The organism is Pelagibius marinus, assembly GCF_014925385.1.
GTDB classification, from domain to species: Bacteria; Pseudomonadota; Alphaproteobacteria; order Kiloniellales; family Kiloniellaceae; genus Pelagibius; species Pelagibius marinus.
The window spans coordinates 55382-113052 of the sequence record NZ_JACSDK010000003.1 but is presented as its reverse complement, the minus strand read 5'-3'; the positions used below and the strand labels follow the sequence as shown (position 1 = coordinate 113052).

Annotated in this window: 45 protein-coding genes (2 of these 45 running past the window's edge); 26 read left to right on the top strand and 19 right to left on the bottom strand. The window is 67.7% G+C overall.

What is annotated here, in order from left to right:
* The 14 genes from murG to H7X47_RS05720 form a co-directional block, all read left to right on the top strand.
* A protein-coding gene (murG, locus tag H7X47_RS05785; protein WP_193367702.1) for an undecaprenyldiphospho-muramoylpentapeptide beta-N-acetylglucosaminyltransferase crosses the window boundary here: on the top strand, positions 1-941 show its 3' portion. It extends 220 nt beyond the left edge of the window; the window shows 941 of its 1161 coding nt (coding positions 221-1161); the start codon falls outside the window, past its left edge; the stop codon is at positions 939-941.
* Entirely contained in the window at positions 938-2362 is a 1425-nt protein-coding gene (murC, locus tag H7X47_RS05780; RefSeq protein ID WP_193367701.1) for a UDP-N-acetylmuramate--L-alanine ligase, read from the top strand. Before murG ends, murC begins: the two co-directional genes overlap by 4 nt.
* Complete coding sequence (gene murB / locus H7X47_RS05775) at positions 2359-3300, top strand: UDP-N-acetylmuramate dehydrogenase (RefSeq protein WP_437126556.1); 942 nt, start codon at positions 2359-2361, stop codon at positions 3298-3300. Before murC ends, murB begins: the two co-directional genes overlap by 4 nt.
* A complete protein-coding gene (locus H7X47_RS05770; protein WP_193367699.1) occupies positions 3297-4241 on the top strand; it encodes a D-alanine--D-alanine ligase in 945 nt (314 codons plus the stop codon). Before murB ends, H7X47_RS05770 begins: the two co-directional genes overlap by 4 nt.
* Positions 4229-5152 carry a cell division protein FtsQ/DivIB gene (locus tag H7X47_RS05765; RefSeq protein WP_193367698.1) on the top strand — a complete coding sequence of 308 codons (924 nt, stop codon included), beginning with the start codon at positions 4229-4231 and terminating at the stop codon, positions 5150-5152. Before H7X47_RS05770 ends, H7X47_RS05765 begins: the two co-directional genes overlap by 13 nt.
* Before the next feature lie 46 nt (positions 5153-5198).
* The gene (gene ftsA, locus H7X47_RS05760; RefSeq protein ID WP_193367697.1) at positions 5199-6464 is read left to right on the top strand and encodes a cell division protein FtsA; all 1266 of its coding nucleotides are present in this window, start codon (positions 5199-5201) and stop codon (positions 6462-6464) included.
* A gap of 93 nt (positions 6465-6557) precedes the next feature.
* A complete protein-coding gene (gene ftsZ / locus H7X47_RS05755) occupies positions 6558-8507 on the top strand; it encodes a cell division protein FtsZ (RefSeq protein ID WP_193367696.1) in 1950 nt (649 codons plus the stop codon).
* A 286-nt stretch (positions 8508-8793) separates the two neighbouring features.
* Entirely contained in the window at positions 8794-9744 is a 951-nt protein-coding gene (gene lpxC, locus H7X47_RS05750) for a UDP-3-O-acyl-N-acetylglucosamine deacetylase (protein WP_193367695.1), read from the top strand.
* 245 nt (positions 9745-9989) lie between these two features.
* Positions 9990-10844: an outer membrane protein assembly factor BamD gene (locus H7X47_RS05745; RefSeq protein WP_193367694.1), complete on the top strand. Its 855-nt coding sequence runs from the start codon at positions 9990-9992 to the stop codon at positions 10842-10844.
* Positions 10845-10875: 31 nt separating this feature from the next.
* On the top strand, positions 10876-12549 hold the full coding sequence (gene recN, locus H7X47_RS05740; protein WP_193367693.1) for a DNA repair protein RecN: 1674 nt from the start codon (positions 10876-10878) through the stop codon (positions 12547-12549).
* Positions 12550-12583: 34 nt separating this feature from the next.
* On the top strand, positions 12584-14746 hold the full coding sequence (gene ligA, locus H7X47_RS05735) for an NAD-dependent DNA ligase LigA (RefSeq protein ID WP_193367692.1): 2163 nt from the start codon (positions 12584-12586) through the stop codon (positions 14744-14746).
* A gap of 667 nt (positions 14747-15413) precedes the next feature.
* The gene (locus H7X47_RS05730) at positions 15414-17348 is read left to right on the top strand and encodes a PrkA family serine protein kinase (protein ID WP_193367691.1); all 1935 of its coding nucleotides are present in this window, start codon (positions 15414-15416) and stop codon (positions 17346-17348) included.
* Positions 17349-17361: 13 nt separating this feature from the next.
* Positions 17362-18672, top strand: coding sequence for a YeaH/YhbH family protein (locus H7X47_RS05725; RefSeq protein WP_193367690.1), 1311 nt, complete (start codon positions 17362-17364; stop codon positions 18670-18672).
* A gap of 4 nt (positions 18673-18676) precedes the next feature.
* Entirely contained in the window at positions 18677-20248 is a 1572-nt protein-coding gene (locus H7X47_RS05720; protein WP_193367689.1) for a SpoVR family protein, read from the top strand.
* Positions 20249-20645: 397 nt separating this feature from the next.
* Here H7X47_RS05720 and H7X47_RS05715 read toward each other — a convergent pair whose 3' ends face one another.
* The gene (locus H7X47_RS05715; protein WP_322096460.1) at positions 20646-20966 is read right to left on the bottom strand and encodes an SDR family NAD(P)-dependent oxidoreductase; all 321 of its coding nucleotides are present in this window, start codon (positions 20964-20966) and stop codon (positions 20646-20648) included.
* 136 nt (positions 20967-21102) lie between these two features.
* On the opposite strand from H7X47_RS05715, the gene H7X47_RS05710 reads away from it, so the two are divergent.
* Positions 21103-21522, top strand: a complete 420-nt coding sequence (locus H7X47_RS05710) for a sensor histidine kinase (RefSeq protein WP_319633543.1) — start codon at positions 21103-21105, stop codon at positions 21520-21522.
* Between the two features lie 123 nt (positions 21523-21645).
* Here the strand turns inward: H7X47_RS05710 and H7X47_RS05705 are convergent, their stop codons facing one another.
* Both H7X47_RS05705 and H7X47_RS05700 read right to left on the bottom strand, forming a co-directional pair.
* A complete protein-coding gene (locus tag H7X47_RS05705; RefSeq protein WP_319633542.1) occupies positions 21646-23892 on the bottom strand; it encodes a xanthine dehydrogenase family protein molybdopterin-binding subunit in 2247 nt (748 codons plus the stop codon).
* A gap of 3 nt (positions 23893-23895) precedes the next feature.
* Positions 23896-24354, bottom strand: coding sequence for a (2Fe-2S)-binding protein (locus H7X47_RS05700; protein WP_193367687.1), 459 nt, complete (start codon positions 24352-24354; stop codon positions 23896-23898).
* Between the two features lie 323 nt (positions 24355-24677).
* Here H7X47_RS05700 and H7X47_RS05695 point away from each other — a divergent pair, with 323 nt between their 5' ends.
* Positions 24678-24947, top strand: a complete 270-nt coding sequence (locus H7X47_RS05695) for a hypothetical protein (RefSeq protein WP_193367686.1) — start codon at positions 24678-24680, stop codon at positions 24945-24947.
* A gap of 30 nt (positions 24948-24977) precedes the next feature.
* Here H7X47_RS05695 and H7X47_RS05690 read toward each other — a convergent pair whose 3' ends face one another.
* Positions 24978-26825 (bottom strand): aminopeptidase P family protein, encoded by a 1848-nt coding sequence (locus H7X47_RS05690; protein WP_193367685.1) that lies wholly within the window; start codon positions 26823-26825, stop codon positions 24978-24980.
* Positions 26826-27062: 237 nt separating this feature from the next.
* On the opposite strand from H7X47_RS05690, the gene H7X47_RS26425 reads away from it, so the two are divergent.
* The gene (locus tag H7X47_RS26425) at positions 27063-27701 is read left to right on the top strand and encodes a DUF1127 domain-containing protein (RefSeq protein ID WP_193367684.1); all 639 of its coding nucleotides are present in this window, start codon (positions 27063-27065) and stop codon (positions 27699-27701) included.
* A gap of 537 nt (positions 27702-28238) precedes the next feature.
* Here the strand turns inward: H7X47_RS26425 and H7X47_RS05680 are convergent.
* The 3 genes from H7X47_RS05680 to H7X47_RS05670 all read right to left on the bottom strand — a co-directional run bounded on the left by H7X47_RS05680 (position 28239) and on the right by H7X47_RS05670 (position 32917).
* The gene (locus H7X47_RS05680) at positions 28239-29588 is read right to left on the bottom strand and encodes a hypothetical protein (protein WP_193367683.1); all 1350 of its coding nucleotides are present in this window, start codon (positions 29586-29588) and stop codon (positions 28239-28241) included.
* Positions 29589-29671: 83 nt separating this feature from the next.
* On the bottom strand, positions 29672-30577 hold the full coding sequence (locus H7X47_RS05675; RefSeq protein WP_193367682.1) for a 50S ribosomal protein L11 methyltransferase: 906 nt from the start codon (positions 30575-30577) through the stop codon (positions 29672-29674).
* Positions 30578-30610: 33 nt separating this feature from the next.
* Complete coding sequence (locus H7X47_RS05670; protein WP_193367681.1) at positions 30611-32917, bottom strand: ATP-dependent helicase; 2307 nt, start codon at positions 32915-32917, stop codon at positions 30611-30613.
* Positions 32918-33062: 145 nt separating this feature from the next.
* Between H7X47_RS05670 and H7X47_RS05665 the strand changes: the two genes are divergently transcribed.
* The gene (locus H7X47_RS05665; protein WP_193367680.1) at positions 33063-34202 is read left to right on the top strand and encodes a succinylglutamate desuccinylase/aspartoacylase family protein; all 1140 of its coding nucleotides are present in this window, start codon (positions 33063-33065) and stop codon (positions 34200-34202) included.
* A gap of 26 nt (positions 34203-34228) precedes the next feature.
* On the opposite strand, the gene H7X47_RS05660 is transcribed toward H7X47_RS05665, so the two are convergent.
* A complete protein-coding gene (locus H7X47_RS05660) occupies positions 34229-34909 on the bottom strand; it encodes a hypothetical protein (RefSeq protein ID WP_193367679.1) in 681 nt (226 codons plus the stop codon).
* Between the two features lie 247 nt (positions 34910-35156).
* Here H7X47_RS05660 and H7X47_RS05655 point away from each other — a divergent pair, with 247 nt between their 5' ends.
* Positions 35157-36170: a S1C family serine protease gene (locus tag H7X47_RS05655; protein WP_193367678.1), complete on the top strand. Its 1014-nt coding sequence runs from the start codon at positions 35157-35159 to the stop codon at positions 36168-36170.
* Here H7X47_RS05655 and H7X47_RS05650 read toward each other — a convergent pair.
* Complete coding sequence (locus tag H7X47_RS05650; protein ID WP_193367677.1) at positions 36167-36991, bottom strand: LysR family transcriptional regulator; 825 nt, start codon at positions 36989-36991, stop codon at positions 36167-36169. The genes H7X47_RS05655 and H7X47_RS05650 overlap by 4 nt on opposite strands.
* Positions 36992-37015: 24 nt before the next feature.
* Between H7X47_RS05650 and H7X47_RS05645 the strand changes: the two genes are divergently transcribed.
* Positions 37016-38065, top strand: a complete 1050-nt coding sequence (locus tag H7X47_RS05645) for an aldo/keto reductase (protein ID WP_227010242.1) — start codon at positions 37016-37018, stop codon at positions 38063-38065.
* A 175-nt stretch (positions 38066-38240) separates the two neighbouring features.
* Here H7X47_RS05645 and H7X47_RS05640 read toward each other — a convergent pair whose 3' ends face one another.
* Positions 38241-38489: a helix-turn-helix domain-containing protein gene (locus H7X47_RS05640; RefSeq protein WP_193367676.1), complete on the bottom strand. Its 249-nt coding sequence runs from the start codon at positions 38487-38489 to the stop codon at positions 38241-38243.
* A 259-nt stretch (positions 38490-38748) separates the two neighbouring features.
* Between H7X47_RS05640 and H7X47_RS05635 the strand changes: the two genes are divergently transcribed.
* Positions 38749-39627 carry a LysR family transcriptional regulator gene (locus tag H7X47_RS05635; RefSeq protein ID WP_193367675.1) on the top strand — a complete coding sequence of 293 codons (879 nt, stop codon included), beginning with the start codon at positions 38749-38751 and terminating at the stop codon, positions 39625-39627.
* 101 nt (positions 39628-39728) lie between these two features.
* On the top strand, positions 39729-40493 hold the full coding sequence (locus H7X47_RS05630; RefSeq protein WP_193367674.1) for a hypothetical protein: 765 nt from the start codon (positions 39729-39731) through the stop codon (positions 40491-40493).
* A gap of 40 nt (positions 40494-40533) precedes the next feature.
* Here the strand turns inward: H7X47_RS05630 and H7X47_RS05625 are convergent, their stop codons facing one another.
* The gene (locus tag H7X47_RS05625; protein WP_193367673.1) at positions 40534-42339 is read right to left on the bottom strand and encodes a chloride channel protein; all 1806 of its coding nucleotides are present in this window, start codon (positions 42337-42339) and stop codon (positions 40534-40536) included.
* 276 nt (positions 42340-42615) lie between these two features.
* Between H7X47_RS05625 and H7X47_RS05620 the strand changes: the two genes are divergently transcribed.
* Positions 42616-43269, top strand: a complete 654-nt coding sequence (locus H7X47_RS05620; RefSeq protein ID WP_227010241.1) for a dioxygenase family protein — start codon at positions 42616-42618, stop codon at positions 43267-43269.
* Between the two features lie 12 nt (positions 43270-43281).
* Here H7X47_RS05620 and H7X47_RS05615 read toward each other — a convergent pair whose 3' ends face one another.
* Both H7X47_RS05615 and H7X47_RS05610 read right to left on the bottom strand, forming a co-directional pair.
* On the bottom strand, positions 43282-43785 hold the full coding sequence (locus H7X47_RS05615; protein ID WP_227010240.1) for a pentapeptide repeat-containing protein: 504 nt from the start codon (positions 43783-43785) through the stop codon (positions 43282-43284).
* A gap of 71 nt (positions 43786-43856) precedes the next feature.
* Positions 43857-44357, bottom strand: a complete 501-nt coding sequence (locus tag H7X47_RS05610; protein ID WP_193367672.1) for a thioesterase family protein — start codon at positions 44355-44357, stop codon at positions 43857-43859.
* Between the two features lie 160 nt (positions 44358-44517).
* Here H7X47_RS05610 and H7X47_RS05605 point away from each other — a divergent pair, with 160 nt between their 5' ends.
* From H7X47_RS05605 to H7X47_RS05595, 3 genes are all read left to right on the top strand, one after another.
* Positions 44518-45480, top strand: coding sequence for a hypothetical protein (locus H7X47_RS05605; RefSeq protein ID WP_193367671.1), 963 nt, complete (start codon positions 44518-44520; stop codon positions 45478-45480).
* A gap of 341 nt (positions 45481-45821) precedes the next feature.
* Positions 45822-46733: an MlaA family lipoprotein gene (locus tag H7X47_RS05600; RefSeq protein WP_193367670.1), complete on the top strand. Its 912-nt coding sequence runs from the start codon at positions 45822-45824 to the stop codon at positions 46731-46733.
* Between the two features lie 4 nt (positions 46734-46737).
* Complete coding sequence (locus tag H7X47_RS05595; protein ID WP_193367669.1) at positions 46738-47379, top strand: MlaC/ttg2D family ABC transporter substrate-binding protein; 642 nt, start codon at positions 46738-46740, stop codon at positions 47377-47379.
* Between the two features lie 82 nt (positions 47380-47461).
* Here H7X47_RS05595 and ettA read toward each other — a convergent pair whose 3' ends face one another.
* The 6 genes from ettA to H7X47_RS05565 all read right to left on the bottom strand — a co-directional run.
* Entirely contained in the window at positions 47462-49138 is a 1677-nt protein-coding gene (ettA, locus tag H7X47_RS05590; RefSeq protein WP_193367668.1) for an energy-dependent translational throttle protein EttA, read from the bottom strand.
* Between the two features lie 128 nt (positions 49139-49266).
* Complete coding sequence (locus H7X47_RS05585; protein ID WP_193367667.1) at positions 49267-52017, bottom strand: sensor histidine kinase; 2751 nt, start codon at positions 52015-52017, stop codon at positions 49267-49269.
* Positions 52018-52019: 2 nt separating this feature from the next.
* Entirely contained in the window at positions 52020-52337 is a 318-nt protein-coding gene (locus H7X47_RS05580) for a hypothetical protein (RefSeq protein WP_193367666.1), read from the bottom strand.
* A 54-nt stretch (positions 52338-52391) separates the two neighbouring features.
* Entirely contained in the window at positions 52392-52769 is a 378-nt protein-coding gene (locus H7X47_RS05575) for a response regulator transcription factor (RefSeq protein WP_193367665.1), read from the bottom strand.
* Positions 52770-52893: 124 nt separating this feature from the next.
* Complete coding sequence (locus tag H7X47_RS05570) at positions 52894-55731, bottom strand: DUF2339 domain-containing protein (protein WP_193367664.1); 2838 nt, start codon at positions 55729-55731, stop codon at positions 52894-52896.
* Positions 55732-55758: 27 nt separating this feature from the next.
* Positions 55759-57671, bottom strand: the 3' portion of a protein-coding gene (locus tag H7X47_RS05565) for an acyl-[ACP]--phospholipid O-acyltransferase (protein WP_193367663.1). It continues 1546 nt past the right edge of the window; 1913 of the gene's 3459 nt are visible here — the last part of the coding sequence; the start codon falls outside the window, past its right edge; it ends in the stop codon at positions 55759-55761.

Genomic DNA, 57671 nt, shown 5'->3' with positions numbered 1-57671 from the left:
AGAAGCTGCGCTCCGTGGCACAGCTCGGCCTCGGCTACCTGCAGGCGCGCGGCCACCTGAAGCGCTGCGGCGCCGAGGTGGCGGTCGGCTTCGGCGGCTATCCCTCGGTGCCCACGGTCCTGGCGGCGGCCCACCGCGGCCTGCGCGTGGTGCTGCACGAACAGAACTCGGTCCTGGGGCGCGCCAACCGGCTGCTGGCCCCGCGCGCCGAGGTCATCGCAACCTGCTTCGACAAGGTCGACGGCGTGACCGACACCGACCGCGGCAAGCTTCGGGTCACCGGCAATCCGGTGCGCGAGGCGATTGCCGCGGTCGGCGCGCGCCCCTACGCCGTGCCCGGCGACAACGACCCGCTGCGCCTGCTGGTGGTCGGCGGCAGCCAGGGCGCCGTGGTGTTCAACGAAGTCGTGCCCGCCGCCGTGGCCCTGCTGCCCGACGACCTGCGCCGGCGCCTGACCGTGCACCAGCAGGTGCCGGGCCAGGCCCTCGATGCCGTGGCGCGGGTCTACGACGACTGCGGCGTGCAGCACCAGCTGGCCGCCTTCTTCGACGACGTGCCCGAGCGCCTGGCCGGCGCCCACCTGGTGATCAGCCGTGCCGGCGCCTCCACGGTCGCCGAGCTTGCCGCCGCCGGACGGCCCGCCGTCATGGTGCCCTTCCCCTCGGCCACCGACGACCACCAGACCAGCAACGCCCAGGCCCTGGTCGAGGCCGGCGGCGGCTGGCTGATGCCGCAGTCGGGACTCGACCCCGACAGCCTGGCCGAACGCCTGTGCTCCCTGCTGACCAGCCCGGCGCTGCTCGCGCGCGCCGCCGGCTGCGCCCACGCCGCCGCGCACCTGAATGCCGCGCGCGACCTGGCCGACCTGGTCTGCGGCGCCTCCGACGGCAACGGCGACGCTCTGCAGAACAAGGACAACGGCAAGGAGGCGGCGGCATGAGGGGCCTGCCTCTGGATCTCGGCATCATTCACTTCGTCGGCATCGGCGGCATCGGCATGAGCGGCATCGCCGAGGTGCTGGCCAACCTGGGCTACCAGGTCCAGGGCAGCGACATGTCCGACAACGCCAATGTGCAGCGCCTGCGCAAGATGGGCATCCAGGTCGCCATCGGCCACAAGGCCGAGAACCTGGGCGAGGCCAAGGTCGTGGTCGTCTCCTCGGCCATCAAGACCGGCAACCCCGAGGTCGACGCCGCGCGCCAGCGCTTCATCCCCATCGTGCGCCGGGCCGAGATGCTGGGCGAACTGATGCGCCTGAAGTGGTCCATCGCCGTCGGCGGCACCCACGGCAAGACCACCACCACCTCGATGGTCGCCACCCTGCTGGACGGCGCCGGGCTGGACCCGACGGTGATCAACGGCGGCATCATCAACGCCTACGGCACCAACGCGCGCCTGGGCGAGGGCGACTGGATGGTGGTCGAGGCCGACGAGAGCGACGGCAGCTTCCTGAAGCTGCCCGCCACCATCGCCGTGGTCACCAATATCGATCCCGAGCACATGGAGTTCTACGGCACCGAGGAAGCACTGCACCGCGCCTTCGAGACCTTCGTCGAGAATATCCCCTTCTACGGCTTCGCGGTGCTCTGCATCGACCACCCGGCGGTGCAGAACCTGATCGGCCGCATCGAGGATCGCCGCATCATCACCTACGGCATCAGCCCGCAGGCCGACTACCGCGCCGAGAGCATCCGCGTCGCCGACGGCGGCCTGGCCTTCGACGTGGAGGTCACCGACCGCAGCGGCGATGTCGAGACACGGATCAAAGACCTGCGCCTGCCGATGCTGGGCCATCACAACGCCATGAACGCCCTGGCGGCGGTCACCGTGGCGCGCGAGATGGGCCTGGAGGAAGACAGCCTGCGCAAGGCGCTCGCCGGCTTCGGCGGCGTGAAGCGCCGTTTCACCCGCACCGGCGAGGCCGGGGGCATCACGGTGATCGACGACTACGGCCACCACCCGGTGGAGATCACCGCCGTGCTGGCCGCCGCACGCCAGGCCGCCAAGGGCAAGGTCATCGCCGTGGTGCAGCCGCACCGCTACAGCCGCCTGCACGACCTCTTCGAGCAGTTCTGCACCTGCTTCAACGACGCCGACGCCGTCGTCGTGGCCGATGTCTATACCGCCGGCGAGCAGCCCATCGAGGGCGCCGACCGCGACCACCTGGTCGAAGGCCTGCGCGCCCGCGGCCACCGCCAGGCCCTGCCCCTGCCCTCGCCTGAGGAGCTGCCCGGTTTGATCCACGAGCTGGCGGCCCCGGGCGATATGGTGGTCTGCCTCGGCGCCGGCAACATCACCGCCTGGGCCAACGCCCTGCCCGGCGAGTTGGAAAAGCTGCAGGTCGCCGGGGGGGAGAAATGAGCGCCATGGCGGCTGAACGTCATACGCCCCTGATCGAGCGCCTGCCCGCGGTGCGCGGACGGCTGACCGCCGACGCGCCGCTGAACGGCATCACCTGGTTCCGCGTCGGCGGCCCGGCCGAAGTCATGTTCCGCCCCGCCGACCGCGAAGACCTGCTGGCCTTCCTGGCCGCCAAGCCCGACGACGTGCCGGTGACGGTGCTGGGCGTCGCCTCCAACGTGCTGATCCGCGACGGCGGCCTGCCGGGCGTGGTCCTGCGCCTGGGCCGCGGCTTCGCCGAGATCGCCGCCGAGGGCAGCGACATCCTCTGCGGCGCCGCGGCGCTGGACCTCAACGTGGCGACGGGCGCCAAGCTGGCGGGCATCGCCGGGCTGGAGTTCCTCTCCGGCGTGCCGGGCACCATCGGCGGCGCCGTGCGCATGAACGCCGGCGCCTACGGCAAGGAGATCAAGGACGTGCTGGTCTGGGCCGAGGCGGCCGACGCCTACGGCCAGGTCCACCGCCTGACCAACGCCGAGCTGAACTTCGAGTACCGCCGCTCGGCCCTGCCCGCCGACTGGATCTGCCTGGGCGCGCGCCTGGCCGGTGAACCCGGCGAGCGTGCCGAGATCGAGGCGCGCATGAAGCAGATCCAGGGCCAGCGCGCCGGCAGCCAGCCGATCCGCAGCCGTACCGGCGGCAGCACCTTCAAGAACCCGCCGGGCCACAAGGCCTGGCAACTCATCGACGCGGCCGGCTGCCGCGGCCTCAAGGTCGGCGGCGCCATGGTCTCGGAGAAGCACTGCAACTTCCTGATCAACACCGGCGAGGCCACCGCGGCCGACCTGGAGAACCTGGGCGAGGAAGTGCGCCGCCGGGTGAAGGAAGCCTCCGGCGTCGACCTGGAGTGGGAAATCAAGCGCCTGGGCGTGCCCGCGCAGAAGGGAGGAACGGCATGACGCAAGCTTCCCCTGGGCGCGTCGCCGTTCTCATGGGCGGCCTGTCCGCCGAGCGCGAGGTCTCGCTGAACTCCGGCAAGGCCTGCGCCGCCGCCCTGCGCGACAAGGGCTACGAGGTCAGCGAGATCGACGTCAGCCGCGACATGGGCGCCCTGGTGAAGGCCCTGAGCCCCAAGCCGGACGCGGTGTTCAACGCGCTGCACGGGCGGTGGGGCGAGGACGGCTGCATCCAGGGGCTCCTGGAGCTGCTGCACATTCCCTACACCCATTCCGGCGTACTGGCTTCGGCCCTGGCGATGGACAAGCAGATGGCCAAGACCGTGGTCGCCACCGCCGGCGTCACCAGCCCCGAGGGCATCGTCATCAAGGCCGAGGACCTGGGCGACGGCGATCCCCTGCCGCGTCCCTATGTGGTCAAGCCGGTGCGCGAGGGCTCCAGCGTCGGTGTGCGCATCGTGCGCGAGGGCGACAACCAGCCGCCGATCTCCGTGCACGGCTGGGAGCCGGAGACCGAGTTGCTGGTCGAGCCCTTCATCGCCGGGCGCGAGTTGACCGTCAGCGTCATGGGCGACCGCGCCCTGGCCGTCACCGAGATCCGTCCCCTGGGCGAAGGCTTCTACGACTACGACGCCAAGTATTCCGAGGACAGCGAGGTCGCCGCGGTGCACGTGCTGCCCGCCGAGGTGCCGGAAGAGATCTACGAGGGGGCCATGGCAGCCTCCCTGGCCGCCCACAAGGCGCTGGGGTGCCGCGGCGTCAGCCGCTCCGACTTCCGCTACGACGACACCGGCGACGCGCCGGGCAGCCTCTATTACCTGGAGACCAACACTCAGCCGGGCATGACCTCGACAAGCCTGGTGCCCGAGCAGGCCCGTCATCTGGGCATGTCCTTTCCTGATCTCTGTGCCTGGATGGTGGAGAACGCCGCATGCGATTCCTGAACCCCTTCGACCGGTCGACCAACAAGCGCGCGGCGAACAAGCGCAGACCGGCCAAGACCGCAGGGCGCGGCGGCAGCAAGCGCAAGGTCAAGAAGACCACGCGGCGCCGCAACCGGGCCGGGATCAACTGGCGGATGGTGATGCGCGCGGTGCCGGTCTGCATCGCGCTGGGCGCGCTCGGCGGCCTGGCCTGGCTGTGGCAGGACGGCTGGTTCGGGCGCCAGGCCGAGGCCCTGCGCCTCGCCGCCCTGCAGGGGTCCGCCGACATGGGCCTCAAGATCGAGGAAGTGCTGGTCGAAGGCCGCCACCGCACCGACGGCCAGCTGATCCTGGCGCGCCTGGGCCTGACGCTGGGCCGGCCGATCCTGGATATCGACCCCGAGGCCGCGCGCGCCGGTCTGGAGGCCCTGCCCTGGGTGCGCAGCGCCAGCGTCGAGCGCCAGCTGCCCGGCACCATCTTCATCCGCCTCAACGAGCGCGAGCCCCTGGCCCTGTGGCAGGAAAAGGGCGTGATCCGCGTCCTCGACCGCAACGGCGAGGTCATCCCCGGCATCGAGCCGCGGCGCTTCGCCCACCTGCCGCTGGTCGTCGGCGCCGACGCCCCGCCGCACGCCGCCAAGCTGATCGCCGTGATGAACAGCGAGCCGGAACTGCGCGAGCGCGTCACGGCCGCGGTCAGGGTCGGCGGCCGCCGCTGGAACGTTCAGATCGAGGGCCGCATCGACGTGCGCCTGCCGGAGGCCGACGCGGCCGCGGCCTGGGCGCAGCTCGCCCGCATCGAGCGCCAGCAGGGCCTGCTGTCGCGCGACGTCATCGTCATCGACCTGCGCCTGCCGGACCGCCTGGTGGTGCGCACCGATCCGGAAAAGGGTCCGCTGGGCCACGAGGAAGTCAAAGGGGAAAGCACATGAGCCGCGATCGCGCGCTTGAGATCCACGGAGGAACCAGAAGCGCCGCATGAGGAAGAGTTTGGTCAGAGGCGGCATCGCCGCGGCACTTGATATCGGCAGCAGCAAGGTCTGCTGCTTCCTCGCGCGCGTGGACGATAACGGGCGGCCGCAGGTCGTCGGCATCGGCCAGCAGGCAAGCCGCGGCATCAAGGGCGGCACCATCGTCGACATGGACCTGGCCGAGACCTCGGTCCTCAACGCCGTGCACGCGGCCGAGCAGATGGCCGGCACGACCATCGACCGCGTGGTGGTGAACCTCTCCGGCGGCTATCCGGCGTCCGCCACCGTGGGCGTCGAGGTGTCGCTGAACGGCCACGAGGTCGGCGAGGCGGACCTGCGCCGCGCCGTGGCCTACGGCCACCAGACGCAGCTGCAGCGCCAGCACGACGACCAGGGCCGGCAGATGATCCATTCGATCCCGACCGGCTATTCCATCGACGGCAACCGCGGCATCCGCGACCCGCGCGGCATGTTCGGCGAGCAGCTGGGCGTGCACATGCACATCATCACCGCCTCGACGGGCGCGGTGCGCAATGTCAGCACCTGCATCCAGCGCTGCCACCTGGAGCCGGCGGCTTTCGTGGTCTCGCCCTACGCCTCGGGCCTGGCCTGCCTGGTCGAGGACGAGATGGAGCTGGGCGTCACCGTCATCGACATGGGCGGCGGCACCACCACCATCGCCGTGTTCTACGAGAACAACGTCATCTTCACCGACGTGATTCCGGTCGGCGGCAATCACGTCACCAGCGACATCGCCCGCGGCCTGTCGACGCCGCTCGCCCACTCGGAGCGCATGAAGACCCTCTACGGTCACGTCATCGCCGCCCCGACGGACGAGCGCGAGCTGATCGACGTGCCGCAGGTGGGCGAAGACGAGAACTCCGAATCGCAGCAGATCCCGCGGTCCCTCCTGGTCGGCATTATCCAGCCGCGGGTGGAGGAAACGCTGGAACTGGTGCGCTCGCGCCTCGAGCTCAGCGGCTTCGACAAGATCGCCGGGCGCCGGGTGGTGCTGACGGGCGGTGCCTGTCAGCTGCCGGGAACGCGCGAGCTGGCTTCGACCGTACTGGACAAGCAGGTACGCCTCGGCCGCCCGACGCACGTGGGTGGCCTGGCCGAAGCCACGGCAGGACCGGCCTACGCGACCTGCGCGGGTCTGTTGAACTACGCCGCCACGGCGGACGTGGCGATGCCCGGCGAGGCATCCCCGGAACCCAGGGAGCTGGGCGGCCTGGTGGGCCGCCTGGGTCATTGGCTCCGTGAACACTTTTAGAAGGTTGATAACGGATGTTCCGGCCGGATCGGAACAAGAGACACCGGCGCAGCCGGGAAGTGAAGTTAGGGTCTAAGGCAACTGGAGGCAGACATGACTCTCAATTTGAACGTACCCACGACCGCCCCGGACCTGTCTCCGCGGATCACGGTGATCGGCGTAGGCGGAGCCGGCGGTAATGCCGTCAACAACATGATCCAGAGCAACCTGGATGGTGTTGAATTCTTGATCACCAACACCGACGCGCAGGCGCTGACTCAATCGCTCTGCGAACGGCGGATCCAGTTGGGCCGCAACATTACCCAGGGCCTGGGCGCCGGTTCGCGTCCGGACATCGGCCGCGCGGCGGCGGAAGAGGCGCTGGACGAAATCCTCACCGACATCGAGGGCCAGCACATGGTCTTCATCACCGCCGGCATGGGCGGCGGCACCGGCACCGGGGCGGCGCCGGTCATCGCCCGGGCGGCGCGCGAAGCGGGCATCCTGACCGTCGGCGTGGTGACCAAGCCCTTCCACTTCGAGGGCGTGCACCGCATGCGCCTCGCTGAATCGGGCATCAACGAGCTGACCCAGTACGTCGACACGCTGATCATCATCCCGAACCAGAACCTGTTCCGTGTCGCCAACGAGAAGACGACCTTCGCCGACGCCTTCAAGATGGCCGACGACGTTCTGAACTCCGGCGTGCGCGGGGTCACCGACCTGATGGTCAACCCGGGCATGATCAACCTGGACTTCGCCGACATCCGCGCGGTCATGTCCGAGATGGGCAAGGCCATGATGGGCACCGGCGAGGCGGAAGGCGAAGGCCGCGCCATCGCCGCGGCCGAGGCCGCGATCTCCAACCCGCTGCTCGACGATGTCTCGATGAAGGGCGCCCGTGGCGTTCTCATCAACATCACCGGCGGCATGGACCTCACCCTCTTCGAGGTCGACGAGGCCGCCAACCGCATCCGCGACGAGGTCGACCCGGAAGCCAACATCATCTTCGGCTCCACCTTCGATCAGTCGCTGGAAGGCATGATGCGGGTCTCCGTGGTCTCCACCGGCATCGACGTCGACGCCGAGACCCGGCCGAAGCCGATCACCCTCAGCGTCGTCGGCGGCCAAAAGGCCCGCCACGTCGAGAACGCCCCCGGCGCCGGCAGCGGCGCCGGTGCGGCGACGGCTTCTGCGGCAGCGGGCGCTCCGGTCGCCGCCGAAGGCGGCCTCTTCGGCCAGCCCTCGGCCAGCCTGCCCTCTGGCGGCCAGCCTGGGTCCGGCTTTCCGGCCAGCAAGTATCCGCTGACCGGCGGCACGGCCATGAGCGCCGAGCCCTATGCCCCGGCCACCGGCCACGGCGCCACGGCGACGGCCATGGCCATGCCCGAGCCGGAAATGAGCCCGGCCCCACGGGCCAAGGCCGAAGAGGACAGCTTCATCGCCCCGGCCCCGGCCGAGCCGGAGCGGGAAGAGACCGGCGAGGCCGGAACCCTGCATGCCGAGCCGGACCCCTTCGCCGAGGCGGCACTGGCCAACGCAGCCCGTCCGGAGCGTGCGGAGCCCCGTTCGGAGCATGGGGCCGAAGCGGCGCCGCGGCGGGAACCGACCGCCGAGGCCCGCCCGGAGCCGCGTATGGAGATCCGTGAACCGCGCCGCGAAGCGCCGCGGGCCACCACTCCGGCCCCACGCCAGAGCCTCTTCGCCAAGGTGACCGGGGCCGCCCGCGCCCTGGCCTCGACCCAGGGCGGCGACAGCGCCGCCCGGCCCCAGCAGCAGGCGGCGCCGCGGCCGATGGCGGCGCGCAGCGCTTCTCCGGCCCAGCCGGAGCGGCCTTCGGCGGCGCCTAATCAGGCGACTTCGGGTCAGCCGGTTGCGGGCCAGCCCGCCCCCGCTCAGCCCGCCGCCGCTCAACCCGCCGCCGCTCAACCGGTGGGCCCAGCGGGGAGCAATACGGCCCAGCCGCGCCTGTCCGGGCTGGACCCGGCCGAGCGGATCGGGCACAGCCAGGCGGAGGAAGACCTGCTGGACATCCCGGCCTTCCTGCGCCGCCAGGCAAACTGACGTGTTGCACCGCAAGGCAGGTGTTCAAACTGCCTTGCGGTGCCCCAACGCCCCGCGTTCATTGCATCGCGGTAACATATTGTAACAAAGAGTGATTTGAGTGCTTGAGGGGGACTTCATATAGTCCCCCTACTTGTTAGTGGGTTTTTGATTGGGGGTTCCCAGCAAGACCGTCGCCGGTGCCGAGAATCGCGATTTTCTGCGGTTCTTAGGCGAAAAGATGTGATGGCTTGTCGATATTCGTGGCTTGGTTTGGTCGGTCAACCTCAGGATTGAGACGGATACCATGGCAGTAGATAGCGCTTCGGCAGGGCATGTCGTTCGCCAGCAGACGCTTAAGAATTCCATCAATTGCTCCGGTGTTGCGCTGCACAGCGGCGCCAAGGTGAGCATGGTGCTGCATCCGGCTGAGGCGGATACCGGCATCGTGTTCCGCCGCACCGACGCGGCCGGCGGCACGGAGATCCAGGCAAGCTGGCGCAATGCCATCGAGACGCCGCTCTGCACTACCCTGGTGGACCCCAAGGGCAACCAGATCGCCACCATCGAACACTTGATGTCGGCGCTCAGCGGCTGCGGCATCGACAACGCGGTCATCGAGCTGAACGGTCCGGAAGTGCCGATCATGGACGGCAGCGCCGCGCCCTTTGTCTTCCTGATCGAGTGCGCCGGGGTCGCGGTCCAGAGCAGCCCGCGCCGGGCCCTGCGCATCCTTGAAGAGATCTCGGTGTCCGAGCCGCACCGCGCCGCCTCCCTGGCGCCGGGCAATGGCTTCACCGTCAGCTTCGAGATCGAGTTCCCCGACACCCTGATCGGCCGCCAGGAATGGTTCACCGAGGTCAACGAAAGCGCCTTCAAGCGCGACGTGGCCCGGGCGCGGACCTTCGGCCTGGCCCAGGACATCGAGAAGATGCGCGCCATGGGCCTGGCCCGCGGCGGCTCCCTGGAGAACGCCATCGTGGTCAATGGCCATGAGATCGTGAACGAGGACGGCCTGCGCTTCCCCAACGAGTTCGTGCGGCACAAGGTGCTGGATTCGATCGGCGATCTCTATATGGCCGGGACGCCGATCATCGGGCACTTCCAGGGCGACCGGGCGGGCCATGCCCTGACCCTGCGCCTGCTGCAGACCCTCTTTGCCGAGGAAGGCGCCTGGGAGTGGACCGAACTGACCACCAGCCACAGCGCCGCCGGGGCCCAGACCCAGCCGAATCGGGCGGTCGCGGCCCGCGCCTGACGCCAACTGCCGGCTTTACGGCTGAAGCGCCGCCCGCCTGACAGCGGGCGGCGCTTTCGTTTTGCGCCCGGGCGGCGGAGAACCCCAAAAAGGGGTGGTTTTCCGCCTCCTGCGGCCCTCATGAGCCCGCTTGAGGCGTCCGCCGCTTGGACCTATAGTCGCCTGGACAGATATACCTTCCACGGCAGAGATTCGTTCGGGGGCGCGCCGGAAAGGCGCCTGGCACCTCGGGGGCACGGAAAACCATGAGCGATCCCAAAACCAAGCACTTCGGCGCCGGGCGGCCGCGCCGCCGAAGCTCACCGTATCGGCTCGGCCACCTCGCCGCCGCGGCGCTGCTCGGCCTGACGCTGGTCGCCTGCAGCTCGGACGAGCGCCCGGTCTATGTCGAAAAGCCGGTCGAAGAACTCTACAACGGCGCCATGAACGCCATGCAGGCCGGCGACTACGAGGAGGCCGCTCGCCTCTTCGACGAGGTCGAGCGCCAGCACCCCTACTCCGAATGGGCCTCCAAAGCCCAGCTCATGGCCGCCTACGCCTTCTACCAGGAAAACTCCTACGACGAGGCGATCAACGCCCTGGACCGCTTCATCGAACTGCACCCCGGCAGCCCAGACGTCGCCTACGCCTATTATCTGAAGGCGATCAGCTACTATGAGCAGATTTCCGACGTGCGGCGTGACCAGAAGATGACCGCCGAGTCGCTGACGGCGCTGGAAGAGCTGGTGCGCCGCTTTCCGAACAGCAAATACGCCCGCGATGCCGAGCTGAAGATCGACCTGGCCCTCGATCACCTGGCCGGCAAGCACATGGCCATTGGCCGCTTCTATCAGAGCCGCAGCGAATACCTGGCCGCCATCAACCGCTTCCGCACGGTGATCGAGCGCTATCAGACGACGACCCACGTGCCCGAGGCCCTGCACCGCCTGGTCGAGTGCTACCTGGCCATGGGCATTGTCGACGAGGCCAAGGCAACGGCGGCCGTGCTGGGCCACAACTTCCCGGGCAGCGAGTGGTATATCGATAGCTACGCCCTGCTGACCGGCGAAAACCTGCGTCCGGAAGACAGCGAAGGTTCCTGGATTTCGGACGTCTTCTAACGGCGCTCTTGTCTCGGCCCAGGATGGGTGAATGCTGGTCAGCCTGTCGATCCGCAATGTCGTCATCATCGAGAAGCTTGACCTGGCCTTCGATCGTGGCCTCGGCGTTCTGACCGGGGAGACGGGGGCGGGCAAGTCGATCCTGCTCGACTCCCTCGGCTTCGCCCTCGGCAACCGCGCCGACGCGCGCCTGCTGCGCCCCGGCGCCGAACAGGCCAGCGTCACCGCCGCCTTCGACATCGGCCCTCCCGACACGGCTGGCGGGCACCCCGCCCAAGCCATCCTCGCCGAACAGGACATCGAGGCCGAGGATCTGCTGGTCCTGCGCCGGGTGCTGACCAAGGACGGCCGCAGCCGCGCCTTCGTCAACGACCAGGCGGCCTCCGCCGGCCTGCTGCGTCAGCTCGCCGACTGCCTCATCGAGATCCAGGGCCAGTTCGACCAGCGCGGCCTGATGGACCCGGCGACCCACCGCGAGCTGCTGGACGCCTACGGGCGCCTGCAGGCCCCCGCGCGCGGCCTGCGCGCGGCCTGGCGCGCCTGGCAGGATGCCCTGGCGGCGCGCGAAGCCGCGGCGCAACGCCTGGCCGAGGCGCAGCGCGACGAGGCCTTCCTGCGTCACGCGGTGGAGGAACTGGACGCCCTCGACCCGCGCCCCGGCGAGGAGGCGGAGCTGGGCGAGAAACGCAATCGCCTGATGCACCGGGAAAAGCTGGTCGAGGGCCTTAACACGGCGGCGGGCGAGATCGAGACCGGCGCCGAAGCGGCCCTGGGCCGCGCCCTGCGCGCCCTGGAGCGCATCGCCCCCACCGCCGGCGAGGCCCTGAACCCGGCGCTGGACGCCCTGCAGCGCGCCGCGGCGGAAACCGAGGAGGCCCTGGCGCAGCTGAACTCCTTCGCCAGCGACATGGAGCAGGAAGCCGACGACCTGGAGGCCGTGGAGGAGCGCTACTTCGCCCTGCAGGACATGGCCCGCAAGCATCATACGGAGGTCGACGAGCTGCCGGCGCTGCGCGACGAACTGGCCGCGCGCCTCGCCTCCATCGACGGCGGCGAGGCGCAGCTGACGAAGCTGGCCAAGGAAGCCGCCGAGGCGCGCCGCGCCTACGTTGAAGGTGCCGAGGCGCTGTCGAAGAAGCGCAGCAAGGCCGCGACCGACCTCGATAAGGCGGTGATGGCCGAGCTGCCGCCCCTGAAGCTGGAGCGCGCGGTCTTCCGCACCAAGCTGGAGCGCCAGCAGGAGGACGACTGGACGGCGCAGGGCCTGGACCGCATCGCCTTCGAGGTGGCGACCAACCCGGGCAGCGCGCCCGGCCCCCTGGGGCGCATCGCCTCGGGCGGCGAGCTGGCGCGCTTCCTGCTGGCCATCAAGGTCGTGCTGGCCAGCATCAACCCGGAGCGCAGCCTGGTCTTCGACGAGGTCGACAGCGGCGTCGGCGGCGCCACCGCTCATGCGGTGGGCGAGCGCCTGGAGCGCCTGGCCCGCGACCGCCAGGTGCTGGTCATCACCCACAGCCCGCAGGTCGCCGCGCGCGGTACCCACCACTGGCAGGTGGCGAAACGCATGGCCGGCAAGCAGGTCGCGACCCAGGTCGACCAGTTGAGCGACGGCGACCGCCGCGAGGAGATCGCGCGCATGCTCTCCGGCGCCGAAATCACCGAGGAAGCCCGCGCCGCCGCCGAACGCCTGATCGGCACCTCCTGAGCCACCTTTTTTCGATAGGAAGCACCGCCGCTTTATGTCGGGTAAAGCCGCCAAGACCAAAGCCTCTGGAAAGACCGCCGACCTGCCGGCCGAGGCGCTGAGCGAAACCCAGGCCGCCGCCGAGCTGGCGCGCCTGGCCAAGGTCATCGCCCATCACGACAAGCTGTATCACGAGCAGGACGCGCCCCTGATCAGCGACGCGGACTACGACGCCCTGCGCCGCCGCAACGAGGCGATCGAACAGCGCTTCCCCGACCTGATCCGCGACGACAGCCCCTCCAGAAGGGTCGGCGCCGAACCGGCCGCCGGCTTCGGCAAGGTCAGGCACAAGGTGCCCATGCTCTCCCTCGGCAACGCCTTCGAGACCGAGGACGTGACCGAATTCCTGGCGCGCATTTCCCGCTTCCTGGGCCTCGGCACGGAAGAGGCCGTCGACATCATGGCCGAGCCGAAGATCGACGGTCTCAGCTGCGCCCTGCGCTACGAGGGCGGCAAGCTGGTGCAGGGCGCGACACGCGGCGACGGCACCACCGGCGAGGACATCACAGCCAACGTGCGCACCATCGAGGACCTGCCCAAAGCGCTGCAGGGCAAGGGCTGGCCCGAGGTGCTGGAGGTGCGCGGCGAGGTCTACATGTCGCGCCAGGCCTTCATGGAGCTGAACCGGCGCCAGGAGGAAGCCGGGGCCAAGATCTTCGCCAATCCGCGCAACGCCGCCGCCGGCTCCCTGCGCCAGCTCAATCCGGAGATCACCGCCTCACGGCCGCTGCACTTCTTCGCCTACACCTGGGGCGAAGTTGCGGGAGACCCCGCCCAGGCCCTGGGCGGCACCATGAAGGCGGTGCGCGACAGCTTCAAGAAGTGGGGCTTCCGGCTGAACGAGCCCTCGCGACTCTGCCACGGCCTGGACGAGCTGCTGGAGTTCTACCGGCACATCATGGCCGAGCGCCCGGAGCTGCCCTTCGACATCGACGGCGTGGTCTACAAGGTCGACCGCCTGGACCTGCAGCAGCGCCTCGGCTTCGTCAGCCGCGCGCCGCGCTGGGCCATCGCCCACAAGTTCCCGGCCGAGCAGGCGCAGACCATCCTCAACGACATCGATATCCAGGTCGGACGCACCGGCGCGCTGACCCCCGTCGCGCACCTGGAGCCGATCTCCGTCGGCGGCGTGGTGGTCTCCCGCGCCACCCTGCACAACGAGGACGAGATCGCCCGTAAGGACGTCCGCATCGGCGACCACGTCGTCGTGCAGCGCGCCGGCGACGTCATTCCCCAGGTGGTCGAGGCCCTCAAGGACAAGCGCCCGAAGAACAGCAAACCCTATGTCTTCCCCGACCACTGCCCGGTCTGCGGCAGCCTGGCCCTGCGCGAGGAAGGCGAGGCGGTGCGCCGCTGCACCGGCGGCCTGGTCTGCAAGGCCCAGAATTACGAGCGCCTGCGCCACTTCGTCTCGCGCAACGCCTTCGACATCGAGGGCCTGGGCGGCAAGCACATCCAGGCCTTCCTCGACGAGGACATGATCGCCACGCCGGGCGATATCTTCCGCCTGCACGAGCAGGAGAAGGCGATCAGCGAGCGCGAAGGCTGGGGCAGGCAGTCGGCGGCGAACCTGGTGAAGGCCATCGAGGCGCGGCGAACGATCGGCCTCGACCGCTTCATCTACGCCCTCGGCATCCGCCAGGTCGGCGAAGCCACCGCCAAGCTGCTGGCGCGCAGCTACGGCACGCTGGATGCCTGGCGCGACGCCATGACCGCGGCCTACGCGGAGCGCAAGGAAGCCCCGGAGGCGCGCAAGCCCGAGGAGGTCGGCGAGCACTACGCCGAGCTCTGCAATATCGAGGGGATCGGCATGAGCGTCGCCGACGACCTGGTGTTCTTCTTCGGCGAGGACCATAACCTGAAGGTCCTGAAGGACCTGGAAGGCGAACTGACCATCGAGGCGGTGGAAGCCCCCGCCGCCGGCGACTCCCCCGTGGCCGGCAAGACCGTGGTCTTCACCGGCACCCTGGAGACCATGACCCGCAGCGAGGCGAAAGCCCGCGCCGAAACCCTGGGCGCCAAGGTCGCCGGCTCGGTCTCCAAAAAGACCGACTACGTGGTGGTCGGCGCCGACGCCGGCTCCAAGGCCAAGAAGGCCGAGGAACTGGGCGTGGAGATGCTCAGCGAACAGGAGTGGCGCGAGCTTATCGGCGGGTAAAGCGGGCGAGGCTGTGGAAGGATTGCTTGCGGACTGGGAGCAGACCCCGCGGCCAATGCAGCCCTATGTCCGCTTTTGACCCGAAGCGGACCTCTCAAGAACGGATATCACGCACCCTGTGAGCCGTGTTCACTGCGTGGCAGGCGGCCTGACCAAGGCTCTGCGGCGGTCGAGGATGATTCCGGGCCGGGATCGCTCCCTGGCGGAGAGCCAATCGAATGCTTCTTCGAAAAGGCTGGTATCCCAGAGGCGATTGGGCGCCCGGCCCGTGGCCCGGTCCGGATGGCTCAGGCCCTGGCAAGGCGCACCACGACACCTCCCAAAAAGAGAGCCAACCATCATCATTGAATTGTGAACGCCGTGTTGGGGAAGCGCAGCGGCAAAGAAACGTATTACAATCAAACGAACTGATTTGGCCCCGAAGAGGACGCTTGTAAGATTGCGATTAAAGTTAAGCATTTCTTTCCTCGAATCGGAGTACCATATCAGACTTAAAGGCATTCAAGAAGCTGGAGGGGAGCGACCCGTGGAACGGACGAAAGGGATAAGTCGCGCATAGAACTGCTGATCATGGCTGACTCTGGCATCGTCAGACTAAGGCAGGACGCTCGGACGTATCCCAAGGGAGTGAGATTCGTCTTACTAACGCCGAGGAGAGCGCCCCGAGATGAACGTTTTTACGCAGTTTTCCGAAGAATATCGCCGCAGCCAACATGAGGAAGTGACCCTCCAGGATTATCTCATCGCCTGCCGCGACGACCCTGGAATGTACGCTACGACCGCCGAGCGCATGATCATGGCGATCGGCGAGCCCGAGGTCGTCGATACCAGTGCGGATTCCCGGCTGGGGCGAATCTTTCTCAATCGCACGATCAAGCGATATCCCGCCTTCGCCGATTTCTACGGCATGGAAGATACGATCGAGCGCATCGTGAATTACTTCCGCTATGCCGCGCAGGGCCTGGAGGAGCGCAAGCAGATCCTCTACCTCCTGGGGCCGGTCGGCGGCGGCAAGTCCTCCCTTGCCGAGCGGTTGAAGCGCTTGATGGAGGAGCGGCCGGTCTACGTGCTGAAGGCCGGCGAGGAAATGAGCCCGCTGTTCGAGTCTCCCCTCTGTCTGTTCGATCCCGAACGATTCGGCGACCTGCTGGAGGAGAAATACGGCATCGCGCGGCACCGCCTGACCGGGCTCGCCTCACCTTGGGCCATCAAGCGACTCGACGAGTTCGGTGGCGACCTCTCCAAATTCAACGTCGTCAAGCTGATGCCTTCCAAGCTGCGCCAGGCCTGCATAGCCAAGACCGAGCCGGGTGACGAGAACAACCAGGACGTCTCCTCTCTGGTGGGCAAGATCGACATCCGGAAGCTCGAGCATTTCAGCCAGAACGACCCCGACGCCTACTCCTATTCCGGCGGCCTCAACCGCACGACTCAGGGCCTTCTCGAGTTCGTCGAGATGTTCAAGGCGCCGATCAAGGTTCTGCATCCCCTGCTGACAGCGACCCAGGAAGGCAACTACGTGGGTACTGAGAGTGTTGGCGCCTTCCCCTTCCAGGGCATCGTGCTGGCCCATTCCAATGAGGCCGAGTGGCTGCAATTCAAGAGCAACAAGAACAACGAGGCTTTCCTCGACCGCATCTGCGTCATCAAGGTGCCCTATTGCCTGCGCGTCACCGAGGAGGCGCAGATTTACAAGAAGTTGCTGGAGCAAAGCGAACTCGCCGAAGCACCCTGTGCCGCCGAGACTCTCAACAATCTCGCTCGCTTCGCCATCCTCACCCGCTTGAAGGAGCATGAGAATTCGTCGCGCTATTCGAAGATGCGGGTTTACGACGGCGAGAACCTCAAGGACACCGACCCGAAAGCGAAGTCGGTACAGGAATACCGCGATGCCGCCGGTGTCGATGAGGGTATGAACGGCGTTTCCACGCGCTTTGCCTTCAAGGTTCTCTCCGAGACCTTCAATTACGACACCGAGGAAGTGGCCGCGGACCCGGTGCACCTGATGTATGTCCTGGAAAACGCCGTGAAGCGCGAGCAGTTCCCGCCCGAGCTAGAGGCGCAGTACCTGGACTTCCTGAAGTCCGAGCTGGCGCCGCGTTACGCCGAGTTCATCGGCAACGAAATCCAAAAGGCCTATGTCGAATCTTACGGCGAATTCGGCCAAAACCTGTTTGACCGCTACATCGCCTATGCCGATGCCTGGATTGAGGAGCAGGATTTCAAGGATCCGGACACTGGGCAGATCTTGAACCGCGAAACTCTGGATGCCGAGCTCTCGAAGATCGAAAAGCCGGCGGGCATTGCCAATCCGAAGGATTTCCGCAACGAGGTTGTGAAGTTCGCCCTTCGCGCCAGGGCCAACAACGAGGGCCGGAACCCGGTGTGGACCAGCTACGAGAAGCTGCGCGACGTCATCGAGAAGCGCATGTTCAGCCAGGTTGAAGATCTCCTGCCGGTCATCAGCTTTGGGTCGAAGAAAGACAGCGAAACTGATGAGAAGCACCATCAGTTCGTGCAGCGCATGAAGGAGCACGGCTACTCGAAGCGCCAGGTGCGCCGCCTGGTCGAGTGGTATATGCGGGTCAACAAGGCAGGCTGACTGGTGCACTAAGATGCCCTTCTTCATAGATCGCCGGCGCAATCCCAAGGACAAGAGCCTGGGCAACCGCCAGCGCTTTCTGCGCCGGGCCCGCGCCAGTATCAAGGAAGTCGTCAACAAAAAGCTGAAAGACCGCTCGATCGGCGATCTTGACAGCGGCGAGACGATCTCCATTCCGTCCAAGGACATCGACGAGCCGCGACTGCGCCACAGCAGGACCGGCGGCCGGCGCAGCGGCGTCTTCAAGGGCAATAAGGAGTACCTCACCGGAGACCGCCTGCCCAAGCCCCAGGGCGGCGAAGGTGGCGGCGGCAAGCAGGGCTCCGACTCAGGCGAAGGCGAGGACGCCTTCCGCTTCGCCCTGACGCGCGAGGAATTCCTCGACCTCTTCTTCGAGGATCTGGAGCTGCCCGATTTGGTCAAGACGAGCCTGAAGGACGTCACCGTCACCAAGCCACATCGTGCCGGTCTGAGTTCCGTGGGCACCCCGACGAACCTCAATGTCCAGCGCACCATGCGAAATAGCTTCAGCCGCCGCTTGGCACTGAAGCGGCCACGCAAGGAGGAGATCGCCGAGCTTCAGCGAGAGATCATGGAACTGGAGCGGCGGGAGTCGCTCGAGCCCGAGCAGCGCCAGCGCCTGAAAGCGCTGCATGAGGAGTTGGAGGAGTTGCTGAAGCGCCAGCGCTCCGTTCCCTACATCGATCCCCACGACTTGCGCTTCAACTACTTCGAGCAGAAGCCCCAGCCGATCACCCAGGCGGTGATGTTCTGCCTCATGGACGTCTCCGGCTCGATGGGCGAGCGCGAGAAGGACCTGGCCAAGCGATTCTTCATGCTGCTTCATCTGTTTCTCGACCGTTGCTATGAGCGTACCGAGGTCATCTTCATTCGACATACCCACGAAGCCAAGGAAGTCGACGAAGAGACCTTCTTTTACAGCCGGGAAAGCGGCGGCACGGTGATCTCCACGGCCCTGCTCGAGATGCAGAAGATCATGGCCGACCGCTATCCGACCTCGCAGTGGAACATCTACGCGGCCCAGGCCTCGGATGGAGAAAATTACGCTGGCGACTCCGAGAAGTGCATCAAGCTGCTCTCCGAGGCCCTGATGCCCTACTGCCAGTACTACGCCTACGTGGAGATCCTGGACGAACGCGAAAGCGCCCTGTTCCAGGACGAAGCACGGGGCACCGAATTGTGGCGCTCCTACCTGAAGGTCAGGGACGCCTGGCCGAATTTCGCCATGAAGCGGATTAGCCGGCCCGGCGACATCTTCCCGGTGTTCCGGGAACTCTTCGCATCGACGCGGGAGGTGAAGTGAGGCGATGACAGGCTCCAAGACGGCGGCGCCGAAGCGCCAGCAGAAGCGTCGCGGCAAGCCGCTGTTCGAGTCCTCGGAGTGGACCTTCGAGACGATGCAGCGGACCTACGATGCCATTCAGGAGGTGGCGCTCGAGGACCTCGGACTCGACATCTATCCCAACCAGGTCGAGGTGATCTCCGCCGAGCAGATGCTCGACGCCTATGCCTCCCACGGGTTGCCGCTGATGTACGGGCATTGGTCGTTCGGCAAACGGTTCGTCCGCGAGGAGGTAATGTACCGCAAGGGCTACGCAGGCCTCGCCTACGAGATCGTCATCAATTCCAACCCCTGCATCAGTTACAACATGGAAGGCAACACCATGGCCCTGCAGGCCCTGGTGATGGCGCACGCGGCCTTCGGCCACAATCATTTCTTCAAGAACAACTACCTCTTCCGGCAGTGGACCGACGCCGAAGGCATCCTGGAGTATCTCGAGTTCGCCAAGAGTTACATCGCCGGGGCTGAGGAGCGGCACGGCCACCAGGAAGTGGAAGCCCTGCTCGACGCGGCGCACGCGGTGATGGATCACGGCGTCTTTCGCTATAGACGGCCGCCCAAACTGCTGGCGAAGGCGCGCGCCGACCGCGAGCGGGAGCGGCAGGAATACGAGGCCCGCACCTTTCGGGACATCTGGCGCACCGTGCCGCGCCCGCCGGATAAGACGGCGCTGCAGGCAGATGAGCGCGAGGCGGCAAAGCGCAAGGACCTTCTGAAGCTGCCGGAAGAGAACCTCCTCTACTTCATCGAAAAGAACAGCCCAGTGCTGGAGGAGTGGCAGCGGGAGATTCTGCGCATTGTCCGCAACATTGCCCAATACTTCTATCCACAAAAGCAAACCAAGGTGATGAACGAGGGGTGCGCCACCTTTGTTCATCACTACATTGTCAACGCTCTCTATGATAAAGGCCTGTTGACCGAGGGGGCGATGCTGGAGATCCTGCACAACCACTCCAACGTGGTGTTTCAACCTGGCTTCGACGACCCCCGCTACAATGGCATCAACCCCTATGCCTTGGGGTTCGACATGATGCAAGACATACGCCGTATTGCAACGGAGCCGACTGAGGAGGATCGCGAGTGGCATCCGGAGTTTGCCGGCAGCGGCGACTGGCGGTCGGCGTTGAGGGAAGCCTGGGCGAACTACCGGGACGAGTCCTTCATCCTGCAGTACCTGAGCCCCCATCTGATTCGAAAGTGGCGGTTTTTCGTGCTGGAGGATCGCGACAGTGAGCCTCACTACGAGGTCTCGGACATCCATGATGAAGCCGGTTATCGCCGCGTCCGCCAGGCATTGGCGCGAAGCTATGATCTTTCGGCGATCGAGCCGGATATACAGATCGTTGATGTTGAGCTGCTAAGCGACCGCGAACTCAAGCTGCACCACTATATGCGGGACCGTGTGCCGCTGATTGGCAGTGAGCGAGACCGCGTCTTGCACTACCTGCGCCAGCTTTGGGGCTATGACGTGAGCCTGGAAGGCATCGACTCGGCCACCGGGAAGAGTGTCTATAAGGCGGGAACGAGCTCCGACTGAGCGGCAACGGAAAGTCAAGTGTTGCCAAGGACTCTGCTTTCGGACACAGCTGAGGCAACTACCGTCCTCGAAGACAAGCCTGTCGACTACTTCGGGAACATGGCACGCCTGCACCAAATCTATCTTCAAATGAGCCGTGCGGCGGCAGTGTAGATTGCAGTACCAAGGATTGTGGACAGGTGGGTGCCGGAGAAGATGGTGATCCCCGAAGCAGAGGTAGGTGGTACCGGAGTCCCCGCAAAGAGAGAGAAGCTGGAGCGCAACTGACCTGCGCTATGGAAGCTCCGCTATTGGCACGAAGCGGACCATAGTGACCTACGGAAACGACGGCAGCAGTCCGGCGAAAAGGTGACCTTGTTCGACACGCCCGTCGCCCCCTGAGCCGCGGTTGCACCCTTTAAATCGACCTGGCTTCGACCATGTAGTTGTTGGCGCTGCACATGGCGGCGTCGTCGGAGGCAAGGAAGACCACCATGCGGGCGACGTAGACCGGCTCGATGAGGTCCGGCAGGCACTGGCGGTCGCGGTGCTTCTCCAATGCCTCGGGCGTGGCCCAGAGCTCCTTCTGGCGCTCGGTCATGATCCAGCCGGGTACCGCCGTGTTCACCCGGATGCGATGGTCGCCCAGGTCGCGTGCCATGGTGCGGGTCAGGCCGTGCACCGCCGACTTGGCGGTGGCGTAGACCGGAAAACCGCCCCCCGGCCTCCCACCAGGAATTGGAGCCCATGTTGATGATGGCCCCGCCGCCGGCCTCGATCATGTCGGGGGCCACCGCCTGGATCGCGAAGAACATGTGGCGCAGGTTGGTGGCCATGCGCTCGTCGTAGTACTCGACCGTCGTCTCGCGCCAATCGTGGCGGTCGTCGCGGGCGGCGTCGAGCTGCGCAGCGACTTCCCCACGGACTTCCCCAGCCTGCGCACGGACAGCCAGCGCCTGAAGCAGGCGGTGATCAACATCGTGACCAACGCGGTCAAGTTCACCCCCGCCGGCGGCTCGGTCCGGGTCACGGGGCGGCGCGAGGCCGACAGCGGCGCCGCCGTTCTGATCATCAGCGACGACGGCATCGGCGTCGCCAGGCATGACATCGTTACCGTCCTCAGCCCCTATGGCCAGGTCCGCTCGGCGCAGCGAAAGAACACCCAGGGCAGCGGCCTGGGCCTGCCCCTGACGAAGCGCATTGTGGAGGCCCTGGGCGCGAGCTTCGACTTCGCGAGCACGCCGGGCGAAGGCACCGTCGTGACGTTCCGCTTTCCCCCCGAACTGGTGGGCTGACGCCTCTCCCGCATCGGAAAAAGAAAAACCCCTCCCCGGCGGATGCTTTCCGGGGAGGGGTCGCAGGGCGGCCAGGCCAAGGGGGGGATAAGCCTGGACCGCGGGGTGCTTCGCCGCGGACGGTTAGGCCGCGCTAAAGTCGTGCAGGTCGAAAGGCAGGCGGCGGATGCGCCGGCCCGTCGCCTTGTAGACCGCGTTGGCGACCGCCGCGCCGATGGGCGGCACGCCGGGTTCGCCGACGCCGGTGGGGGGCTCGTCCGAGGGCATGATGTGCACCTCGACCTCCGGCATCTCGTTCATGCGCAGCGGCTGATAGTCGTGGAAGTTCGACTGCTCCACGCGGCCGCCGTCCAAGGTCAGGGCGTTGTGCAGCACGGCGCCCAGGCCGTAGGCGATGCCGCCTTCCATCTGCGCCTTCACCTGGTCGGGGTTGACCGCCAGGCCGCAGTCCACCGCGCAGACCACCTTCTCCACCTTGAAGCTGCCGTCCTCGGCGAGAGAGATCTCCGCCGCCTCGGCCACAAAGGTGTGGAAGGACTCGTGCACGGCGATGCCGCGGGTGCGGCCCGCCGCCGGTGCCTCGTCCCAGCCGGCCTTCTCCGCCGCCAGCTTCAGGACGCCCGCGTGGCGCGGGTGTTCGCCCAGCAGCTCCAGGCGGAAGTCGACCGGGTCCTTGCCGGCGGCCTCGGCCAGCTCGTCGATGAAGACCTCGGTCGAATAGGCGGTGTGGGTGCTGCCCACCGAGCGCCACCACAGCACCGGCACGCCGACGTCGGTGGTGTGCAGGTCGACGGTGATGTTCGGCACGTGGTAGGGCAGCGTGTTGGCGCCCTCCACCGAGGTCGGATCGATGCCGTTCTGGATCATGCCCGCGAAGGGCGTGTCACGGACGATCGACTGGCCGACGATGCGGTGCTGCCAGGCGACCAGCCTGCCCTGCTCATCGAGGCCGGCGCGCAGACGGTGGAAGTACATCGGGCGGTAGCGGCCGCCCTGGATGTCGTCCTCGCGGGTCCACACCAGCTTCACCGGCGCGCGCCCGCCGATCGCCTTGGCGACGTTGACGGCCTCGGAGACCATATCGGCGTTGGGCGTCGCGCGGCGGCCGAAGCTGCCGCCGGCGAACATCGTGTGGATGCGCACCTGCTGCGGCTCCAGGCCCAGGAGGGCCGCAGCGGCGCCCTGGTCCACGGTGGGGATCTGCGAACCGGCCCAGATGTCGGCCACACCCTCGCCCAGCTGCACCACGCAGTCGAGCGGTTCCATGGGCGCGTGGGCCAGGAAGGGGAACTCGTAGTCCGCCTCCAGCACCTTGGCCGCGCCGGCCAGGGCCGTCTCGGCGTCGCCGTCCTGCCGGGCGATGTCGCCCGGCTTCTCGGCCAGTCGCTTGTACTCGGCCATGATCTGGTCGCTGCCGCGGGTCTCCCCGGTCGACTCGTCCCAGGTGATCTGCAGGGCGTCGCGGCCCTGCTTGGCGGCCCAGAAGCCGCGTCCCAGCACCGCCACGCCCTGGGGTACGGCGACCACATCGGTGACGCCCTTGACCGCCCGGGCGGCGCTGTCGTCGAAGGAGACCAGCGTCGCCCCGAAGACCGGCGGCCGCGCGATCAGCGCGGTGAGCATGCCCGGCAGGGACTTGTCGAGAGTGTAGAGGGCTTCGCCGCGGCTCTTGGCGCGGCTGTCGAGGCGCGGCGCCTCTTTGCCGATGAGGGTGAAGTCCGCCGCCGGCTTCAGCGCCACCTCGACCGGCGTCTCCAGCCTGGCGGCAGCCTGGACGAACGCGCCGAAGCCGCTGCGCCGGCCGCTGCCGTCATGGGACAGCACGCCCTTTGCCACCGTGATCTCCCCGGCCGGCACGCCCCAGGCCTCGGCCGCGGCCTGCACCAGCAAGGCGCGGGCGGCGGCGCCGGCCCGGCGCAGCTGTTCGTAAGAGTTGGCGATGGAGGAACTGCCGCCGGTGCCCTGCACCGGCCCCCAGTGCAGGTTGTTGTAGAGGCTGGCGTCGGCGGGCGCGTGCTCGGCGCGCACCTGCGCCCAGTCGGCGTCCATCTCCTCGGCCACCAGGGTGGCGAGGCCGGTGAAGGTGCCCTGGCCGAACTCGATATGCTTGATCAGCACGGTAACCGTGCCGTCGGGAGCAACCCGGACGAAGGCGTTGGGGGCGAAGCCCCCCTCGGCAGCGGCGGCGAGCGCGGCCAGCTTGTTGCCGCCGGCCAGCGTGAAGCCGATCACCAGGCCGGCGCCGGCCGCCGAGGCCTTGAGGAACTGCCGCCGGCTGGCCGGCAGCTCAGCCGCGGCCTTCATCGGCCGGCCGAATACGTCGGAGCCGAGCAGTTGCGGGCTGTCGTTGTCGAGGTGTCTTGCCAACATGGATCAGGCCTCCATCAGCTTGGCCGCCTCGTGGATGGCGGCGCGGATGCGGACATAGGTGCCGCAGCGGCAGACGTTGCCGCTCATGGCGGCGTCGATGTCCTGGTCGCTGGGCTTGGGGTTCTCGCTGAGCAGGGCCACGGCCGACATGACCTGGCCGGACTGGCAGTAGCCGCACTGCACCACGTCGAGCTTTTCCCAGGCGGTCTGCACCGCCTCGGCGGCCTTGCCGGAGACCGCCTCGATGGTGGTGACGTCGCTGCCGGCGACGTCGCCCACGGCGGTCACGCAGGATCGGGTCGCGACCCCGTCGACGTGGACGGTGCAGGCGCCGCAGAGCGACATGCCGCAGCCGAACTTGGTGCCGGTCAGGCCCAGTTCGTCGCGGAGGGCCCAAAGCAGCGGCGTGTCTTCGGCAACGTCGAGCTCGCGCTCGGCGCCGTTGATCAGAAGCTTCACCATGTGAAAGTCTCCCTGTTTCAAAAGGTTAGGCCTGCCCCAAGCACATATTCGGGCCAGGGAATCGGGGGCTGTTCCCGGCCAAGGCGATTTATGAGGATTGGAAGAGACGTACACTACCCAGTGTAGTGTACATAGCGCAGGCGGGAGCCTTGGCAAGACCCCGGGGGTGAAAAAATTCATCCACAGGGCGAACCCGCCTGCTCGAACACACGCCTGTTGTGGAAAAATCGTCGGATTTGCGCCGTTTTTGCGACGACCTAAACAGTCTTTTTACCGGGTTCCGCGTAGCTTCGCGGGGCAAACAGCCAAGAACGGGCAGGATCATGCTGACGGCCGACGACAGCCTCGAATTCATCCTCGACCAGGTCCAGGAACTGGGCCGCGGTGACAAGTCTCACGAGAAGGCAGCCTACCGGGCGCTCATCCACATGACGCAGCGCTGGGCCGAGCCGACGGACCTCTATATCAGCCAAGACCTGCAGATGGCCGAGCGCATCGGCCAGGACCTGGCGGATATCGCCCGCCACATCCAGGACATCCAGCACGCCTACATGAAGGCGCTGTTCGAGAACGGCGGCGAGAAGCTCGACTAGGCCCTCTATCCCGCCGGACGCCCGCCGTCCCTAACCCGCGAGCGGCGCCGTCGCCTCTTCCAGCCAGGACCTTGCCGCTCCTTCCAGCAGCGGGGCGATCTCCGCGCGCACCCTCGCGTGGTAGCCGTCCAGCCAGGCCACTTCCTCCGCGCTGAGCAGGTCGCCCAGCACCAGGCGCCGGTCGATGGGCGCCAGCGTCAGGGTCTCGAAGGCCAGCATGTCGCGCTCCTCCCCCTCGCCGCGCGGGCTCTCGGTCACCGCCACCAGGTTTTCGATACGGATACCGTAGGCGCCGGTCTTGTAGTAGCCGGGCTCGTTGGAGACGATCATGCCCGGCTTCAGGGCGACGCTGTTGGGCAGCTTGGAGATGCGCTGCGGTCCCTCGTGGACGTTCAGATAGCTGCCCACGCCATGGCCGGTGCCGTGGTCGTAGTCGAGGCCTTCCTGCCACAGCGCATAGCGCGCCAGGCTGTCGAGCTGGCTGCCCGAGGTACCCTTGGGAAAGCGCGCCCGGGCCAGCGCGATGTGCCCCTTCAGCACCAGGGTGAAGCGCCGGCGCATTTCCTCGCTGGGCGCGCCGATGGCCAGCGTGCGGGTGATGTCGGTGGTGCCGTCCGGATATTGGCCGCCGGAATCGCAGAGGAACAGCTCGCCGCGGCCCAGCGCCCGGTCGCTCTCCTCGGTGACCCGGTAGTGGACGATGGCGCCGTTCGGCCCCGAACCGGCGATGGTGTCGAAGGAAAGGTCGCGCAGCTCCCCGGTCTCGGCGCGGAAAGCCTCCAGGCGCGACGCGGCCTCCATCTCGCTGACCGGCCCCCTATCGCTGTTGTCCGCGGCGCGCGCCTCCGCCTCCGCGCTCAGCCAGTGCAGGAAGCGGCTGACCGCGGCGCCGTCGCGCCGGTGGGCGCGGCGCATGCCGTCCAGTTCCGCTTCGTTCTTGCAGGCCTTGGGCAACAGGCAGGGATCGGCGCCCGGCACCACCTCGGCCCCCGCCGCCCGCAGGCGCTCGAAAATCCAGCGCGCCGCGGTGGCCGGGTCGGCCTGCACCTTGTGCCCGGCCTTGCCCAGGCGGCTGAGGCTGTCGCCCAGGCGCTCCGGCGCCTCGATGGAGACGGTGTTGCCGAGCTGCTGGACGACCTGCGGGGTCAGCTTGTCTGGATCGACGAACCACTCCACGCCGCCGTCGGCATGCAGCAGGGCGAAGGACAGCGGCAGCGGCGAGTGGCTCACGTCGCCGCCACGCACGTTCAGCAGCCAGGCGATGGAATCCGGCAGGGTCAGCACCACAGCGGCGACGCCGGCCTCGTGCAGCTCGCCGCCCAGTTCTTCACGCTTGTCGGCGCTGCTGCGCCCCGCCAGGGCCAGGTCGTGCAGCCGGACCTCCGCCTTGGGCGGCGCTGGGCGGTCGCGCCAGGCGGCGTCCAGCGGGTTCTCCTCCAGGGCCACCAGGCTGGCGCCCAGCCCGTCCAGGGTCTTCTCCAGGCGGCGGACCTGGTCCTCGGTATGGAGCCAGGGGTCGTAGGCCAGGCGCTGGCCGGGGCGCAGATGCTCCTTCAGCCAGTCCGACAAGGGCTCCTCGCTGATGTGGCGCGGCGTGAAGAGCGTCTCGTCCACCTCCTGGCGGACCTGCAGGGTGTAGCGCCCGTCGACGAAGACCGCCGCCCTGTCGCTCAGCACGCAGGCCATGCCGGCCGAGCCCTTGAAGCCGGTCAGCCAGGCCAGGCGCTCGGCCGAAGGGGGCACGTATTCCCCCTGGTGCTCGTCGCCGCGCGGGACCAGGAAGCCGTCCACCCCGCACTGGGCCAGCTCCGCGCGCAGGGCCGCCAAGCGGTCCGCGGTTGAATCGGCGGGGACGGCCAGAGCCTCGGTTTTCGCCATAAATCAGGCCTTTCCATCGTCATCCTTCGGCACGCATGCAGGCCTTGCAATGCTGCGGTGCGAAAATCTCGCTTTCACGCCTTTGCCGCGCGCCTCATCTCTCCCTCTGAAAGTCAGGGCTCGCGCCCGACTTGGCAAGACCCTTCGGCAGCCGCATTGCCCAAGCCCTCTTTGCTGAAACCCGACCCGTTTTCTTGAGACCCTAAGAGCCGCGTTTTTTTCCAGGAGCCTATTATCATGATCCGCCTATCTGAATTCCCCGGTAATCCGGCCGGCAGCGGAGCAGTGCGGTGGGATCAGCGATCCGTTGATGCCCTTTCCGTCATCCAGACGGCCCGGACCCTCAGGGCCGAGTATATCGCCGATCACCTGCACAGCGCCGCCGAATCCTTTGGTCGCTGGACCGGACTTTCCGCCCTCGTCGCCGCATGGCGCCGCCGCCGGCAGAGCCGCCGCACCCTGAAGGCGCTGACCGCCCTCGACGACCACGTGTTGAGCGACATCGGCGTGAACCGCGCCGAGATCGCCGCGACCGCGGCGCTGAGCTGCGACAAGTCCCCGCGCGGCGAAAACTCCGTCTGGCACGGGCTGGGCGCCTGGGCCGAGCGCGAGGTGCACCGCCGCCGCACGCTGCGTGAGCTTTCGCGCCTGTCCGACGAGATGCTGGCCGACATCGGCATTTCCCGCGCGGAGATTCCGGCCGTGGTCGCCGACCTCTTCGCCGGCAGGACCCGGACCGCCGCGGGCGAAACGATCGACATCTCGACCGACATTCCGGTCACGGCCCCCGTGCCGGCCCAGGTGCTGGCCTTCGTGGAAGTCCGCCGCAGCCTGCAGCGGGCGGCCAACCAGAACCTCGACCGCCCGGCGGCCTGACGGCCCCGGCGGCGTGGCCGTCACGATGGCCACAAAAGAGAAGCTCGTCTGAATCCGGTTAGCCACGGGACGAGAATCGGAGCGCGGTCCCGCAGGGACCACACCGCTCCCGCCGCCAGGACGGCAGCACCCGGCGGCGCTTCCAAGAAGGAGGCGCCGCCATCCTTTTGCGGCGCCGGCCGCGGCAGGAGATCCTAAGAATAAATTCCGCCGGGCGGCCAGCGATGTAACTGGCAAAAGTCCGCGAAGCACACCAGATATACAGCGGGCAGGCATGCCTGCCCTGAGATCGTCCTCCCCGCTTAATCCAATAGAGGGATGACGTAGCCGCCGAGAGGCGGCCGGCCGGGGGGGCCCCCCGAACCGAAGGGCGCCCGGGGTCCTTTGTAGGGGGCCCCCCCCGGGCCCCCCCCCCCCCCCTTAAAAGAAAGGGGGGGCGGAGCCCCCCGCCGGGGGGCGCCCGCCGGCGGCGCCTCCAAGACGGAAGCGCCGCCGGTGTCATTTCAGGGAGACCGCCTCACCCCAGTCGAAAGCCCGCTACCGGGCAACGCGGTAGACCGCAACGGACCCGCCGCCGTCTTTGCGCTGGCTCATGGCCAAGTGACTGCCGCCCAGGAAGGCGAGGCGGATGCGGCTGAGCGTCGGCAAATAGCGGCGAAAGACCTCCTGCCCGTCGGAAGTGCGCAACAGGAAAACCGCGCTCCTGATGCTGCCGATGCTGAGGCGGGTTTCGACGGATACGGCGATGTAGCGGCCCCCGGGGTCGACCGCCAGAGACTCGATGCGGCGGCCTTTCGGAATGACGACCTCGCCGCCGCCGGACGGCAGCGACCAGACCACCCGCGCGCGACCTTCCTCGCGATAGCCGTCCCAGGCCACCCAGCCGCCGTCCAGCCAGCGAAAGCCCCAGCGCGGGTTATAGACTCCCGCCGGGGATACCGGCCCCTTCAGCCTTTGCCCCTCTCTGCCAACCGCCAGGATCTCGTTGCGAAAGCGGGCGAGCGTGAACACGCCCGCCTTCGTATCGGCGCCGATGAGTTCCAATTGATCACGGGGCGGCAGGTCCAGAGCGATGGTTTCCTCGCCCGCGCCGGGCGAAGCGCCTGGCGGCATCGGACGCAGGCGAAGGCGGTAAGGCTGCTCCCCCCTCGCGGCCGCCTGGCGCTCCAGCCAGACCAGTGTCCGGCCATCGTTCGACAGCACCGGAAGCCAGTACTTTCCCGGTGACGGAGCATCGACGGCGCGGGGCGCCTGCGCCTCCGGCGCCACATAGGCGAGGCTGCCGTCGTCGCGACGAAACAGGAGATACCCGCCGGCCGCCACGCTATCCATGGTCGGTCCCACCGGCGGTGCCGGCACGGCGACAAGCCGGCAGCCGGGCATGGTCAGGCGGGCCCGATGACGGTCGTCGTGACGAAAGACCCAGGCCTCGCCGGCGCGCTCGAGCCCGAGATCCACGCCGGAGATGACCTGCGCCAGTTCCACCCCCGGCACGCGGCACACCTCCTCCAGCTGTCCCGTCTCCGGCTGTCTGTCGCTCTCGACCAACACCGCGAGGGGAACGGCCACAAGAAGGGCCGCGTTGGCGCCGTAGACAAACAGCGGGAGGGCGACCACCAGGACCAGCCAGTTTAGCCACCGCCGGCTGCGCAACAGCCAATAGAGCAGTGCGGCCAGGATTGCCTGGATCGTGACAACTGCCAGCGCGACGGCGAGGGCGTAGGCCGACGGCTCCGCCAGGGCAACCAGCGCCGTGCCAAGAGGCAGCAGTCCGGCATGAGGATTGAAGAGGGGAATCAGATAGGCGGCAAAGGAAAGCACGAAAGCCGCGAGGAAGGCCCGTCGCCGGGACAGACGTTTGCGGGCATCACTCGTCGTTTCCGGCAAGACCGCTCACCATTGCGAAAGGCGGGGTGGAAGCGCCACCTTAACGCCTTCCGAAGCCGAAAACCCGCCACAGTTTGGTGAGCTCACCCGCCGAACAGCGACCCGCCGGCCTTCAGCACCAGCGTCGACCACTCGCCCAGGTGATAGCGCTTCTCCAGCGCCAGCCCGGCGGCGCGGTAGCGCGCGGTGACCTGGCGTTCCTGGGTGATCAGCAGGCCGGAGAGGATCACCGTGCCCCCGGGGGCCAGGTGCGCCGCCACGTCGCGGGCCATGGCGCAGAGTGGCTCGGCCAGGATGTTGGCCAGGATCAGCTCGTAGGCGCCACCCTGGCGCACCCGCGCGTCGCGGAAGCCGTCGCCCAGCAGCAGGCGCACCGTGTCGGCGACGCCGTTGGCCTTGACGTTTTCCCGCGCCACCTGGATCGAGGGCGCGTCGTTGTCGACGCCCAGCACCCGGCAGGGCCAGAGCTTGGCCGCCGCCATGGCCAGCACGCCGGAGCCGCAGCCCATGTCGAGGATGCGCGTGATCGGCCAGGTGACGGGCCGTTTCTTGGCGACGTCCTGCAGCGCCAGCAGGCAGCCGCGCGTGGTCTCGTGGCGCCCGGTGCCGAAGGCGGCGTTGGCGTCGATCAGCAGGTCGATGGCGCCCGGCGGCGCCGGCTCGGTGACGTGGGAGCCCCGGACGCGGAAGCGCCCGGCGGTGATCGGCGGCAGCGCCTTCTGGCTCTCCGCCACCCAGTCGATGTCGGGCAGCGGCTCCAGGGCGTAGGCCGGCGTCTCGGCGATGCCGGCGACCTCGCAGGCGATGGCGATCAGGCGTTCGACCTCCGCGTCGTCCGGCCGCTCGGCCAGGTAAAGCTGCCAGGGCACCACGCCGGTGCGGTCGCGCGCGCCGGTCACGATGGCGCCGTCCAGGGGCTCGAAGATCGCCTCGAAGGTATCGACGGCGCCGGCCGGCACGTTCAGGGTCAGGCAGTAGGTCGCGCTCACGGGGGGATGTCTCTGTCAGGTGGGAAACGAAACTCAGCCGGCCTGGTCGGCGGGCACAACGAAGCTGGCGATGACTTTCTTGTCGCCGGCCTTGTCGAAACTGATGTTCAGGCGCTCGCCCTCCACTGACTTGATACTGCCGTAGCCGAACTTCTGGTGAAACACCCGGTCGCCGCGCTGGAAGGCGCCGCTGCCGATCGTCTCGACCCGGGTCGGCACCACGTCGATGAAAGGCGAGGAGCCCTTGTCGCGGCGCTGGCGCGCGCGCTGCAGGCCGGGGCTGACCCGCGCCTCGCGCCACTCGGCACCGCCCCAACCGTCCCCCATGCCGCCGAAAGCCGAAGCCGCGGCGCCGTAGACGCCCTGGTCGCTCTCCACCTCGACCTGCTCCTTGGGCAGTTCGTCGACGAAGCGCGAGGGAATGGCCGCGGCCCAGGAGCCGTGCATGCGCCGGTTGGCGGCAAAGGAGATGATGACCCGCTTGCGCGCCCGGGTCAGGCCGACGTAGGCGAGGCGGCGTTCCTCCTCCAGGCCCTTGCGCCCGGTCTCGTCGAGGGCGCGCTGGTTGGGGAAGAGCCCCTCCTCCCAGCCCGGCAGGAAGACGGTGTCGAACTCCAGGCCCTTGGCGGCGTGCAGGGTCATGATGGTGACCATGTCCTGACCTTCCTGGGTGATCGCCTCCATGACCAGGGAGACGTGCTCCAGGAAGCCGGCCAGGTTCTCGAACTCGCCCAAGGCGTTGACGAATTCCTTCAGGTTCTCCAGCCGGCCGGGCGCCTCCAGCGACTTGTCGTTCTGCCACATCTCGACGTAGCCGGACTCCTCCAGCACGATCTCCGCCAGCTCCGGATGCGGCGTGGTCTCCATCAGCCCGCGCCAGCGGTCAAAGTCATCCAAGAGCTGCTTGAGATTTGGTCGCGCCTGCTTCGGCAGCTCGTCGGTGTCGACCAGGCGGCGCGCGGCCAGCGCCAGCGGCACGTTGGCGGCCCTGGCGGCCTGGTAGAGTGTCTGCAGGGTGGCCTCGCCCAGCTTGCGCTTGGGCTTGTTCATGATGCGCTCGAAGGCCAGGTCGTCGGCCGGCTGCTGCAGGACGCGCAGGTAGGCCAGCGCGTCGCGGATCTCCAGGCGTTCGTAGAAGCGCGGGCCGCCGACCACGCGGTAGGGCAGGCCCAGGGTGATGAAGCGCTCTTCGAACTCGCGGGTCATGGCGCCGGTGCGCACGAGGATGGCGATCTGGTTGAGGGCGTGCTGTTTGTCGCGGGCGACGAGGGCCTCGATCTCCTCGCCGACGAAGCGCGCCTCGGCCTCGCCGTCCCAGAGGCCGCGCAGGCGGACCTTCTCGCCCTCGTCGTCCTCGGTCCACAGCGTCTTGCCCAGGCGGCCCTCGTTGTGGGCGATGAGGCCGGAGGCGGCGGCCAGGATGCACCCGGTGGAGCGGTAGTTGCGCTCCAGGCGCACCACCTTGGCGCCGGGGAAGTCCTCGTCGAAGCGCAGGATGTTGCCGACCTCGGCGCCGCGCCAGCCGTAGATCGACTGGTCGTCGTCGCCCACGCAGCAGATGTTCTTGTGGCCCTGGGCGAGCAGGCGCAGCCAGAGGTACTGCGAGACGTTGGTGTCCTGGTATTCGTCGACCAGCACATAGCGGAAGCGCCGGTGATAGTCGGCCAGCACCTCCGGCTCGTTCTGGAAGAGCGTCAGGTTATGCAGCAGCAGGTCGCCGAAGTCGCAGGCGTTCAGCGTGCGCAGCCGTTCCTGGTAGGCCTTGTAGAGCTCCACCGCGCGGCCTCGCGCGAAGTCGCCGGCTTCGCCCGCCGAGACTTTCTCGGGCGACAGGCCGCGATCCTTCCAGCGCCCGATGATGGCCAGCAGGGCGCGCGCCGGCCACTTCTTCTCGTCGACGTTCTCGGCCTGCAGGATCTGCTTCATCAGGCGGATCTGGTCGTCGGTGTCGAGGATGGTGAAGTTGCTCTTCAGCCCCACCGCCTCCGGATTGCGGCGAAGGATGCGCGCGGCGATGGCGTGGAAGGTGCCCAGCCACCAGCCCTCCACCGAGGGCCGGTTCAGGAGCGCCGCCACCCGGTCCTTCATCTCCCGCGCCGCCTTGTTGGTGAAGGTGACGGCCAGGATCTCGCCCGGCGAGCGCGCCTTGCCGGTGATCAGCAGGTGGGCCAGGCGGGTGGTCAGCGCCCGGGTCTTGCCGGTGCCCGCGCCGGCCAGCACCAGCACCGGGCCGTCGAGGGCCTCGACGGCGGCGCGCTGGCCCTCGTTGAGGGCCTCCAGATAGGGATAGGGCCCCACGCCTTGCGAAGTCGCCGGGGGGGCCGCGAAAAGATCGGACATACCCCCTATATAGCGCAGCCGGGCGGCGGGCTCACGCGGTAAGGCGCACTTTTTTCGCCCGCCGGAAAGGCCTCTTGACCCGATCCTGCCACCAGCCTTTCATGCCCTCCCTGCTTTCTGTCGCCCCCATCTCATAGGAATCCCCATGCCCGTCCGCAGCGAGCGCCTGCCGCTTCTCCCCGCCAGTCCCGGCAGCACCCGGCACCTGACCGTTCACCGCTTCGGCAACCAGGGCGCCCGCCCCAAGGTCTACATCCAGGCCGCCCTGCACGCCGACGAGACGCCGGGCCTGCTGGTGGCGCACCACCTCTACAGCCTGCTGGAAGAGGCCGAGCGCCGCGGCGACATCCAGGGCGAGGTCGTGCTGGTGCCCTACGCCAACCCCATCGGCCTCGCCCAGTTCACCAACGGCGAGCACATGGGCCGCTACGAGCAGGGCGGCGGCGGCAACTTCAACCGCGACTGGCCCGACCTCTATGAGCCGATCATCGAGGCGGTGAAGGACAGGCTGAGCGAGGACGAGGCCGGCAATGTGGCCGTCATCCGCCACGCCATGATCGAGTACCTGGCCACCCAGGAGGCGCGCAGCGAACTGCAGTCCCTGCGCCTCGCCCTGGCGCGGATGGCCGCCGACGCCGACGTGGTGCTGGACCTGCACTGCGACGACCAGGCACTGATGCACATCTACCTGATCCCGGCCAACTGGCCCCAGGCGGCCGAGCTGACCGCCGACCTGGGCTGCCGGGCAGTGCTGCTGGCCGAGGATTCCGGCGGCGGCTCCTTCGACGAGACCTTCTCCACCCCCTGGACCCGCCTGGCCCAGCGCTTCCCGGACGCGCCCATCCCCGCCGCCTGCCTGGCCGCTACGGTGGAGCTGCGCGGGCGCGCCGACGTCGAGGACGCCACCGCCCGGGCCGACGCCCAGGGTCTGTTCCACAGCCTGCAGCGCTTCGGCGCCGTCGCCGGGGACCCGCCGCCGCCGCCCGCCGCGCTCTGCGAGGCGACCCGCCTGGATGCGACCGACACCGTGCGCAGCCCCGTCGCCGGGGTGATCGCCTACAACGTGGAACTGGGCCAGGAGGTGAAGGCCGGCGACGTCATCGCCTGGGTGGTCGACCCGACGCAGCCGCCCGACAGCGCCCGCACCGCCGTCACCACCGAGGCCAGCGGCCCGGTGCTGACGCTGCGCGCCCAGCGCTACCTGCGCCCGGGCATGGTGCTGGCCAAGGTGGTGGGCAAGGAGCCCCTGCCCTCCCGCCAGGGCGGCTACCTGCTGGAGGACTAGAGCGCGCGGGCGCCCGGTTGAGCTCCCTAGTAGATTTCCAGCGTGCGCCAGAAATCTTCCAGCAGCGCCGCATCCGTCTCGGCGTAGTCCTTCTCCACGAAGGTGACGATCAGCAGTCCGGAATCACGCTCGCCGTAGGCATAAACCGTGCGGTTCCAGCTCTCGTCCTGATATCTGGTGATAGCCTCCCGGCCCTCGATGACCTTGTCGCCGACCTTCCGGGAGACCTCGCGTTCCTGATAGTCGTAGCCGTAGTCGACCTCTTCCTTTGTCAGTTCCTTGATCATGATGCCGACCAGAAGGGAAGGGTTGAGGTCGTTGTACTCCTGGACCATCACCCCGGTCCCGTGCGGCGTCAGGATCGCCGTCTGAAAGATTCCGGACCCCAGGTCGGACCGTGACGGCTTGTAGATGTTCTTGTAGGAAAAGCTGAAGTTCTCCGTCGTATAGTCGGCGTACTCGTCCTGCGTCAGCACGATCTCCAACTTGGTCCCGTCCGGCAGGACGATTTCCTTCGGAGCGTCAAGGCCGATCGGGTGCTCGGCGCCGTTGATCTGCAGCTTGTAGCCCTCTCCGGCCACCGCCTGGGGAACCGCGGCCCCGGACAGCAGCCCGGCCAGAAGCATCGCCGCCGCCGGCAGCGGTGGTGTTCCCAGGCGGTTCGGAGAGCGCGGCTTCGGCGCAGCGGTTTCGCGGCAAGCTTTCATCGATCGACCTCTGGCAGTTCTGCAAATTCCGACGGAAGGGCGAAAACGACGACGTCGCTGGATCCACGCCCCCGCGCCCTCGCGAGGCACGGCGGGCACATCTTGTAACGGTAGAAGGCAGCTGTCCATCATTCACCCTTATGTGAACCCGCCTCCACTGGATAACTTCCTGCTGAGCGCTAGTTCAGCTTTGGTGGTATCGTTTAGAAATGCCAGGGGGAGACGCCGCAACAACAAGGAGAGCGGCATGTCTGGAAGGTTGTCCGCGCCGAAGCCGGGCAGGTTCTTCGGTTTATTGGTTTTCGGTTTCCTCTGTCTTGCCGCGCTGGCGCCCCCGGCGGCGGCGCAGAACGCTGCGCGCGGCAATCCCCTGAATGCGGTCGTCGGGGTGCGCGCCCAGGTGCCGCCTTCGGCGCGCACGGCCGACACCCTGGGCGGTGAGCGCGAAGGCGGCGGCGTGGTGATCGGCGAGGACGGCCTGGTCCTCACCATCGGCTACCTGATCATGGAGGCTGTGCAGACCGAAATCATCGACCGGGACGGCTCGGTCGTGCCGGCCGACGTGGTGGCCTACGACTACGACACCGGCTTCGGCCTGCTGCGCCCGCTGTCCAAACTGGACGCCACGCCCATCGAGCTGGGCGATTCCACCCAGCTGCCCGAGGAGACAAAGGTGCTGGTCGCCGGCCCCGACGGGCCGAGCGCGGCCATGGTGGTCTCGCGCCGCGAGTTCGCCGGCTATTGGGAATACCTGCTGCCCGACGCCATCTTCACCGCCCCGCCCTACCGCAGCTTCGGCGGCGCGGCGCTGATCGGCGCCGACGGGCGGCTGCTGGGCATCGGCTCGCTGATCGTCGCCGACGCGATGGAGCCGGGCAAAACCTTGCCGGGCAACATGTTCGTGCCCATCTCGGCGCTGCCCCCGATCATGGAGGACCTGCTGCGCGAGGGCCGCTCGACCAAGCCGGCGCGGCCCTGGCTGGGGCTCTACACCCAGGAACTGCGCGGCCACGTGCTGATCAACCGGGTCGCGCCGGACGGCCCGGCCGCGCAGGCCGGCGTCGCCGCCAACGCCATCATCACCCAGGTGGGCGGGCGCAGCGTCTCCAGCCTGGCGGAGTTCTACCGCGCCGTCTGGGCCCTGGGAGATGCCGGCGTCGAGGTGCCGCTGACGCTGCTGGACAGCCGCCTCGGCACCCGCCAGGTGACGGTCACCTCCGGCGACCGCTACGACTATCTGAAGCTGAACCCGAGCTACTAGGCGCCGCGGTGCAGGGACCGGGCGATTTCATAGATCCGGTCAATAACGCGCCGGACGTTCGGCTGGAAACGTTCTTCGTCATGAGTGACGAGCCATTGGTCGTGTGACAACTCCGGTATCGTCGGCGTAACGCGTAGGAGCCCTTCCTGCGCATCGCCAACAAAGGTCGGCAGCACGGCACGTACCGCGCCGGCACAGGCCAGATCCAAAGCATTGCGCGGGGAGGTGACCTCCACGGCGTCTCCGCTGTCCGGTTGGGCCGCCAGCCAGGCAGCCGAAGGGGTCTTCACGGCCACCCTGACCCAGGGCCTCACTGACTTGCCCGTCGCATAGCCGGCAAACCGCACGTGACCGATCTTACGGCACGCCAACCCCCGCTGCTCCGGCCGACGGTTGCGGATACCGATCACGGCCTCCCGGTGGGCAATATCGAGCACGTGCTCTGCCGAGATAAACTGCAGGCGCGTTGCGCCCAGGCCGTCCTGGATCGCGTGAATGTGGCGGCACAGAACATAGGTCATCCAGCTCCCGGCAGAGATTTTAATGACTGCGGGTCCCCTGCCGAACCGGCCGAGCGATTGTATCTGCGTCTCCAGGTCAGCGATCCTGGCCAGCAGGTCCTCGCCCTGTTCCGTCAACTCATAGCCGCGCGGCAGCCGGCGGAACAGTTCACCGCCGACCGCCGCTTCTACCGCCAGCATGCGCCGGCCCAAGGTCGGCGCACTCTTTCCCGTGTCGGACACGGCAGCGGAAAGGCCGCCCGCGCGGGCGACGGCGAGAAACAGCCTCAGGTCTTCCCAGTTCAGTTTCGTTTCATCCATGAAAAGATCATTACATTACGTTTCATGGAAGTTCCAGAGCGTTTCCCGCAAGGTTGCGGCTCCGAAAAGCAAAAGGGAACGCCTTTCATGAATCTTCTAGGAATCGATGTTGCCCCTGTCGGCATGGGGAGCTGGCCCCTCGGCGGCCGCTTCTTCGCGGGCGACCAGCCACTCGGCTTTCCCGATATCGACGAGGACAGCGCCGTGCACATCGTCCACGCCGCGCTGGATGCCGGGATTCGGGTGTTCGACACTGCAAGCGTCTATGGTGCCGGCCACGCCGAGCGCCTGCTGGGAACCGCCTTGAAAGGGCACGGAGAAGCCTTGGTCGTCAGCAAGCTTGGTATGGGCTTCGATGAAGCCTCACGACAGGTGCTGGGCGACCAGATAGATGCCGCCGATGTCGAGCCGGCGATCGACGCCAGCCTGCGCCGGCTGCGGCGCGAATATATCGACATCATGTTGCTGCACCTGAACGGCCTGCCGGTAGGTACGGCGACCCCGATCTTCGAGGCGATGGAAAGAGCGCGCCAGGCCGGCAAGATTCGAGCCTATGGCTGGAGCACCGACTTCCCGAACAGCGCTGCAGCCCTGGCGTCGTTGCCTGGATTCATGGCCATCGAACATGCCATGAATCTGTTTGTCGACGTTCCGTCGATCCAGTCTGTCGTCAAGGACCACAACCTCGTATCCCTCATCCGCTCACCGCTGGCGATGGGCGTTCTGACCGGAAAATACGACGAGAGCAAAACGGTCTCCAGCGACGACGTGCGCTCGGTGAACCATGAACGGCGAGACTATTTCCACGACGGCAAAGCAGCACCACACCACTTGGCCAACTTGAGGGCCGTCCAGGATCTTCTGCGCACGGGCGGGCGCAGTCTCGCCCAAGGCGCACTGGGTTGGCTGATGGCAAAGTCAGATAGAAACTTGCCCATACCCGGAGCCAGCACGGTGCAGCAGGTCGTCGAAAATGCCGGGGCAATCGCGCACGGCCCTCTGCCGGATGAGGTGATGCAGCAGATCGAAACACTCATCCGTCGCGAACCGGAAGGCGCCCCGAGGCCCCGCTAGACCTCCGCGCCTCGGCGCGTGCTGGCGGACCCGGCCCTCTGGGAAGAACGCAAAAATAAAGTGCCGGCCGGATGTGACAGCATCCGACCGGCACCTTGACGACCGCCACCTTCTGTCTGGCCTTAGCAGCTTGGGGGCTACGCTGGCCGGGAAAAGGTGGCTGCCCTCCCCGAAACTATGACCTGTACCCCGTCCCGGCGAACCGGCTTTCGTCCGGCTGCCTGAAGAATGCGGTCACCGGCAGGTCAAACGCTTGCGACAAGCGGTACAACAGGCCGGCCGGCATGGCTTCCTCGCCGGACTCGTACTTCCCGACCTGCTCCGAACTGATCCCGAGAATGACGCCTAGATCCTGCCGGGTGAGATTTCTTTCAACTCTTGCAAAGCTGATCTGTTTCCCGATGATCGCGCCACTCGGTTCCAAGCCGTCCGCCCCGCTTGCCAAAGCTCTAAAGTCACCGACACTGATCCCATGAAACTTTGGAGCGAATCAATTCACCAAATCCTCACCTTAAGAGGTAAATTGATTGCCCAGGGAAAGGGTTTTTCTCTGCCCCAGCCGTCTGCAAATATACAGGATCGGAACAAATTTGTTCCCTATTGAGGATAAGTTCCTGCTAGACTGAGAAGAACGCAGAAATCTGCCGGCCTAGAGTCCCTAACGAGAAAAGCAGCCCAATTCCGTGCAGCAAGAAACGACTCCCTCGACCCTCTTTGAGATCCTCCGGTCCTTCACGACCCTGGCCAGCACGCTCAATCTGAGCGAAACCGTGCAGCGCCTGGGCGTGACACGCCAGACGGTGCGCCGTCACATCAACACGCTGGAGGAACTGAAGGGCGCCAAGCTGTTCGAATTGCGCAACCGCAGCTACTTCCTGACCGATGCCGGCATGCAGTGCCGCCTGGAAGCCCAGGCCATCCTCGACCAGACCGAGGACTGGCTGCGCAACAAGTCGGTACGGGCGCGCAGCCGGGGCGCGCTGGAGCGCGTCTCCTACAAAGACGAGAAGGGCTACAGCTTCCACGCCCAGCAGCACCACCTGGGTCGCCTCTGGGTCGACGCACCGCCGCTGCTGCGCCGCGCCTTCGAGGCCTGGTCGCAGGCCGAACTGCAGCTCGAGCATCCGGCCATGACCAGCATCAAGGCCTACCGCCTGGTCTATCGGCGCCTGCAGGACAGCTGGCTCTGCGTCGAGGTCGGGGAGTCCTCCTCCTACGCCACCTGGCTGGGCTGGGAATGGGCCAAGAGCGCGGTCGGCCGCTTCTCCCAGGACGATCCCGTCGGCACCGATTTCGACAACTTCATGTCCCAGGCCTACCACGGTGTTTTCGTGGCCGGCGGGGCGCGCCTGGACCACATCGCCGGGCTCATTCCGCGCGCGCGCAACGCCGAAGCCATCCCGGCGCGGTTCCAGCGCCTGCTCCTCGGCTGCGTTTTTCCCGACGGCGAGCCCGCCTTGGCGCTCTTCGTCGCCCGCACGAACCGGGTGGAAATTGCCGGCCTTGGGCCCAACGAAATACCTGAAATGCCAGCAGAATTGCTGATGGAAGACGACGTTTAGATGTAAATTTTCGCCGTTTCCAAACTAAGATTGCATTCTTACGCAATATTTCTGGCTAACCTTTGCTGGCGAACCAAAACTCAGCAAAGGACTATTTTCCAATGCCAGCCTCTGACCTCTACAAGCAATTCGAATACATCAGCAACATTGACCACATTGCCGGGCGGCACGGCATGAAGATCGAGGTCAGTTCCGACTTCGAAGACTTCCGCCAACTGCGCACGGCCCAGCAGAAGCGGCTGCCGATCTCGCCGGTCTTCGATTGCCGGGCGACCGGCATCAACGGCGCCAACGGATTCTGGATCAAGGGCACCAGCGAGGACGGCGAGCTGGTGCACCTGCAGGCCGTGCGCCTGGAGGACCTGAGCGGCCTCTGCCTGGCCGAGCACCTCTACAAGCACCGCGACGTCTACGCCCCTCCGGGCGTGGAGGTCGATCTGGAGCAGACCGACTACGCCGCCACGCCGGCCTCGCACCGGATCACCGGCAAGGTCTGCTATCACGGCGAGCTGTGGCTGAAGGGCGGGCCCAACGGCTATCGCGGGCACGGCCTCACCGCCGCGCTGCCGCGTCTGGCCTTGGCGCTGGCGCACATGGCCTGGTCACCGGACTTCATGTTCGGCCTGGTGCATCCCATGGCCGCCTGCAAGGGCCTGCCGGCGCGCGAGGGCTACATGCACCTGGAGCCCGGCGGCATCCTGTGGCAGCGCAAGGGCAGCGAGGATATCTACGACGAGTGGCTGGTGTGGATGGGCCACACGGACCTTCAGCACCTGCTGCGCTTCCCGCCGTTGGCGCTCTACGAGCAGCTGGAGGCGAAGAGCAAGGACAGCGCCTTCACCAGCCGGGTCCGGGCCGCCGCCTGAACCGGCCCCGGCGTCCCTCCGCCCGTTGCGGGCCGGCCTCCTAGCGTAGGTAGGTCCGCTGTCGGGAGGATGCCTCGCCCCGCTCTTCGGCGCGGGCCTGGTTCAGCGCGCGCTGGTAGGCCAGCATGACCTCGTGCTCGTGCACCAGTCCGCGCATCACCATGGTCTTCTTGTCGCCGACCACGGGGATGTGCGGCTCGCCGGTCACGTTGAAGACCTCGACGGCGCTTTCCAGGTGGTCGCCGATCTGCAGCATGGCCGGCACGTTGCGCGCCACGTTGCTGGCGATCAGTTCCGAATCGTGGCTGGTATCGAAGGCAGCCTCGTGCAGGTCGGCATAGGTGATGACGCCGGACAGCACGCCCTCCTCGTCGACGACGAAAAGCTCGCCCCAGGGCGCCGCCTGCAGCTTGAGGCGCACCTCCGCGATGGGGGTCTGCGGCGTGACAGCCGAATAGCGGTGGTCCATGACCGAGGACACCTTCACGCGGCGCATCAGCCCGGTCTGGTGGCCGCCGCGGATCGACACGCCGCGGCGCTCCAGCACCCAGACAAAGATCGAGTGTTTGTGGACCTGTTGCGTCACCACGCTGGCGATGACCGTGGCCAGCATCACCGCGATGGTCAGCTCGTAGTCGCCGGTCAGCTCGAAAATCATCAGGATGGTCGAGATCGGCGCGCCCAGCACCGCGCCGGCGACCGCCCCCATGCCGATGATGGTGTAGGCGCCGTGGCCGGAGGACAGCTCCGGAAAGGCCTGGGTGGCGATGACGCCGTAGGCGCCGCCGACCATGGCGCCGATGAACAGCGAGGGCGAGAACACGCCGCCGGCAAAGCCGCCGCCCAGAGAGATCGCCGTCGCCGCGGTCTTGGCGACGATCAGCGCCAGCAGCAGCCACAGCGCATAGCTGTCGGACAGCGCGGCGTCGGTCGCCTCGTAGCCGACGCCCAGCACCTGCGGAAAGACCAGGGCAATGGCCCCGACCAGCAAGCCGGCCAGGGCCGGCCGCAGCCAGGCGGGGACCGGCAGCTTGGCGGCTGTGTCCTCTGCGAAGACGAGCGACCACATGAAGATGATCGCCGCCAGCGCCGAGACCAGGCCCAGGATCGCGAAGGCCGGGAATTCCCAGAACGACACGATGGTCCAATTCTCCGGCAGGATGAAGGCCGGGAAGTCGCCGTAGCGCGCGCGGCTGATCAGGGTGCCGGTCACCGAGGCGATGACGATGGGCGCGAAGGCGGAGAGCGCGTAGTGCCCGACCACGACCTCCAGCGCGAAGAAGGAACCGGCGATGGGCGCGTTGAACGAGGCCGCCACGCCCGCGGCGACGCCGCAACCCAGCAGGGTGCGCGCCAGGACGCGGCCGAGATGCAGACGCTTGGCGACCCAGGAGCCGAGGCAGGCGCCCAGGTGCACCACCGGCCCTTCGCGGCCGACCGAGGCGCCGACGCCGATCGAGGCGGCGCTGGCCAGGGCGGCGCGGATGCCGACGGTGAGGGACATGCGGGCATCGTGCAGCGCCGAGGCCTCCATGACCTGGGGGACGCCCTGCGGCCTGCCGTCCGGCAAGGCGTAGCGAATGAAAAGGCCGATCACCAGGCCGCCGGCGGCCGGTGCCAGTAGCAGGTGCCACCACGGCAGACCGGCCGCCAGGGAAGCCACCTTCTCGCTGCTGAAACCGAGGGCCAGCCACTGGATACCGCCGATGGCGTCACGAAAGGCGATGGCGGCCCCGCCGGCCGCCGCCCCGATCACCACGGCCAGAACCGACAGCACCACCTGGTCGTTGCGCCCGAAGCGCAACAGGGAGACCCGGAGCCGGCGCTTTATCCTGCGAGCCTGCATCAGGCGGCGCTCCCGCCCAGCGGCGCGGCGCAGGGGGCCGAGGCCCCTATGGTAGCCCGGTAAACCAAGCCAGACCCGATGTGAACACGCGACACGTAGACTCTCTGCGAAATCCAGTCCCCTCGCCCTCGCCCGGCGACTCGGGACCATCGACCCCAACACTATAGACGGCATCGGCGGTAGAAGTCCCGCCGCAGCCGCCGTGGCGCGGCGAAGCTTGCCCCGCGGGCCGCGGGCGCCCACATCTATAGCAAGGCTTCACATCAGCGGAGAGAGATGATGAACCGTCACCGGACGATTCCCCGCCGCCGCCTGCTGGCCGCCGCCCTTGCCGCGCCCTTCGCCGCCCGGCCCGCGGCGCTGCGCGCTGCAACCGCCGCGCTGACGCCGCCGCAGTCCAGGGGGCCCTTCTACCCGGTCGAGATCCCTGCCGATTCCGATGCCAACTTGGTTCAGGTCGCCGGCCAGCCCGAGTCCGCCGCCGGCGATGTGGTTCAGGTCTTCGGCCAAGTGCGCGACGACCACGGCAGGCCGCTGGCCGGCGGGCGGATCGAAATCTGGCAGTGCGACGCTTTCGGCCACTACCACCATCCCCGCGATCGCGGCGGGCGCGCCGACCCCAACTTCCAGGGCTTCGGGCGCGCCGTTCTGGACGAGGATGGGCGCTACGCCTTCCTGACGATCAAGCCGGTGCCCTATCCCGGCCGCACGCCGCACATCCACTTCGCGGTGGCCGGTCCCGGCGTCGAACCGCTGACGACCCAGATGTACCTGGCCGGCCATCCGTTGAACGTCGATGATTTCCTCTACAATGCGATCCGAGATCCGGCCGCCCGCGACAGCGTCACTGTGGCCTTCCGCGCCGCGCCGGACCTGGGCGCCGGCATCGAGGCCGGACGCTTCGATCTTGTGCTGGGCCGCAGCATCTAGTTACAGGTGCGTCTAGTTACAGCGGCCGATCGAGCCCTCGCTGCAGACCTTCTCCCCATTGATCCAGGTGGCGCCGGAGAGGTCGGCATAGGTCAGGTCCGCGCCGCCCAGTTTGGCGCCTGTCAGGTCCGCCCCGCGCAGGTTGGCCTCGAAGAGCCGCGCCCGCCGCAGGTCGGCGGTCGCCAGGTCGGCGCCGCTGAGGTCGGCCTTGGTCATATCGGCTTCGCGCAGGTCGGCCTCGGGGAAGCTGGCGCCGGCCAGCACCGCGTTGACGAACTTGGCGCGGAAGGCCTTCACCTTCTCGAAGCGGCTTTCGCTGAGGTCGGCGCGGTAGAAGCTGGCGTCGCGCAGCTCCGCAGCGGTCAGGTCGACCTCGCGAAACTCAAGGCGGTCGAAGACGCAGCGCCGCCAATTGACCTCCGGCGCCGGCGGGTCGGTGCAGTCGGCCAGGGCTTCGGAAGCCGGCGCGAGGATCAGAAAAACCAGGGCAAAGAGCCACAAACGCTTAGCAAGCATGGCTCTAAGCATCACCATCGCGCCCGCGAGGGCAATGGAAAACTGGCCGCCAGGGGACATGGGGGAGAACCTCACGCCGGCGGCGGCATGCCGGCCAGCGGCGGCTTGGCGACGACCCGCCCGGCCTCCGGCGGCAGGGCCAGCTTCTTGTGGGCGGCGTAGACCTCCGCCAGGCGTTTCTGGATGTCGTCCGGCAGGATCGAGACCCGGCGGCGGTTGAGATCGACATAGAGGCTGAGGCTCTCCATCGTCGCGGCCAGGAAGCCTTCCCCGGCGTGGTACATGCGGCAGAAGAAGCGAATGCGCTTTTCATCGTAGCCCAGCAGCTGTGTGGTGATGCGCAGCGGGTCGCCCTCCTTCACCTCGCGCTGATAGGTGAGGTGGATGTCGCCGGCGAAGGTGGTGCCGCCAGCGGCGGCGCGGTGGTCCGAATCCAGGCCGAGCCAGTCGAGGAACGCATCGGTCGCGTGGTCGAAAGCCAACAGATAGTAGGCCACGTTCATGTGGCCGTTGTAGTCGATCCATTCCGGCAGCACGACGGCACGGTGCTGGTCGAATGGCGCTTCGGTCATGGTGACGGCTCCCTCGCGTCGGCATGCGTCTCGCAGCGGGTCTCCCTGCGGGCAGCACGATAGAGCATTGGCCTGCACGGTCAAAGCCGCTAGCGTCGCCGCTTCACAGGGTGGGTCGCCGGCCCCGGCAGAGGGGGCCGGAAAACCGATTGGGGACAGCATGAGCCGACTGCTCGCCTTTCTGGGCGGACACGCCACCTGGGTGCTCTTCGTCGGGGTCTTCCTCGGCTTGGCGCTGCCCTCGCTCGCCGCGCTGGCGCGCCCCCTGCTGGCGCCCGCGGTGGCGGTGCTGCTGACCGCCACCCTGGTGCGCATCGACTGGCAGGTGATGCTGGGCTACCTGCGCCGTCCCTGGCTGGCTGTCGTCATCACCGTCTGGCTGCTGCTCGGCGCGCCGCTGCTCATGGCCGCCGCCCTCGCTTTCCTGCCCCTGCCGTCCGCCCTGGGCACCGCCCTGGTGCTGATGGCCGCCGCGCCGCCGATCCTCAGCGCCGCGCCGATCGCCATGATCCTGGGCCTGGACGGCGCCCTGGCCCTGGTGGCCGCTCTCGCCGCCACGCTGCTGACGCCGCTCACGGTGCCACCGCTGGCGCTGGCGCTGCTGGGCCTGGAGCTCGACATCGGCGTGGTCGAGTTCATGACCCGCCTGTCGCTGGTGGTCGCAGCCGCCTTCGCGGCGGCCGTGGTGATCCGCCGCCTGATCGGCCGCGAGCGCCTTCCCCGGGTCGCCACCCATCTGGACGGGCTGGTGGTGGCGGTCATGCTGATTTTCGCGGTGGCGATCATGGACGGCGTCACCGCCACCCTCATGACACGGCCGATGACGGTGGCGCTGTGGCTCGCCGTCGCCTTCGTCGCCAATCCGGCGTTGCAGGTCGTGGGCACCCTCGCCTTTGCCTGGCTGGGCCGCCGCCGGGCGCTGACCGTCGGGTTGATCACCGGCAACTGCAACATGGGGTTGTTGCTGGCCGCCTTTCCACCCGGCACCGATTTCGACGTGGTGCTCTACTTCGCCGTGGCGCAGTTGCCCATGTACATGCTGCCCGCCGTTCTGCTGCCCCTCTACCGGCGGCTGGTGCGTCCCGAAACCGAGACCCAGAGGCCCTCCGCACCCGCCGGCTAGGCGGCTTTCGTGGGCAGGCGCTCGATATGGTGCATATTTGCAACAGTGATGCAAAGCGACGACAGTGCACGAAGGCAGGTCACTAGTCAGGTCCAGCGCGCTATGATAGGGGAACTATGGTTAGCGGCCTGTTCGCGGTCGTTCGCGCCTAAGGGTTCTTTAAGAGAATTTTGCCAGTTTTTTCAGGCTCTGATTGGTGTGGAGTTCCCGGAATCTTCTGGTGTTACACAGGTGAGACTGAGCATGCGGCGAGGCTTGGCCCTGCAGCCGCGGATTCGCGGTTTGATCTGTGGCATTTCGGTTCTGCCTTTATCGGGGGTAAAGTTTTGTTCGGGGGTTTGTTGAGTTCTTCTCTTGCGCAGTCTCTGCGCTCTGTCTGTGCCGTTGTCGCCGTTTCCTTCGTCCTGAGCGCCTGCGCGGGCACGCCGCAGACGGGCGCGCCGCAGAGCGAGGCGCGGGCCGGCGATCCGCAGTCCACCCAGATTGCCCAGAGCGATACCGGGCAGAGCGACGGCGGCGATGCCTGGTCGGACAGCGAGACGGACAATTTCGGGCCGGAGCCCGACTACAACGATCCGCTGGAAGTTCCCAACCGCATGTTCTTCGCCTTCAACGAGGCGATCGACTTCATGGTGATCCGTCCCGTGGCGGTGACCTACCGCTTCATCGTGCCGACCGGCGTGCGCAATTCCGTGCGCAACTTCCTGCGCAACCTGCGCACCCCGGTGACGCTGGCCAACGACCTGCTGCAGGGTGACCTGGAGCGCGCGGAGGCGACCTTCGCCCGCTTCCTCATCAACTCGACCATCGGCCTGCTCGGCCTTTTCGACATCGCCGCGGACTCGGGCTACCCCTATCACGACGAGGACTTCGGGCAGACCCTCGGCACCTATGGCGCCGGCGAAGGGTTCTACCTCGTACTGCCCATTCTCGGCCCCTCGTCGCTGCGCGACGGCACCGGCCGGATCGTCGATATCTTCCTGGACCCGCTGACCTACCTGGCGCCCCGGGAATTCGGCCTGGGCCGCGCGGTCGCGACCGGCGTCGACTTCCGTGCGCGCAACATCGAGGAACTGGACGCTCTGGAGGCCGACTCGCTGGACTTCTACGCCCGCATCCGGTCGCTCTACCGTCAGAACCGGGTGAACGAGATCAACAACGGCGCCCCCACGGGCGAAGTGCCGAACTTCTCGGAAGTCCCCCCGGTAGCGCCCTCGGGCGTCCCTGGGCCCAGCACCTCCGCCGTGGAGTAACGCTATGCGCTGCCGCGACATGAAATCGTCCCTCGCCTTCTGCCTGCTGGCCGTCGCGCTGCTCGCGCTGCCGGCCGTCGCGCAGGCGCTCGACACCAAGCAGGCCGCGAACTTCCTGGAGACCCTGCAGGAGAATGCGGCTTCGCGCCTGGGCGATGCTTCGATCAGCGACAAGGAAAAGGAAGAGCACTTCCGCAAGCTCTTCAACGAGAACTTCGACGTGCCGGCCATCGGCCGTTTCGTCATCGGCCGCTACTGGCGCGCCGCGTCCGATGAGGATCAGAAAGCTTTCCTGGCGGTCTTCGAGGACGCCATGGTGCAGCGCTTCCTGCCGCTGCTGGCGGAAAACAGCAGCGAACGCTTCAAGATCGGCAACGTGACCCCGGACGCCCGCAACGAGAACATGGCCCTGATCGACTCCCGCATCGACCGAACCGAGGGCGAGCCGTACAAGGTGACCTGGCGGGTGCGCGAGACCGACGGCGATTTCAAGATCCTCGATATCGTCGCCGAGGGCGTCAGTATGGCCATCACCCTGCGCTCCGAATACGGCACGGTGCTGAAGGGCAACGGGGGCAAGCTGCCGCCGCTGACCGAGGCCCTGCGCGAGAAGGTCGCCGCCGGCGCCTTCACCCCGAAGCAGTAGCGGCGCCGCGCCCGCAGAATCGAAAGGGGCCCTTTCGGGCCCCTTTTTCAATTCCTCTCCGGCGCCCAAGCGGGGCGTCCCTTTAGCGCGTCAGCGGCTTGTACTTGATGCGGTGCGGCTGGTCGGCGGCGGCGCCCAGGCGGCGGTGCCGGTCTTCCTCGTAGGAGTCGTAGTTGCCCTCGAACCACACCACCCGGCTGTCGCCCTCGAAGGCCAGGATATGGGTGGCGATGCGGTCCAGGAACCAGCGGTCGTGCGAGGTCACCAGCACGCAGCCGGGGAAGCCGGAGATCGCGTCTTCCAGCGAGCGCAGGGTATCGACGTCCAGGTCGTTGGTCGGTTCGTCGAGCAGCAGCACGTTGGCGCTCTCGCGCAGCATCTTGGCCAGGTGGACGCGGTTGCGCTCACCGCCCGACAGCACGCCGACCTTTTTCTGCTGGTCGGAGCCGCGGAAATTGAAGGCGCCGACATAGGCGCGCGACTGCATCTGGTGCTTGCCCAGCTGGATGACGTCGAGGCCGTCGGAGATCTCCTCCCAGACGTTCTTGTTGCCATCCAGGGAATCGCGGCTCTGGTCGACGTAGCCCAGCTTCACCGTGTCGCCGATCTTGAGGGTGCCGCTGTCGGGCTGCTCCTGGCCGGTGATCATGCGGAACAGCGTGGTCTTGCCGGCGCCGTTGGGGCCGATGATGCCGACGATGGCGCCCGGCGGGATCTTGAAGCTCAGGTCGTCGATCAGCAACTTGTCGCCGAAGGCCTTGGAGATGTTCTGCGCCTCGATCACCATGTCGCCCAGGCGCGGGCCCGGCGGCACCGAGATGCTGCCCGGTTCCGGCGCCTTGTCGGCGGCCTCGGCCACCAGGGTCTCGTAGGCCTGCACGCGGGCCTTGGACTTGGCCTGGCGGGCGCGCGGGCTCTGGCGGATCCACTCCAGTTCCTGCTTCAGCACCTTCTGGCGCCCGGATTCGGTCTTCTCTTCCTGGGACAGGCGCTTTTCCTTCTGCTCCAGCCAGGAGGAGTAGTTGCCCTCGAAAGGCAGGCCGCGTCCGCGGTCCAGCTCCAGGATCCAGCCGGCGACGTTGTCCAGGAAGTAGCGATCGTGGGTCACGGCCACGACGGTGCCCGGATACTCCTCCAGGTAGCGCTCCAGCCAGGCCACCGACTCGGCGTCCAGGTGGTTGGTCGGCTCGTCGAGCAGCAGCATGTCCGGCTTCTTCAGCAGCAGCTGGCAGAGCGCCACGCGGCGCCGCTCGCCGCCCGACAGCTTGGCGACGTCGGCATCGCCCGGCGGGCAGCGCAGGGCGTCCATGGCGATCTCGACCGTGCGGTCCAGGTCCCAGGCGTCGGCGGCGTCGATCTTTTCCTGCAGCTCGGCCTGCTCGGCGATCAGCTTGTCCATCTCGTCGGGATCGGCCTCGGCGAAGGCGTTGCTGACCTCCTCGAAGCGGTCGAGCAACGCCTTGGTCTCGGCGACGCCTTCGAAGACATTGCCGGCCACGTCCTTTTCAGGATTCAGCTGCGGCTCCTGCGGCAGGTAGCCGACCTTGATTCCGTCGGCGGCCCGGGCCTCGCCGTTGATCTCGGTATCGATGCCGGCCATGACCTTCATCAGGGTCGACTTGCCGGCGCCGTTCAGGCCCAGAACGCCGATCTTGGCGCCCGGCAGGAAGAACAAGCGGATGTCCTTGAGGACCTGCTTGCCGCCCGGGTAGGTCTTGGACACGCCGTCCATCTGGTAGACGTACTGATAGGAAGCCATGAAGTCTCCGGCGCTGGGAAAGTTATCGCTGGGGTGGGTGGATCAGTTTTGTAGATAGGGACCGCTGGGCGCGGTTTCTAGCCCATCAGCCGGGCTAGCGCAACGCATGGCAGCGGCCGGGGCCGGGGTCAGACCGCCTGGCGGGCCGCCTGCCTGGCGCGCCGGGGCAGCACCATGCAGAAGCGCGCGCCGTTGCCGGGGGAGGATTCGACCCAGATCCGGCCGCCGAAGTGCTCGATGATCTGGCGCGAGATGGTGAGGCCCAGGCCCGTCCCGCGCGGCTTGTCGGTCAGGTTCTCGCTGGCCTGTTGAAACTTCTCGAAGATCAGCTGGCGGTTCTCCGGCGGCACCCCGCGCCCGTTGTCGGCGACGGAGATCTGCAGACCGTCGGGGCGGTTCTCGACGCTGACCACCACATAGCCGGCCTTCTCGTCGCAGAACTTGGCGGCGTTGGACAGCAGGTTCACCAGCACCTGGATCAGGCGATCGCGGTCGGCATGGACCATGGGCAGGTCGCGGGCGATCTGCACCTCCAGGCGCGCCGCCTTCTCGGCGAAGAGGGTCGAGGTGACGGCGATGGCCTCCTCCACCACGGGGCGGGGATCGAGGTTCACCATCTCCCAGTCGATGCTGCCGGCCTCCATCTTGGCGAGGTCGAGGATCTGGTTGATGAGCCGCGTCAGGCGTTCGCTCTCCTTGACGATGACGGTGAGGAACTTGCGCCGGTCGCCGACCCCCAGGTCCGGGTTGTCGAAGAGGATCTCGCTGAAGGAGCGGATCGAGGTCAGCGGCGTGCGCAGCTCGTGGCTGACCGTGGAGAGGAACTCGTCCTTCATGCGGTCGAGCTCCTGCAGGCGCTCGTTGGCCCCGCGCAGCTCTGCGGTCAGCGCCTCCAGCTCGCGTGACTTCTGCTCCAGGCCATGGCTGTACTCGATGACCTGGGAGGTCTCCTCCAGGATCTCCATGACCTCTTCGATGCCCAGCACCTCGCCCTTGGCCACCGAGGCCACCATGACGCGCGCCGAGGCTGCGCCGATGGCGCCGGCCAGCAGGCGCTCGGTGAAACTGACCAGGCCCGGGTCGGCCTCGCGCAGCTTGGTGACGTTGATGCCGTGGATACGCCCGTAGTCGGCGAAGGCGCGCTCCGCCCGGCCCGGGCCGATGAAGCGCGCCACCAGGTTCTTCAGGTCCGGCACCGTGGCCGAGCCTCGCCAGAAGTGCGAGCCGCTCTGCACGCCCGAGTGCCGGAAGACGTCGACGAAGAGGACGGCCTGGATGCGCTCGATGGCGCTCTGGCGGGCCAGCAGGGAGACCACCACATAGCCGCCGATATTGGCCAGCATGCTCCAGAACATGGCGTGCGACAGGCTGTCGAGGCCCTGCAGGCCGAGCAGCGCGTAAGGCTTCAGCAGCGCAATGCCCAGCGGCCCCTGCTCGATGAAGGAGGTCGGCAGCCAGCCCGGCCGCGCGAAAGAAGGCAGCAGCAGGGTGTAGGCCCAGGTGACGAAGCCGAGGGTGAGGCCCGTGAGGGCGCCGAGGCGCGAGCCGCCTTTCCAGAAGATGCCGCCGATGATGGCGGGGGCGAACTGCGCGGCGGCGGCGAAGGAGACCAGGCCGATGGTGACCAGCGCCTCCGGCTGCCCGATGAAGCGGAAGTAGGCGAAGGACAGCAGCAGGATCGCCACGATGGCGAAGCGGCGGATACGCAGCAGCAGGACCGAGAGGTCGCCGCGCTCGGTCATGCGCAGCCAGGTGATGCGCAGCAGTGCCGGCATGATCAGGTCGTTGCAGATCATGGTCGACAGCGCGATGGCGGCGACGATAACCATGCCCGTGGCCGCGGAGAGGCCGCCGATGAAGGCCAGGAGGGCCAGGAACTCCGCCCGCTCCTTCATCGGGATGGTCAGCACGAAGGTGTCGGCGTCGACCAGGCCGGCGGGGAAATGCAGCAGCCCGCTCATGGCAATGGGCAGCACGAAGATGTTGATGGTCAACATGTAGAGCGGGAACAGCCAGACGGCCCGCGCCAGGTGGCGCTCGTTCACGTTCTCCACCACCGTCACCTGGAACTGGCGCGGCAGGCAGATGATGGCGGCCATGGACAGCAGGGTCAGGGTGATCCACTGCAGGTAGCTGCCGCCGGAGTCGGCGAGAAAGAGCTGCGAGATCGACTCGTCGGCGGCCGCCCGGCGGAACAGGTCGCCGATGCCGTCGTTGACGCTGAAGGTGACGAAGATGCCGACCGCCAGGAAGGCGATCAGCTTCACCAGGGATTCGAAGGCGACGGCGGCGACCATGCCCTCGTGGTGTTCGGAGGCGTCGATGTGGCGGGTGCCGAAGAGGATCGCGAAAGCCGCCATGATGAGCGCCACCCACAGCGCCGTGTCGGCCAGCAGCGGCACGTTCTCCTGCAGCGGCATGGCCACGACGGGATACTGGCGCAGCACGTTGAAGGAGGTGGAGACCGCCTTCAGCTGCAGAGAGATGTAAGGGATGATGCCGACCACCGCGATCACCGTGACCAGCGCGCCGAGGCTGGTCGACTTGCCGTAGCGAGAGGAGATGAAGTCGGCGATGGAGGTGATGCGGTGGGCCTTGCTGATGCGGATGATCTTGCGGATCATGAACCACCACAGCAGAAAGACCAGGGTGGGTCCCAGGTAGATCGGCAGGAAGTGGATACCGCCGGAGGCCGCCCGCCCGACCGAGCCGTAGAAGGTCCAGGAGGTGCAGAAGACAGCAATGGACAGGGTATAGATCCAGGGACTGCGGATAAGGCTGCGCCCGGCGTCGGCACGCTTGTCGGCGTAGTAGGCGATGGCGAAGAGCAGGCAGAGATAGCCGAAAGCGACGGCGAGGATGCCCCAACCGGACAGCATCTTCAGTCCTCCGGGCCGCCGCGCCGGGGCGCGGCCTCATCGGTCCCGACCAGCGGCGAATCCAGATCCTCCGCCGGCCGCGCCGGCACCGGGCCGGGAATGTGCAGCGGCTGGCTGTCCTCCCGCTCGGTCAGCCCCGAGACGTTGAGCGCCAGCAGCACGATCACCGCTCCCCAGGCGAAGAATATGTAGAGATAGAGAACGGGCACGCCGAGGATCAGCTCCGGCACGGAGAAGATCGAGAGGACCGGCGGGTTGAAGGCCAGCAGCGCCACGATGAAGAGCACCACCGACCACTCGCCGCTGCGGCGCCGGCTCATGCCGACCCTCCCGGGCAAGCGCCACGCAGGCCCGCTCTCGCTGCCGGCATCGGGCTACTCCGGCGGCAGGCCGAGCAGCGCCCGGACCCGGTCGACCAGATCGCGGGTCGAAAAGGGTTTCGTGACGTAGTCATCGGCGCCGAGTTCCAAGCCCTTGCGCCGGTCCAGTTCGCGCCCCTTGGCCGACAGCATCATGATCCGCACATCGTCCAGCTTGCGGTTGGCCCTGATCGCCTTGCAGACGTCGTAGCCGTCGCGCCGCGGCAGCATGACGTCCAGGACCACCAAGTCCGGCACGTCGCTTTCCACGATGCGCAAGGCCGTCGTGCCGTCCTGCGCGATCTTCACGTCGAAGCCCTCTTGCTTCATCAGAAAACTGAGGGATTCGACAATATTCGGCTCGTCTTCGACGACGAGAACCCGTTGTGACACCCTGCTCCCCTCCCGCTTATGCGCGGAACCCCGAGGCCCTGGCCGGTGGCGCCGCATGCGGTTTTCTGACGGCAGCATAGCACGAAGAAGGGGTAGGGCGACGCCCCATTACTCCGCAGGGAGCCTAATCGGATCGCTCAGGGGCTGCCTCGCCCGCCGCCGGCCCACTCGCCGCCGCTCCTGTACGCGGCGGGAAGACGAAGCGCTGATAGAGGAAGGGGATCCCCAGCAGGCTGAACCCCAGGGCGGCGAAGGAAATGAAGCGGTACAGGCCCTCCAGCGCCCCCCAGTCGAACAGCAGCACCTTGCCGGTGGCCACAGCCAGCACCGCCAGGGAGGCGTAGCGCAGGCTGGCGAAGCCGGTCTTCAGGCCGCAGCCGAAGAGCAGCCAGGCATAGCCGAGCCAGACCAGGGAATAGGCCATCAGCTCGGCGTCGGTGGTGACATGGAGGAACAGCCAGGGGCCGTGGAAGGCGTGGCGCACCTCCAGCGTCAGCCAGGTGAAGACCAGCAGCAGGGCGTAGACCGCCGCCGCGATGGCCGCCTTGCGCTGGCCGTCCCGGCGCAGCTCCCAGGCGAAGAGCAGTGCGAAGACGCCGGGCAGCAGATAGGCCAGCGCCAGGAGGTTCAGCAGCGGCCAGTCGCCGACGTTCACCGCGTTCCACAAGGGGTTGCCCAGCAGCAGCGGGAAGAGCGCCGAATGCAGCGCGGCGAGCCCGGCCAGCACGCGCCAGCCCCACAGCAGCACCTTGCGGCCGGTGACCCGGTAGGCGCGCAGCCAGCCGTAGGCCATGGCGAGCCAGGCCACGGTCTGCAGCGACTGCTCGGCCAGGTCGTAGGTCCGGCTGGCGAGGTCGCCGGCGATGAGGCTGCGGATCTCCAGGGTCACCAGCAACCAGGCAAGCACCAGGGCGCCGCCCTCCAGCAGCAGCACCAGCAGTTCCCCAGACCTGTCGGAGGGCCAGCCGGAAACCAGCTTGCGAAAGCGCCGCGCCGACCACCAGAAGGCCAGGGCCGGCACGCCATAGCCGTAGGAAATCCAGTTGACCCCCGGCAGGCTGCCCAGCGGGTAGTCGAGGACGTTGTAGTTCAGCACCAGGCGCACCAGCACCGTGCCGGCAAGCGCGAAAGCGGCCAGGCGCAGGCTGCGCAGCTTCAAGCTGCCGGCGACCCAGGCGACGGCGGCCAGCTGCAGCGAGAGGGCGACGGTGAGCCAGGCCTGCTCCAGGGCCATGGCGAAGGCCAGCCCCAGGGCGGCGACACCGCCCAGGGCATAGATGGCCAGCAGCAGGTCATTGACGCAATCCCCCGCCAGCCGCTCTTCGGCGGGACGGGGCGGTCGGCGGTGAAGCTGCGCCGCCGCGCCGAGGCCGAGCAGCGCCAGGCCGGCGGCCGCCGCCGACCAGGCAAGATCGACGCCCAGGCCGGTGACCCGCCAGTAGGCGACGGCCAGCAGCGCCACCGGCAGGCCGGCGGAAACGGCGGCCCAGATGACCGGGCGCCTGGCCCGGGCCAGGACCAGAAAGCCGGCAGCGGCGAAAAGCGCGCCGAACAGCAGGCAGACCAGCACGAAAGCCGAGAGCTGCGGCGGCACCACCGGCCCCAGGGCCCCGGCATAGCCCTCGCCGCGGTAGTCGTGGGTGAAGGCGGGCCAGTCGGCGATGGCCGGCAGATGCCAGAAGGCGACCACAGCCAGGGCCAGCAGGGCGCCGGCGACCACCAGGCCCTCGAAGACCGGCTCGCGCCAGGCGGCGGCAAGGAAGAGAACGGCCAGCAGGAAGACGGCAATGAGGGAAACCGGGTCGTAGCCGTCCATGCGCACCAGGATGAAGCCGAGGACGGCGCTCGCCAGGGCGCCGGCCCAGGCGATCTGGTCGGGCGTGGTCTTCGGCCAGGGGCCGTCGTCCGTCGCCGCCTCGACACGGTAGCGCAGGGCCAGGAACAGCCCGGCCAGCAGCACCACGTAGACAGCCAGCGCCGGGCTGTCCCAGGGCGACCAGAGGGCGGCGAACCACAGCAGCGGCCACAGCACGGCGCCGGCCAGCGCCCCCCAGGCGAGCCACCAGCAGGCCATGTAGCGCGTGAGCGCCAGGGCCGCCGCGGTGAGCACCAGCAGGTAGGAGAACAGGCCCCAGGCCGAAGGCTCGGGCGTGCTCACCAGTATTGGCGTTGCGAAACCGCCGAGCAGGGCCAGGACGGCGATCAGCGGGCCCTGCAGGATCGCCAGCGCGAAGGCGGCAAAAGCGACCAGCGCCAACAGCAGGAAGGCCAGCAGCGGCGGCATCAGGCCGTAAAGGGCGTGGGCGGCGTAGATGCTGGCGAAGGCCGAGGAGAGGCCCGCCGCGGTCAGCGCCGGCGGCAGGTAGTTGGGGCCGATGGCGGCGATGGCCCGCTGCAGCGGGCGCCGGCGCAGCCACTCGCCGCCGGCGGTCAGCGCGAGGCCGAAGAGGAAGCCGGCGCCGCAGCGCGCCGCCGGCCCGAGGGCCAGCCAGCCGCGCTCGTAGCTGTACTTGGCGAGGAACAGGCCGGCCAGGGCCAGCGTGATGCCGCCCAGCCAGATGAGGCCGCGCGAAGTCAGCCACTGCTCGATGCTGAGGCCCGGCGCCGGCGTGGAAGGCGGCGCGGCGGGCGGCGGCGGGGCCGCGGGCCCGGCAGCCGGCTCGGACACGGCTTCCGGCTCCGCTGCGGGCTCTGGCTCCGACTCGGGTTCGGGGGCCGGTTCGGGGGCCGGTTCTGGCGCGGCCTCCGGCGACGGCGCGGCGGCCTCCGCGCGGCCGTCGAGCCGCCGGCGCAGCGCCGCGACTTCACGGTTCAATTCATCGATCCGCTTGCGCAGGCTGGTCAGCTCCTGCGCTATGCTCCCTCCGCCGCCGCGGGCGAAGGCGGCGATGCCGAGTGCCGGGCCGATCAGCAGGTAGAGCACCAGCGAGCCGCCCATGAGAACCCAGAAGACCTCGTCCATGTCCCCGCTCCTTCGCGTAAGCTGCGCTCAGGCGGCCCCGACGGGACCGCCCACGAATTGTTCGGCCAAAACCTTGGCCGCGGGATAGTCGACCTTGCCGCTGCCCAGCAGCGGCAGCTTGTCGATGCAGAAAATCTGCCGCGGCACCGCCAGCTCGCTGGCGCCTTCGGCACGGGCGTAGGCGGAAATCTCTTCCCGCTTCGCGCCCTCGCGCTCGGTCAGCAGCACCAGCTGCTCGCCCTTGCGCGCATCCGGCAGGGCGACGACGGCGTGCATCTCGTCGGGCCAGAGGGCGCTTACCAGGTTTTCCACCGCGCCGAGGGAGATCATCTCGCCGGCGACCTTGGCGAAGCGCTTGGCGCGGCCGAGGATGGTGACATAACCCTCCGCGTCGATGTCGACGATGTCGCCGGTGTCGTACCAACCGTCTTCGGGGCGCTCGAGGGCGCCGGGATTCTCCGCCTTGAGGTAGCCCAGCATGACGTTGGGACCGGCGACCAGCAGGCGCCCGCCCTCCGCCACGCCCGGCACCGGCTCGAGGCGGTGGTGGAGGCCCGGCAACAGGCGACCGACAGTGCCGGCCTTGAAATGCATCGGCGAGTTGACGGCGATGACCGGCGCGCACTCGGTGGCGCCGTAGCCTTCCAGAATGCGCAGGCCGAACTTCTCCATCCACAGGCGGCGGGTTTCCTCGCGCACCCGCTCGGCGCCGGCGAAGACATAGCGCATGGCGTAGAAGTCGTAGGGATGCGCCATGCGGGCGTAGCCGGCCAGGAAGGTGTCGGTGCCGAACATGATCGTGGCGTTGGTGTCGTAAGCCAACACCGGCACGATGCGGTAGTGCAGCGGCGAGGGATACATGAAGGTCTTTACGCCGGAGAACAGCGGCAGCAGCAGGCCGCCGGTCAGGCCGAAGGAGTGGAAGACCGGCAGGGCGTTGAACACGCTGTCGGTCGGATTGAAGTCGATGCGCGCGGCGAGCTGACGGCAGTTGGCCAGCAGGTTGTCGTGGCTCAGCACCACGCCCTTGGGGGTGCCTTCCGAACCGGAGGTGAAGAGCACCAGGGCCGGCGCCGCGGGGTCCAGGCCCGTGGCGCCGCAGGCCCGCGCATGGAGCGCGCCGGCGAAGGGCCGCAGGACCAGCCCGTAGAGCTTCGAGAAGAAGCCGATCTCGCGGCGCAGGTCCTCCAGGTAGACGAGCTTCACCTCCTTGGAGAGCGCCTCGGCGACCTGCTCCAGCTTGGCCTGCTCGACAAAGCGGCGGGAGGTGTAGACCGTCTCGATCTCCGCCGTCTTGCAGGCCGAGATCAGATTGGCGCTGCCCGCCGTGAAGTTCAGCATGGCCGGCACCCGCCCGAAGGCCTGCAGCGCGAAGAAGGAGACCGCGGCGCCGCTGGCCGAGGGCAGCATGAGGCCGACGACATCGCCTCTGCGGGAACCCTTCGCCATATGGCGGCCCAGCACCAGGGCGCCGGTCAGCAGGCGGTCGTAGGTCAGCGGCTTGCGTTCGATGTCTTCCACCGCGGGCTTGCCGCCGCCGTGCAGGGAGCGCGCCTCCAGCAGCGCCTGGAACAGGGTGCGCGGTTCCTGGTGATGAATGCGGAACATCATGTCCGACATAACCTCGTAGAGCGCGTCGCCGGACAGTTGCCGGCGTTTGCGCCCGCGCGCTTCCGCCGGAATCTCGAAGTGGCGCGGCGGCAGCACGGTAATCGTGATCTTAGGGAAGAGGCTGAGGCGGAACTTGCCCTTCAGGCGCGAGAAGTAACTGAACTGCGCGCCGTCGATGCGCACCGGCAGGATCTGCGCCCCCGACTTGTCGGCGATCATGCCCGGGCCCTCGTAGACCTTCATCAGGGCGCCGGTGACCGTGATGCGGCCCTCGGGAAAGATCACGCAGTGCTTGCCCTTCTCCACCTCGCGGATCAGCGCGCGGGTTG

Excerpts from the sequence above, each read along its gene's own strand:
- H7X47_RS05720 (WP_193367689.1), top strand. The coding sequence starts at position 18,677 with ATGACAGGCTCCAAGACGGCGGCGCCGAAGCGCCAGCAGAAGCGTCGC.
- ettA (WP_193367668.1), bottom strand. The coding sequence starts at position 49,138 with ATGGCTTCCTATCAGTACGTCTACCAGATGGACGGCGTGTCCAAGACC.
- H7X47_RS05660 (WP_193367679.1), bottom strand. The coding sequence starts at position 34,909 with ATGAAAGCTTGCCGCGAAACCGCTGCGCCGAAGCCGCGCTCTCCGAAC.
- H7X47_RS05650 (WP_193367677.1), bottom strand. The coding sequence starts at position 36,991 with ATGGATGAAACGAAACTGAACTGGGAAGACCTGAGGCTGTTTCTCGCC.
- H7X47_RS05625 (WP_193367673.1), bottom strand. The coding sequence starts at position 42,339 with ATGCAGGCTCGCAGGATAAAGCGCCGGCTCCGGGTCTCCCTGTTGCGC.
- lpxC (WP_193367695.1), top strand. The coding sequence starts at position 8,794 with ATGGCAGTAGATAGCGCTTCGGCAGGGCATGTCGTTCGCCAGCAGACG.
- H7X47_RS05645 (WP_227010242.1), top strand. The coding sequence starts at position 37,016 with ATGGAAGTTCCAGAGCGTTTCCCGCAAGGTTGCGGCTCCGAAAAGCAA.
- H7X47_RS05705 (WP_319633542.1), bottom strand. The coding sequence starts at position 23,892 with ATGTTGGCAAGACACCTCGACAACGACAGCCCGCAACTGCTCGGCTCC.
- H7X47_RS05770 (WP_193367699.1), top strand. The coding sequence starts at position 3,297 with ATGACGCAAGCTTCCCCTGGGCGCGTCGCCGTTCTCATGGGCGGCCTG.
- H7X47_RS05765 (WP_193367698.1), top strand. The coding sequence starts at position 4,229 with ATGCGATTCCTGAACCCCTTCGACCGGTCGACCAACAAGCGCGCGGCG.
- recN (WP_193367693.1), top strand. The coding sequence starts at position 10,876 with ATGCTGGTCAGCCTGTCGATCCGCAATGTCGTCATCATCGAGAAGCTT.
- H7X47_RS05745 (WP_193367694.1), top strand. The coding sequence starts at position 9,990 with ATGAGCGATCCCAAAACCAAGCACTTCGGCGCCGGGCGGCCGCGCCGC.
- H7X47_RS05610 (WP_193367672.1), bottom strand. The coding sequence starts at position 44,357 with ATGACCGAAGCGCCATTCGACCAGCACCGTGCCGTCGTGCTGCCGGAA.
- H7X47_RS05695 (WP_193367686.1), top strand. The coding sequence starts at position 24,678 with ATGCTGACGGCCGACGACAGCCTCGAATTCATCCTCGACCAGGTCCAG.
- H7X47_RS05570 (WP_193367664.1), bottom strand. The coding sequence starts at position 55,731 with ATGGACGAGGTCTTCTGGGTTCTCATGGGCGGCTCGCTGGTGCTCTAC.
- ftsZ (WP_193367696.1), top strand. The coding sequence starts at position 6,558 with ATGACTCTCAATTTGAACGTACCCACGACCGCCCCGGACCTGTCTCCG.
- H7X47_RS05630 (WP_193367674.1), top strand. The coding sequence starts at position 39,729 with ATGCCAGCCTCTGACCTCTACAAGCAATTCGAATACATCAGCAACATT.
- H7X47_RS05725 (WP_193367690.1), top strand. The coding sequence starts at position 17,362 with ATGCCCTTCTTCATAGATCGCCGGCGCAATCCCAAGGACAAGAGCCTG.
- H7X47_RS05585 (WP_193367667.1), bottom strand. The coding sequence starts at position 52,017 with ATGCTGTCCGGTTGGGGCATCCTCGCCGTCGCTTTCGGCTATCTCTGC.
- H7X47_RS05615 (WP_227010240.1), bottom strand. The coding sequence starts at position 43,785 with ATGCTTGCTAAGCGTTTGTGGCTCTTTGCCCTGGTTTTTCTGATCCTC.
- H7X47_RS05605 (WP_193367671.1), top strand. The coding sequence starts at position 44,518 with ATGAGCCGACTGCTCGCCTTTCTGGGCGGACACGCCACCTGGGTGCTC.
- H7X47_RS05665 (WP_193367680.1), top strand. The coding sequence starts at position 33,063 with ATGCCCGTCCGCAGCGAGCGCCTGCCGCTTCTCCCCGCCAGTCCCGGC.
- H7X47_RS05700 (WP_193367687.1), bottom strand. The coding sequence starts at position 24,354 with ATGGTGAAGCTTCTGATCAACGGCGCCGAGCGCGAGCTCGACGTTGCC.
- H7X47_RS26425 (WP_193367684.1), top strand. The coding sequence starts at position 27,063 with ATGATCCGCCTATCTGAATTCCCCGGTAATCCGGCCGGCAGCGGAGCA.
- H7X47_RS05655 (WP_193367678.1), top strand. The coding sequence starts at position 35,157 with ATGTCTGGAAGGTTGTCCGCGCCGAAGCCGGGCAGGTTCTTCGGTTTA.
- H7X47_RS05690 (WP_193367685.1), bottom strand. The coding sequence starts at position 26,825 with ATGGCGAAAACCGAGGCTCTGGCCGTCCCCGCCGATTCAACCGCGGAC.
- ftsA (WP_193367697.1), top strand. The coding sequence starts at position 5,199 with ATGAGGAAGAGTTTGGTCAGAGGCGGCATCGCCGCGGCACTTGATATC.
- H7X47_RS05670 (WP_193367681.1), bottom strand. The coding sequence starts at position 32,917 with ATGTCCGATCTTTTCGCGGCCCCCCCGGCGACTTCGCAAGGCGTGGGG.
- H7X47_RS05730 (WP_193367691.1), top strand. The coding sequence starts at position 15,414 with ATGAACGTTTTTACGCAGTTTTCCGAAGAATATCGCCGCAGCCAACAT.
- H7X47_RS05595 (WP_193367669.1), top strand. The coding sequence starts at position 46,738 with ATGCGCTGCCGCGACATGAAATCGTCCCTCGCCTTCTGCCTGCTGGCC.
- H7X47_RS05580 (WP_193367666.1), bottom strand. The coding sequence starts at position 52,337 with ATGAGCCGGCGCCGCAGCGGCGAGTGGTCGGTGGTGCTCTTCATCGTG.
- ligA (WP_193367692.1), top strand. The coding sequence starts at position 12,584 with ATGTCGGGTAAAGCCGCCAAGACCAAAGCCTCTGGAAAGACCGCCGAC.
- murC (WP_193367701.1), top strand. The coding sequence starts at position 938 with ATGAGGGGCCTGCCTCTGGATCTCGGCATCATTCACTTCGTCGGCATC.
- murB (WP_437126556.1), top strand. The coding sequence starts at position 2,359 with ATGAGCGCCATGGCGGCTGAACGTCATACGCCCCTGATCGAGCGCCTG.
- H7X47_RS05620 (WP_227010241.1), top strand. The coding sequence starts at position 42,616 with ATGATGAACCGTCACCGGACGATTCCCCGCCGCCGCCTGCTGGCCGCC.